Annotated in this window: 46 protein-coding genes and 1 pseudogene; 26 read left to right on the top strand and 21 right to left on the bottom strand. The window is 69.7% G+C overall.

The genetic code is table 11. The annotated features are described in order from the left end of the window. From B9S58_RS15820 to B9S58_RS15800, 5 genes and pseudogenes are all read right to left on the bottom strand, one after another. Positions 1-1,100: pseudogene (locus tag B9S58_RS15820) on the bottom strand (TIGR02680 family protein); the annotation flags it as partial. Continuing rightward, positions 1,097-2,551 carry a TIGR02678 family protein gene (locus tag B9S58_RS15815; protein WP_103532746.1) on the bottom strand — a complete coding sequence of 485 codons (1,455 nt, stop codon included), beginning with the start codon at positions 2,549-2,551 and terminating at the stop codon, positions 1,097-1,099. The gene B9S58_RS15815 and the pseudogene B9S58_RS15820, both read right to left, overlap by 4 nt. Continuing rightward, complete coding sequence (locus tag B9S58_RS15810; RefSeq protein ID WP_258044579.1) at positions 2,548-4,146, bottom strand: TIGR02677 family protein; 1,599 nt, start codon at positions 4,144-4,146, stop codon at positions 2,548-2,550. The genes B9S58_RS15815 and B9S58_RS15810 overlap by 4 nt, the downstream gene beginning before the upstream one ends. 224 nt (positions 4,147-4,370) lie before the next feature. Then, positions 4,371-5,045: an IS3 family transposase gene (locus B9S58_RS15805; RefSeq protein WP_103532745.1), complete on the bottom strand. Its 675-nt coding sequence runs from the start codon at positions 5,043-5,045 to the stop codon at positions 4,371-4,373. Continuing rightward, on the bottom strand, positions 5,046-6,368 hold the full coding sequence (locus B9S58_RS15800; protein ID WP_146063515.1) for a hypothetical protein: 1,323 nt from the start codon (positions 6,366-6,368) through the stop codon (positions 5,046-5,048). A gap of 383 nt (positions 6,369-6,751) precedes the next feature. Between B9S58_RS15800 and B9S58_RS15795 the strand changes: the two genes are divergently transcribed. From B9S58_RS15795 to B9S58_RS15765, 7 genes are all read left to right on the top strand, one after another. Continuing rightward, positions 6,752-7,006, top strand: coding sequence for a phosphopantetheine-binding protein (locus B9S58_RS15795; RefSeq protein WP_219818892.1), 255 nt, complete (start codon positions 6,752-6,754; stop codon positions 7,004-7,006). A gap of 44 nt (positions 7,007-7,050) precedes the next feature. Then, positions 7,051-8,349, top strand: coding sequence for a beta-ketoacyl synthase (locus tag B9S58_RS15790; protein WP_103532743.1), 1,299 nt, complete (start codon positions 7,051-7,053; stop codon positions 8,347-8,349). A gap of 250 nt (positions 8,350-8,599) precedes the next feature. Then, entirely contained in the window at positions 8,600-9,493 is an 894-nt protein-coding gene (locus B9S58_RS15785; protein ID WP_219818891.1) for a 3-oxoacyl-ACP synthase III family protein, read from the top strand. Next, positions 9,493-10,356, top strand: coding sequence for a hypothetical protein (locus B9S58_RS15780; protein WP_103532741.1), 864 nt, complete (start codon positions 9,493-9,495; stop codon positions 10,354-10,356). Before B9S58_RS15785 ends, B9S58_RS15780 begins: the two co-directional genes overlap by 1 nt. A gap of 18 nt (positions 10,357-10,374) precedes the next feature. Beyond that, on the top strand, positions 10,375-11,250 hold the full coding sequence (locus B9S58_RS15775) for an SDR family oxidoreductase (RefSeq protein WP_103532740.1): 876 nt from the start codon (positions 10,375-10,377) through the stop codon (positions 11,248-11,250). A gap of 114 nt (positions 11,251-11,364) precedes the next feature. Further along, the gene (locus B9S58_RS15770; RefSeq protein WP_103532739.1) at positions 11,365-11,703 is read left to right on the top strand and encodes a DUF1330 domain-containing protein; all 339 of its coding nucleotides are present in this window, start codon (positions 11,365-11,367) and stop codon (positions 11,701-11,703) included. Then, positions 11,700-12,731: a beta-ketoacyl-ACP synthase III gene (locus B9S58_RS15765; RefSeq protein ID WP_103532738.1), complete on the top strand. Its 1,032-nt coding sequence runs from the start codon at positions 11,700-11,702 to the stop codon at positions 12,729-12,731. The genes B9S58_RS15770 and B9S58_RS15765 overlap by 4 nt, the downstream gene beginning before the upstream one ends. Before the next feature lie 371 nt (positions 12,732-13,102). On the opposite strand, the gene B9S58_RS15760 is transcribed toward B9S58_RS15765, so the two are convergent. The 6 genes from B9S58_RS15760 to B9S58_RS15735 form a co-directional block, all read right to left on the bottom strand. Then, positions 13,103-13,462 carry a hypothetical protein gene (locus B9S58_RS15760; protein WP_146063514.1) on the bottom strand — a complete coding sequence of 120 codons (360 nt, stop codon included), beginning with the start codon at positions 13,460-13,462 and terminating at the stop codon, positions 13,103-13,105. An 11-nt stretch (positions 13,463-13,473) separates the two neighbouring features. Next, positions 13,474-13,749 carry a hypothetical protein gene (locus tag B9S58_RS37505; RefSeq protein WP_146063513.1) on the bottom strand — a complete coding sequence of 92 codons (276 nt, stop codon included), beginning with the start codon at positions 13,747-13,749 and terminating at the stop codon, positions 13,474-13,476. Between the two features lie 376 nt (positions 13,750-14,125). Then, positions 14,126-16,003, bottom strand: coding sequence for an NAD(P)/FAD-dependent oxidoreductase (locus B9S58_RS15750; RefSeq protein WP_103532735.1), 1,878 nt, complete (start codon positions 16,001-16,003; stop codon positions 14,126-14,128). Positions 16,004-16,447: 444 nt separating this feature from the next. Further along, positions 16,448-18,241 (bottom strand): hypothetical protein, encoded by a 1,794-nt coding sequence (locus B9S58_RS15745; RefSeq protein ID WP_258044571.1) that lies wholly within the window; start codon positions 18,239-18,241, stop codon positions 16,448-16,450. Positions 18,242-18,333: 92 nt separating this feature from the next. Then, a complete protein-coding gene (locus B9S58_RS15740) occupies positions 18,334-20,370 on the bottom strand; it encodes a DUF11 domain-containing protein (protein ID WP_258044569.1) in 2,037 nt (678 codons plus the stop codon). 233 nt (positions 20,371-20,603) lie between these two features. Then, complete coding sequence (locus tag B9S58_RS15735; RefSeq protein WP_103532733.1) at positions 20,604-22,298, bottom strand: DUF11 domain-containing protein; 1,695 nt, start codon at positions 22,296-22,298, stop codon at positions 20,604-20,606. 743 nt (positions 22,299-23,041) lie between these two features. Between B9S58_RS15735 and B9S58_RS38455 the strand changes: the two genes are divergently transcribed. Continuing rightward, positions 23,042-23,395 carry a transposase gene (locus B9S58_RS38455; protein ID WP_219818890.1) on the top strand — a complete coding sequence of 118 codons (354 nt, stop codon included), beginning with the start codon at positions 23,042-23,044 and terminating at the stop codon, positions 23,393-23,395. Here the strand turns inward: B9S58_RS38455 and B9S58_RS15725 are convergent. Further along, positions 23,392-23,670 (bottom strand): anti-sigma factor, encoded by a 279-nt coding sequence (locus B9S58_RS15725; RefSeq protein WP_103532732.1) that lies wholly within the window; start codon positions 23,668-23,670, stop codon positions 23,392-23,394. The genes B9S58_RS38455 and B9S58_RS15725 overlap by 4 nt on opposite strands. A gap of 41 nt (positions 23,671-23,711) precedes the next feature. Beyond that, positions 23,712-24,269, bottom strand: coding sequence for an RNA polymerase sigma factor (locus B9S58_RS15720; protein WP_103532731.1), 558 nt, complete (start codon positions 24,267-24,269; stop codon positions 23,712-23,714). A gap of 167 nt (positions 24,270-24,436) precedes the next feature. Between B9S58_RS15720 and B9S58_RS40220 the strand changes: the two genes are divergently transcribed. After that, positions 24,437-24,748, top strand: a complete 312-nt coding sequence (locus B9S58_RS40220) for a zf-HC2 domain-containing protein (protein ID WP_103532730.1) — start codon at positions 24,437-24,439, stop codon at positions 24,746-24,748. Positions 24,749-24,780: 32 nt separating this feature from the next. Here the strand turns inward: B9S58_RS40220 and B9S58_RS15710 are convergent, their stop codons facing one another. The 4 genes from B9S58_RS15710 to B9S58_RS15695 all read right to left on the bottom strand — a co-directional run bounded on the left by B9S58_RS15710 (position 24,781) and on the right by B9S58_RS15695 (position 27,964). Then, positions 24,781-25,860 carry a methyltransferase domain-containing protein gene (locus B9S58_RS15710; RefSeq protein ID WP_103532729.1) on the bottom strand — a complete coding sequence of 360 codons (1,080 nt, stop codon included), beginning with the start codon at positions 25,858-25,860 and terminating at the stop codon, positions 24,781-24,783. Positions 25,861-25,954: 94 nt separating this feature from the next. Then, a complete protein-coding gene (locus B9S58_RS37985) occupies positions 25,955-26,353 on the bottom strand; it encodes a hypothetical protein (RefSeq protein WP_181009324.1) in 399 nt (132 codons plus the stop codon). A gap of 55 nt (positions 26,354-26,408) precedes the next feature. Continuing rightward, a complete protein-coding gene (locus B9S58_RS15700) occupies positions 26,409-27,161 on the bottom strand; it encodes a TVP38/TMEM64 family protein (RefSeq protein WP_103532728.1) in 753 nt (250 codons plus the stop codon). Next, complete coding sequence (locus B9S58_RS15695; protein WP_219818889.1) at positions 27,158-27,964, bottom strand: class I SAM-dependent methyltransferase; 807 nt, start codon at positions 27,962-27,964, stop codon at positions 27,158-27,160. Before B9S58_RS15695 ends, B9S58_RS15700 begins: the two co-directional genes overlap by 4 nt. Before the next feature lie 225 nt (positions 27,965-28,189). On the opposite strand from B9S58_RS15695, the gene B9S58_RS15690 reads away from it, so the two are divergent. The 10 genes from B9S58_RS15690 to B9S58_RS40210 all read left to right on the top strand — a co-directional run bounded on the left by B9S58_RS15690 (position 28,190) and on the right by B9S58_RS40210 (position 36,431). Next, positions 28,190-29,599 (top strand): NAD(P)/FAD-dependent oxidoreductase, encoded by a 1,410-nt coding sequence (locus B9S58_RS15690; protein WP_181009323.1) that lies wholly within the window; start codon positions 28,190-28,192, stop codon positions 29,597-29,599. After that, entirely contained in the window at positions 29,596-30,045 is a 450-nt protein-coding gene (locus tag B9S58_RS15685; protein WP_103532726.1) for a MauE/DoxX family redox-associated membrane protein, read from the top strand. The genes B9S58_RS15690 and B9S58_RS15685 overlap by 4 nt, the downstream gene beginning before the upstream one ends. Beyond that, on the top strand, positions 30,045-31,508 hold the full coding sequence (locus tag B9S58_RS15680) for a radical SAM domain-containing protein (RefSeq protein WP_103532725.1): 1,464 nt from the start codon (positions 30,045-30,047) through the stop codon (positions 31,506-31,508). The genes B9S58_RS15685 and B9S58_RS15680 overlap by 1 nt, the downstream gene beginning before the upstream one ends. A 26-nt stretch (positions 31,509-31,534) precedes the next feature. Next, positions 31,535-32,323 carry an MTAP family purine nucleoside phosphorylase gene (locus tag B9S58_RS15675; protein WP_103532724.1) on the top strand — a complete coding sequence of 263 codons (789 nt, stop codon included), beginning with the start codon at positions 31,535-31,537 and terminating at the stop codon, positions 32,321-32,323. Next, positions 32,320-32,994 carry a TIGR04282 family arsenosugar biosynthesis glycosyltransferase gene (locus B9S58_RS15670; protein WP_181009322.1) on the top strand — a complete coding sequence of 225 codons (675 nt, stop codon included), beginning with the start codon at positions 32,320-32,322 and terminating at the stop codon, positions 32,992-32,994. The genes B9S58_RS15675 and B9S58_RS15670 overlap by 4 nt, the downstream gene beginning before the upstream one ends. Beyond that, a complete protein-coding gene (locus tag B9S58_RS15665; RefSeq protein WP_103532723.1) occupies positions 32,991-33,719 on the top strand; it encodes a TIGR04283 family arsenosugar biosynthesis glycosyltransferase in 729 nt (242 codons plus the stop codon). Before B9S58_RS15670 ends, B9S58_RS15665 begins: the two co-directional genes overlap by 4 nt. A gap of 45 nt (positions 33,720-33,764) precedes the next feature. Continuing rightward, positions 33,765-35,441, top strand: a complete 1,677-nt coding sequence (locus B9S58_RS15660) for a radical SAM protein (protein WP_103532722.1) — start codon at positions 33,765-33,767, stop codon at positions 35,439-35,441. Between the two features lie 23 nt (positions 35,442-35,464). Then, entirely contained in the window at positions 35,465-35,638 is a 174-nt protein-coding gene (locus tag B9S58_RS37980) for a hypothetical protein (protein ID WP_181009321.1), read from the top strand. Between the two features lie 27 nt (positions 35,639-35,665). After that, positions 35,666-35,914 carry a transposase gene (locus tag B9S58_RS40215; RefSeq protein ID WP_374935683.1) on the top strand — a complete coding sequence of 83 codons (249 nt, stop codon included), beginning with the start codon at positions 35,666-35,668 and terminating at the stop codon, positions 35,912-35,914. A gap of 304 nt (positions 35,915-36,218) precedes the next feature. Next, on the top strand, positions 36,219-36,431 hold the full coding sequence (locus tag B9S58_RS40210) for an integrase core domain-containing protein (RefSeq protein WP_374935682.1): 213 nt from the start codon (positions 36,219-36,221) through the stop codon (positions 36,429-36,431). Positions 36,432-36,502: 71 nt separating this feature from the next. Here the strand turns inward: B9S58_RS40210 and B9S58_RS39095 are convergent, their stop codons facing one another. The 3 genes from B9S58_RS39095 to B9S58_RS15640 form a co-directional block, all read right to left on the bottom strand. Next, on the bottom strand, positions 36,503-36,721 hold the full coding sequence (locus B9S58_RS39095; RefSeq protein WP_258044559.1) for a transposase family protein: 219 nt from the start codon (positions 36,719-36,721) through the stop codon (positions 36,503-36,505). A 198-nt stretch (positions 36,722-36,919) separates the two neighbouring features. Further along, positions 36,920-37,336, bottom strand: a complete 417-nt coding sequence (locus B9S58_RS39090; RefSeq protein WP_258044557.1) for a hypothetical protein — start codon at positions 37,334-37,336, stop codon at positions 36,920-36,922. A gap of 721 nt (positions 37,337-38,057) precedes the next feature. Then, the gene (locus tag B9S58_RS15640; protein ID WP_146063511.1) at positions 38,058-39,410 is read right to left on the bottom strand and encodes a hypothetical protein; all 1,353 of its coding nucleotides are present in this window, start codon (positions 39,408-39,410) and stop codon (positions 38,058-38,060) included. Positions 39,411-39,650: 240 nt separating this feature from the next. Between B9S58_RS15640 and B9S58_RS15635 the strand changes: the two genes are divergently transcribed. From B9S58_RS15635 to B9S58_RS15605, 7 genes are all read left to right on the top strand, one after another. Then, complete coding sequence (locus B9S58_RS15635) at positions 39,651-41,540, top strand: 1-deoxy-D-xylulose-5-phosphate synthase (protein ID WP_258044555.1); 1,890 nt, start codon at positions 39,651-39,653, stop codon at positions 41,538-41,540. Then, positions 41,537-42,676, top strand: coding sequence for a flavodoxin-dependent (E)-4-hydroxy-3-methylbut-2-enyl-diphosphate synthase (gene ispG / locus B9S58_RS15630; protein WP_103532719.1), 1,140 nt, complete (start codon positions 41,537-41,539; stop codon positions 42,674-42,676). The genes B9S58_RS15635 and ispG overlap by 4 nt, the downstream gene beginning before the upstream one ends. Continuing rightward, positions 42,676-43,620, top strand: coding sequence for a 4-hydroxy-3-methylbut-2-enyl diphosphate reductase (locus B9S58_RS15625; RefSeq protein ID WP_103532718.1), 945 nt, complete (start codon positions 42,676-42,678; stop codon positions 43,618-43,620). The genes ispG and B9S58_RS15625 overlap by 1 nt, the downstream gene beginning before the upstream one ends. After that, the gene (gene uppS, locus B9S58_RS15620; protein ID WP_103532717.1) at positions 43,617-44,354 is read left to right on the top strand and encodes a polyprenyl diphosphate synthase; all 738 of its coding nucleotides are present in this window, start codon (positions 43,617-43,619) and stop codon (positions 44,352-44,354) included. The genes B9S58_RS15625 and uppS overlap by 4 nt, the downstream gene beginning before the upstream one ends. A gap of 197 nt (positions 44,355-44,551) precedes the next feature. Beyond that, complete coding sequence (locus B9S58_RS15615; protein ID WP_146063510.1) at positions 44,552-45,523, top strand: hypothetical protein; 972 nt, start codon at positions 44,552-44,554, stop codon at positions 45,521-45,523. A 173-nt stretch (positions 45,524-45,696) separates the two neighbouring features. Then, positions 45,697-46,101 (top strand): transposase, encoded by a 405-nt coding sequence (locus tag B9S58_RS40205; RefSeq protein ID WP_103532715.1) that lies wholly within the window; start codon positions 45,697-45,699, stop codon positions 46,099-46,101. Next, on the top strand, positions 46,044-46,796 hold the full coding sequence (locus B9S58_RS15605) for an IS30 family transposase (RefSeq protein WP_181009320.1): 753 nt from the start codon (positions 46,044-46,046) through the stop codon (positions 46,794-46,796). The genes B9S58_RS40205 and B9S58_RS15605 overlap by 58 nt, the downstream gene beginning before the upstream one ends. A gap of 252 nt (positions 46,797-47,048) precedes the next feature. On the opposite strand, the gene B9S58_RS15600 is transcribed toward B9S58_RS15605, so the two are convergent. Continuing rightward, positions 47,049-47,794, bottom strand: a 746-nt coding sequence (locus tag B9S58_RS15600) for an IS630 family transposase (RefSeq protein WP_107494944.1), incomplete at its 5' end; no start/stop codon positions are given.

The following is a 47,794-nucleotide window of genomic DNA, read 5'->3' as shown; positions in this document are numbered from 1 at the left end:
GTGGCGGCGGTGCGGCGTTCGCGCTCGGCGGCAGCCTGCCGGGCGGTCTGTTCGCAGGTGCGCACCAGGCGTTCCAGATCGGCGAGTTGCTCGACGGCCTGATAGGCGGCCGAGGAGCGCAGCTGCTCCAGGCGGGCGCGCAGCGCGGCGAGCGCGGCGTCGGCCTCGTCGGCCCGCGCTCCGGCCGCCTCGCGCTGCTCTCGGGCCTGGTCGAGATCCGCTTCCGACGTGGCATGGGCGCGTTCACGCTCGCCGCTCTCGGCCCGCCGCGCGCTGAGCCTGTCGGCTGCGACGCGGGCGTTGACCCGCAGGTACGTCGAGTATGCCGCGAGGAAGGACCGGGTGGCCTCGTCGGCGGCGACCAGGCCCTCCAGGGTGCGCTGCACGGACTCCATGTCGTCGAAGGAGCGGGCGGCCTCACCGATCAGGTCCTCGTCCAGCGGGCGCAAGCCCTCGGTGAGCGTGTCGGAAAGCTTGGCCGGGTCGAGGTTCTTGGCGAGCTGGGGTCGGCGCAGCGTGAGGATGAGGGTGAGCAGCTGTTCGTAGCGCTCCCGGCCGAGGCCGAACAGGCGCTGGTCGACGGCGGTGCGGTAGTCCGTGGCCGAGACGATCACCTCGGCGCTCAGCGGGGCGAGTTCGGCTGCCAGCTGCTTCTTCGTCAGCGGCCGGTCGTCGTCGGTGAGCAGGGAGAAGTCCTCGCCGACGCGGCCGTCGGCGACGAAGTGCCAGCGGGCGGGGGTGTCCCGGTGCTTCTGGGCGTGCAGGCCGATGCCGCAGGTGACGGCCTGCCCCGTGGTGCGGTGGGTGAACTCGATCCATACGTAGCCGAGCGCGCCCTCCTGCCCGCGAAAGAGCAGGTTGGACTTCATGGTGCGGTCCTCGGCGGCGAACGGGTTGAGCCGCTTGGGGTCGATCCGCCCGTCGAGGACGAACGGGAAGAGCACTTCGAGGGCCTTGGTCTTGCCGGATCCGTTGGGACCGCGCAGCACCAGCCAGCCGCCGGCGAAGGAGAACTCCTCGTCGCGGTAGTCCCACAGGTTGACGATCCCGGCGCGGGTGGGCACGAACCGGGGCTGGAGGTCGGTGGGAGGGGTGCTCACTGGGCGGGGTCCTTCACGTCGTCTGCGGGGAACAGGGCGTCGGGGGCCGCTGCTTCGGGGCTGCCGGTGCTCGGGGGGCTGGGGGTGGCGCGAACGCGGGGGCGTGCCTTCACCTCAGCCGTCACTCCGCGGTAGCGGGCCAGCAGCGGCAGCGCGAGAACCCCGCCCGCCACCCTCACGACGAGCGACATGGCGGCCAGCAGGTCCACTGCCTGGTCGAGGAGCCGGTCGGGGTCGCCGCGCAGGTCGGCGGCGAACCCGGCACCGTACCGCTCGGTGATCTCCTTGGTCCGTGCGCGCAGCCAGGAGGTGGTGACGAAGGGGTAGCGGAATTCCGGGGCGGCCGGCGCCGCGTTCTCCCCCTCCGCTTCCTCCGTATCCTCCCGGTCCGCCGTGGCCTGTTCGAACACACCCTGCGCGGGGAGAGCGAGGTCGATGCGGCCGGCCCGGTCCGCGAGGCGCTCGGCGGCACTCGGCACGGGCAGCAGCTCGGGCGCGTGCCGCCCGGTGCGCGCCGCGGCCTCGCTGATCCGCGCGCCGAGCAGCAGGGCGGCCTGCGCGACGGTGCCGCCGCCGGGGAACCGTGTATCGGAGAGGCGTCCCGAGGTGTCCACCAGGGCGACACCTTCCGCACGCCGCTCGATGGTGAGGCCGGTGAGGCGGGTGAGGTCCTCGGCCAGTGCGGGGGCACGCAGCTGGCCGGTCAGCTCGGGGTCGGCGTCGGCGTAGTAGGCGACCGGGTGCTCCAGGACCAGGCGCCTCGCCCGCCGGGAAGCGGAGAGCCGCTGGGCCCGTCGCCCCTCGGACAGGCTCCGCGCGCCCGCCGAGTCCAGCAGGGCGGTCACCGACGTGACGTGCTGGAGGACGCGGGTGGGCTGGTGGACGGCGGTGAGCACCTCCCGGTCGATGTCGTACAGCGCCTCGGCCCGCTCCGGATCAGCGGCCCAGGAGGCGGCCGAGCCGTCGGCCAGGCGCAGCGCGCCGCGTTCGGTGAGCCAGCTGACGGCGTCGACGAAGGCGTCCCGGTCGTGCTTGCGGCCGGTGTCCAGGCCGAGCCCGTCGATGCGGGCGGCGTCGGCGGCGACGGCGTCGGCGAGTTCGCCGAGCGCGACCTGCGCGCCGTGGCGGCCCAGCACGGCCAGGCTGAGGGCGAGGTAGGCGTAGCGGCGCCGGTCGAAGGGGCGACCGGACCGGCTGAGCGCGGGCCGGGTGGGGTCCAGTTGGTCCTGGGCACGCTGGAGGCGGGCGGTGTCGGCGGTGGTGATCAGCCGGTAGCCGAGCACCTCCATCAGGTCGGTACGCAACTGCTCGGCCCAGCGCCGCACGGTCGCCAGCGCGGCTCCGTCCGGGTACACGGACGTGATCAGCGGATGCCGCAGTACGAGACGTACGGCCTTCTGGTAATCGGCCAGTTCCAGGGCCGATACGTTCTCGGCGACGCGGGTGCTCATCCGGTGACCTCCAGGCGCAGTCCCTCCAGGTGCAGGTCGCCACGCACGGTGCGCACCGTGGTGAACGCCTCGCCGGGCCCCGCCGGGACGAGGGTGAGCCGCACCCCGTGCGCCGAGCCCGAGGCCGTCGGCCCCGCGACCCCCCGGGTGACCGGCACTCGTGCGGCCAGAGCCACGTCCATGAGGGAGAGCAGGGCGCGGGTCTCGGCCTCGTCCAGGACCCTGCCGTACGCGCCGTCGCGGGCCAGCGCGACAGCCGCCCCCCGGCGCTCGGCCTGCTCCTTGATCTGCGCGGCCCGCAGCCGGGCCCGCTCGGCGTCGTTGCGTTCGATCCGTCCCGGCCCCTTGAGGGCAGGAGTACGGCCGGACTGCACCAGCGTGCGGGCCAGCTCCACCGGCTCGGCCTCCCACCACGAGGTACGCCCGGAAATCAGTTCGGGGTCCGGATAGGGGACGGCGATGTGCCGGGGCGCACCGAGCCCGAACACCGCCTGGAACAGGGCATGCGCGTCGTCGTCGCTGACACATGAGGTGAACCACTGGGCGAGGTGGCGCAGCTGGCTCTCCCGGCTGACTCCGCCCCGCCGTGCTTCGGTGACCCGCCGCAGCAGCGCGAGGACCGAGCGGATCGCCGTGACCGTGGCGTCCTGCAACCGCTCCGCCTCGCTGTGCTCACGCTCCCCGAACCAGTGCACGATGCCGCCCCACCGCTGCCGCCAGTCCTCCAGACGGGCGGCCGGGGTCCGGAAGAGCCGCTCGTCGGCCTCCGCGGCGTACTCGACCATCCGGTCCACGCCGCTGGCCGCGGCCTTCTCCACCGCCTCGGCGAGCAGCGGGGCGTAACGCCCGAGTTCGGCGGTGAACTCCCGCATGTGCGCGAGCAGCGCGTCCTTGTGCGCGAGGAACACCTCGGGCCGGGTGTCGTTGGTCCGCGCCAGGTCGCCGAGCATCAGATAGAAGCGGGCGGCCCGCTGTGCCATCTCGTTCAGCACGGAGTCCAGGCGGCCCAGCTTCCGGTAGACCTCCTCGGCGTCGCCCGCGGCGTTCGCCTCGGCGAGGGCGGCCAGGTCGGCGAGGATGTCGGGGAAGACGAGCCGGGAGAGCTGCGCGTCCTCCAAGGCGGCGCCGAGCACGTCCTCCACCGCCCGGTAGGCCCGGTATCCGGCCTGGGTGAACTGGTACACGTAGTGCCGGTTGCGGTACTCCGCCAGGTTCGCCGCCCGCGTCCCGTCGTAGCTGCGGTCCAGGACCCGCCACTCGGCGAGCGCGTCCAGCAGCGGCTGTACGTCACCCACGGCCGCCCCTGGACGGTCCGCGACGAGCCTGCCCACCAGGGCGGCGGCGTCGGAAGCGTGCAGCAGCACCTGGTAGTTGGCCCGGCCTCTCTCGAAGGCCCGCAGCAGCCACAGGTACTCGTGACGCTTCTCGGCGGCCGCGAAGTGGAAGAGCCGCAGCCGGTCGTCGAGGGTGAAGGCATCGATCCCGAAAGCATCCTCGTCTCCGTCCTCCGGGGGCGTCGGGCCCGGACTGGCGGAGCCAAGGGGCACAGAGGCTGCCGGCACAACCGAGGGCAGGGCCAGGGAATCGTCACTCACGGGCGTCAGCGGCTTCCTCGTACGACGGGACGGAACCGGCGGGACAGAGCCAGACCTGACCCCAGTCTGCCGCCCGGACACCAGGCTAGAAAAACCCGCTCACCGAATCCATCCGCGCTGTGAACCGTCCCGGGTTCGGTAGAGATCTCAGATGTTGGTTGTGACCTGGGCTTTCGTGCTGCTCAGGTAGTGGTTGGCTTCGTACTCGGCGGGCGGAAGGTGCCCTATCTCACCGTGGAGTCGGGTGTGGTTGTACCAGTCGGTCCATTCGGCGGTGGCCAGCTCGACCTGGGCGAGGATCGCCAGGGCTCCTGCGGCTTGATCACCTCGGCTCTGAAGACGCCGATCGTGGACTCCATCAGCGCGTTGTCGTACGCGTCGCCGACCGATCCGATCGAGGCGCCGATGCCGGCCTTCTCCATATGCTCGGCCAGCATGAAGGACGTATATTGCGACCCTGCGTCCGAGTGATGTACCAACTCGCGTAGAAGGGACGGCTGTTGGTCGCGGTCGCGTTGCCACAGTCCCATGTCCAGGGCGTCCAGGACGAGCCGGGGCTGCTTCGTGGTCGAGGCGGACCAGCCGACGATTCGGCGGGAGAAGGTGTCCACGACGAAGGCGACGTAGACCACGCCGGAGAAGGTGGCGACATGGGTGAAGTCGGCGACCCAGCAGCGGTTCGGCGCGCTGGCGACGAAGTCGCGGTCGACCAGGTCCGGCGCCCTTGGCGCGGAGGGGTCCGGGATCGTGGTGATCACTCTCTTGCCGCGGACTGCGCCGGAAATGCCGAGCTCGCGCATGAGACGTTCGACGGTGCAGCGGGCCGCGGTCCGGCCCTGGCGATTCAGGTGTCCACCGGTTGTCCACCGAGACCCTTCAAGATCCCCTGACACAGTCATTCATTGCTCTATGGGCCGTGCGCGTTGACTGAGGACGAGAGCGGCACGGTGGAGGAGTGTCGCAGCGGCGGGGTGACGGTGGAAGGCGCGGGACTGGGCGATGGCCTGGCGCAGCGCGGCGGTGATCCGGGCGCTGTTCACGGGCGGGATCGTATCGAGGAACAGGTGCCAGGTCGCGTAGGCCTGGTCGAACTGCTGACCGTCCAACCGTGTGGAGGCTATTTGCGCCAGGGTCAGGGCCCTGGCCCGCTGTTCGCCCGCCGCGCGCTGGCTCAGAGCATCGTCCAGAGAGGCCAGCGTGTTGGGGTGGTCCTTGGCCGCCCGAAACAACTGGGCTCGCTGGTAAGCGAGTGCCGCAAGGTGGAAGCCACCGACTGCGGGGGACATATCAGTGGCACCGTGCATCAGGTGCTCGGCTCGGGCCAGCGCCGCCCGGCCGCTTCTGTGGTCGCCGCAGGCGCCGTAGGTGACGGCGAGCTGACTGAACAGGGATGCGCCGGTGTGAGGAGGGACGCAACTGCCCGCGATCTCGAGGGCGCTTTGCGCGAGCTCCCTGGACTCGGTCCGGTTTCCCAAGGACAGGGTGAGAATGCTCAGCCCGCGTAATGCCGTGGCGGACATCTCGGGATCGTTCGCCTCGTAGGCCAGGCGCAGAGCAATCAGGTAGTAATGCCGCGCCTGGCCGGGCCGGGCACAGTCCATGTTCATGAAAGCACTGAGATAGCTCAACTGGGCGGCCACGACCAGCAGCTCACGCCGCGCTGTGGGGCCGGCAGGGCTTCGTAACCATGGGGCGACCGTCCAGGCGAGGTAGCTCTGGAGTGCCTGCCGGGCATGGCCACCGCCGAAGGTGAGGTCTCCTTTGGAGAAGAGTACGAGGAGTTGCCGTGCAGAGTCCACCTCCTTCCGGCCGACCCTCCTTGATGCCCTGGAGCCCTGGGACGGAACTGGGGGGCCGGCCGGCTCAAACATGCCCTGGGGGCGGAAGACGAGCGATCCATGCTGTGCGGTCGGGCGTTTACCTGCTTGCGCGAGGAGTGTGAACAGATCCGTCATGTCGCTGTGGGGGGGTGGAGCGGGTGGGTGGAGTCCGGCATCGGCGACCTCCAGGGTTCTGCCAAGGCGTTGGGAGAGCACCGCCGCGATGAGTTCCGGTGCGGGTGTCCGGGGCATGGTCCCGGTCAGCCAGTGGGCAACGGATGTTCGATCGTAGCGCAGAGTGATACCTCTGCGGCCTCCCTCCTCGTTTACCGCGTTCGCCAACTGCTGGCTCGTCCAGTGTGTTTCGTCGAGGAGTGCACGGAGCTTGATGTTGGTGTTCATTCTCTCGGGGTGATTCTCCGCAAGGATCGCACCAGGGCGCCCTGTTCGCCCAGAGATCATCACCCACCCTCCTTCCGGTCCTGCTCGTTCATGCCACCCAGGCTGGTTCCCCATGGCGAGAGGAAGATGCACCGCTTCAACCATTTCCCGTTCGAGTGCCTTTGGTGCACGAAAGACAGCCGAGACTCTGCAGGCTGAGCGACTTCCCCCCTGAACGCACGGTAGTTCGATTTCGGGGTCACCCGTACGGGTTACTTAGAACATTTCAACACCGTCAGGTTTTCAACATCAGCCGGCGTATTCGTCCTGTACAGGATCCAAGGGCCTCTGTTGTCCTGAACTGCGTGCGGTGAAGCACACAAAAGACCCGAGGAGGGAATCTGATGATGGGAAATACGGCAGCTCCCAGCCCTGTGTTCGCTGCCATCGCCGCCGAGGTGGCGAGGCTCGCGGAGATCCCGGTGGGGAGTGTCCTGCCGCACGCGGATCTGCGGGACGACCTGGATCTGGACTCGCTCAGCATGGTCGAGCTTCTGGCCGTCGTGGAGGACCGCTACGGGTGCGTCGTACCTGACGAGGAGGCGGAGCGGATCCGCACAGTCACGGATCTCGTGGCCCTTGTGGAAGTTGTCCGTTGACGGTCGACGGTGGCGGCGGCAGTGAAGGAGAGGTAGGTGAATTGGTGGACTGGCGCGGGGACGCGGTGGTGATCACCGGTGTGGGGATGACGACCCCCCTGGGGGGTGACACGCCCTCGACCTGGAAGGCGGTGGCTGAGGGCTGCTCGGCGGGACGCTGGCTGCCGAATGCCCGGGGCGCGGCGCGGCCTGCGGGCATCGGCGCCCCCGTGGCGGTCGAGCCGCTGTCCGTACTCGACGGGCGCGGTCTGCGGCGGCTCGACCGCTCGGGGCAGTTGGCCCTTGTGGCGGCGCGTGAGGCATGGGCGGACGCCAGGCTGCCACGTCCCGTTCCAGCTTTCGGTGACCGGCTGGACCCGGCCGAGACCGCAGTGGTGGTGGGAACGGCCCTCGGCGCGGTGGAACGCACCCTTGCGATGCACGACGAGCTGCGGGAGAAGACCACGCGGAAGGTGTCCCCGTTCACCATTCCGGCGATGATCGCCGACAGCGCGGCCGTACGGATCGGCCTCGATCTCGGAGTGCGGGGCGGTGTGCACACTCTGGTGAGTGCGTGCGCCGCCGGGGCGGAGGCCGTGGCCGCCGGTGTGGCCTTGCTCCGGTGCGGTCAGGCACGTGCGGTACTGGCCGTCGGAACCGACGCCGCGCTGGTCCCGCTGGTCATAGCCGGCTTTGGTGCGGCCCTCGCCCTGGCACCGGACTCCGACGGGAACCCCTCCGAAGTGTCGCGCCCCTTCGACCGCCGCCGCCGCGGCTTCCTGCTCGCCGAGGGCGCCGCCGCGGTCGTGCTGGAGCGGCGCTCTACCGCATGGGCCCGTGGTGCCGTGCCCTACTGCGAGATCGCCGGGGTGGGCCGTACCTCCGACGCCTACGACCTCGTCCAGCCACCACCGGACGGCCGGGGGATCGCGGCAGCCGTCGGTGCTGCCCTCGACGACGCCGGCACGGTCCCGGAGGCGGTTGCCATGGTCAGCGCCCACGCGACCGGAACCTGGCGCGGTGACGCGGCCGAGGCTGCGGCCCTGCGCCAGGTGTTCGGGCCGTTCGCAGACCGGATTCCGGTCTGCGCCGTCAAGTCCGGACTGGGGCACATGCTGGGTGCGGCGGGGGTGGCCCAGACCGCGCTCGCCGCGCTCTCGCTCAGCCGGCGTCTGGTGCCGCCCATCGTCAACCTGGACGAGCCCGAAGACCTGGGCCTCGACCTGGTACGTGACGCCCCGCGGCCCCTCGACGGTGTGCCGGGCGCGATGGCGCTGAGCAACGCCTCCGGGTTCGGCGGGCACAACGTCGCCCTCGTGTTGCGTGCGGTGGGGCCCGACAGGTCGGGGAGCGGTCATGAATGACCCGCTCCTCCCTGAGAGAGAGCCCGACGACCCCACGATGGTCGGCCGTGTTACGGGACCGAGAGAAACATCAGAGAGTCCTGCCGCTGACACCCCCAAGGGGGCGGTGCTCCACTCCCGCATCGAATCCCTCGGGGTGTACCTGCCTGAGAAGCGGGTGACCAGCGCAGAGCTGGACGCCGAGATGACTCATCGGCTTTCCTTGGGGCTCGGCCGGTTCTCAGGCGTTTCCGAGCGGCGCGTGTGCGGCGTGCACGAGGACAGTGTCACCATGGCGGCCGAGGCCGCCCGCCGATGCCTGGAACGCTCCCGCTACTCCGTCGGCGACCTGGACGCCGTTGTGTGCACGCCGGTCATCCGACTGCGGGAGCCTGGCCGACTCGCATGGGAGCCTTCCCTGGCGGCCGAGACGGCACGTGCGCTCGGCGCCCGTCCGTCCGTCCAGTTCGACCTGATCAACGCCTGCGCCGGCATGCTCACCGGGATCCTGGTCCTGGACCGGATGATCCGGTCGGGGCGGATCCGCAGGGGCATGGTGGTCAGCGGGGAGCCATGCAGCATCCTGGCCCACCGAGCCCTGCACGACGTGGACGGGCCACGCCACCCACAGCTCGCTTCCCTCACAACAGGAGATGCCGCCGCCTGCGTCATCGTGGACGCCGCACAGAACACGTGCCCGGACCGCATTCACGGCATCGAGATGATGACCAGCGCAGAGTTCGCTCACCACTGCAAGGCGATGCCCTCGCCCGTGCGTCCCGGCCTGGTCATGCTCACCGACACCGCCCGGCTCCACGACACCCGAGCCGTCCGACAGTGGACCGCCCTGCACGCCGCGCGTCCGGAGTCGTTCACCGACCCGACACCGAGCCAGTGCGACTACCTGATCCCCCATCAGGTCAGTACCCACTTCGTCCACCGCATCCGGCGCAGCGGGCAGCGAAGCCTCGGGCCCATGCCACCGGCCGTCAGTGTGGTCGGCAGGTACGGCAACACAGCCAGCACCTCGCTGTTCGTGGCCCTGCACGATCACTTCACCACCCGGCGCCCCGAACAGCCCGAGCGCTTCCTGCTCGTCTCCAAGGCATCCGGCGTCGTCAGCGGCATCGCCACCGTGACACTCTCGCCCCGGGCGGTGGTGTGATGACACTGATCACGGCCACCGCCTTCCGCTACGGACTCGGCGACGGAGTCGTCTCCCAGGCCGTCCACGTGGCCCGACAGGTACTGCACCGGCAGCCGGAACCGGGCCGGAACGTGGACCTTCTCGTCTTCGCAGGCATCTACCGCGACGACAACCTGATCGAACCCGCCACCGCCGCACTCGTCCAGCACGGACTCGCGCTCGGCCTGGTGCACGACCCCGACGAGCCCCCCGCCTCCCCTACCCTCTCCTTCGATCTCCTCAGCGGCTCCTGTTCGGTACTGGAAGCCGTGGCGACCGTACGGTCCTTCTTCCTCACGGGCAGCGCGCGAACAGCTCTGATCGTGGCAGCCGACGGCTTCCCGGTCGACGGCCCACCCACCCCGTTCACCTCGGCGGCCGGAGCCTTCCTCCTCACCGCCGCCGACCCAGGCATCGGATTCGGGCCGGTACACACCCGCTACGAACCGAAGCAAGCCTCACCGCTGGAGTCGTACGGCGACATCCACAACTCCACCACCCGTATCCTCCTAGCCCCTGACGCCGCCGACCGTACGGCCGCGCGCTCCTCTGCTCTGGCCCGCGCCGTCACTGAGGAACACCAACTCGACCCGGCCCGGCTCACACTGCTCCTCAACACCCCCGTCCGCGGTGTCGCGCACAAGGTCACCCGCCGTCTTGGTATCTCTCCGCATCAGGTACGCGAGCCCGACCCCATGCGCGGACTCCCGCACACAGCTGCGCCGATGCTCGCCTACAGCCAAGCTCTCGCGGCCGGACGGGTCCATTCGGACAGGCCCCTGCTCTTCCTTTCGGCGGGCTCCGGCCCATCGGAGTCCTGCGTCCTGTACCGACCGGTCTGAACGAGAGGATTACCCGTCATGTCCCGTTTCACCGACGGTCACCCTGCCACCGTTGCCTTGGTCACCGGGGGCGGCTCCGGCATCGGCCTCGCCCTGGCACGTCGGCTCCTGGCCCGCGACGGCGTCACCATAGTGATCGCAGGCCGCAACGAACAGCGTCTGCTCACGGCCGTCAAGGAACTGCGCGGCGTCTCCCCCCGGGCCTCCCACGCCGTCCTGGACGTACGGGACCCAGAAGCGTTCCACGACGTGTGCACCCGCGTCCAGCGCGAATACGGCTCGCTGGACCTCCTGGTGAACAACGCAGGCGTCGCCGTCGCGGGATCGGTCGCCGAACTGGGTCTGGCGCACTGGCAGCGATCGATCGAGACCAACCTGTGCGGCGCGGTCCATGGAGTGCTGGCCGCCTACCCGCTGATGGCGGCCCAGGGCCGAGGCCACATCATCAACATCTCCTCCCTGGCAGGCATCATCCATGCTCCGCTCATGGGGCCCTACACCGTCGCCAAGGCCGGTGTCACCTCCCTGACGATGGTGCTGCGCGCCGAGGGCGCGCGGCACGGCGTGCGAGCCACCGCCGTCTGCCCCAGTCTGGTGGAAACTCCGATGCTGGAGCGGGTGAACGACGCACTGCCGGCCACGTGGATGAATGGCCACGCGAAGGAACAGATCAGCCGTCTCGGTCTGGGAATCGTCACCGCGGACTCCTTGGCCCGCCGAGTGCTGCGGGCCGTCGACCGCGACCGTGCGGTCGTCGTTGCCTCCTTCCGAGACCGGGTGGCCTGGTCCCTGGAACGCCATCTGCCCGCCGTGTCCGCCCGGGTCCGCTCGCGCTACGTCCGCGGCTACTCCGACTCCTCGGCGCCCGGTCCGGACGCCGTGAAGACGCGGTGACCCCAGGGTCGTTCCGCGCATCCCCCCGATGACCGGCCCCGCCCGACGCGGGTCGCCGCGTCCTGTCCCCCTACAACCGTCCCCGGCCGTGACCGGGGCACACGGAGGCAACCAGTGACTGTCTATATCGTCGTCCACGCCCACGAACTGAAGCCCACCGAGGACTGGATGGAGTACTTCACCACCCTGGACACCGTCCTGAAGGCCCACGGTGCCCGCCACCTGGCGGTGGGCCTGCCCGACGCAGTGATCGAGGGGAGCTGGGACGGGGCCGTGGCCATCCTCGAATTCCCCAGCACCGAAGCCTTCCACGCCTGTTATCAGGACCCTGCCTACCAGCGCGTCCTGCCGCTCAGGCAGAACTCCGCACGGCTGGACGCCGTCCTGGTCACACAGGCCGCACCAGGAGGGGCGACCCAGGCCGCCCGCACGATGAGCGGAGGGGCCACGTGACTTCACAGCGGGATGAGCGGGTCGCCGTCATCCGAGGCATCGGCACCTGCCTGCCACCGCGATCTGTCGACAACACCGAACTCTCCCGCACTCTGGACACCGGCGACGCATGGATCCGCTCCCGCACCGGCATCGCGGCGCGGCGCCGAGTGGCCCCCGGCACTTCGACCGGCGACCTGGCCGTCGCCGCAGGTGCGGCCGCCCTGCGTTCGGCCGGCATGGTGCGGCCGGGCACCGTCATCGTCGCCACCTCCACTCCGGACCACCGGCTGCCCTCCACCGCACCCGCCGTGGCGACCCGACTCGGCCTCGACGGCGCGGCCGCCTTCGACCTGAACGCTGTCTGCGCGGGATTCGTCTACGCCGTGTCCTACGCGTCGGCGATGATCCGTGCGGGTGCCGGGGACATCCTGGTCATCGGCGCAGACACCTACTCCACGATCGTGGACCCACTGGACCGGGGCACCGCCGTCATCTTCGGCGATGGCGCCGGCGCCATCCTGCTGACGGCAGGGAGAGCGGACGAGCCGGGCGCCGTCATCGCCACGCATCTGGGCAGCGACGGAGCCGGGCTGCCTCATGTACTCATCGAGGCGGGAGGATCGCGCTGTCCCGTCGCACCCCACGACACACCCCGAGCTGCCCGCCACCTGGCGATGAACGGCCGTCACGTCTACCTCCAGGCCGTACGCCGGATGACAGAGTCCTCGCTCGAGGTGCTACGCCGGGCCCGCTGGAAACCGGAGGAACTACACGCGGTGGTCGCCCACCAGGCCAATGAGCGCATCGTGGACGCCGTGGCGGAACGGCTCGAACTGCCAGCCTCCCTCATGGTCAAGTACATCCGAGACGTGGGGAACACAGCCGTCGCCTCCATCCCCCTGGCCCTCGCGGACGCGACCAAGCGCACCGCAGCACCCCCGTCCTCCCCGGCCCTGGCCACCGCCTTCGGCGGCGGCTTCTCCTGGGGCTCGATCGCGTTCACCTGGCCCGACGTGCACCCGGAAGAAGCTCCCCCCGCCTCCTGAGCGAGATGCCCCCACGCAGGCGGGCAAAGAGGGCGTCCCGGTCCTCCTGGCCCATCCGGGCCGTCGTCAGAGCGAGAAGCGACTGGTCGTCACACATCGCTCCATAGCAGGGCGGCTTCAAGTCTGAGTGATCTTGTAGGTGTGCAGGTCACGGCAGTGTGAGCCATAACGCTGCGGAGCAGGAAGAAGGCCCGGACCGCGTGGAACCAGGCCGTCGTACGACGACCCCGGTTCTTCGCCCACCGGGTCTGGACCACCACGCCCCCGTGTCTGGTGACCGGAACGACAAGAGCCGTATGACGAGAGATCGCCACGTACGGACCTGTGAGGGCCGAGGAGTGAGAGTCCCCTCGACCGCTCGGCGGGGAACTTCAGTGCTGGAGGTGCCAGGCGAGGCTCAGGATCGCGCCGACGGGCAGGGCGAACAGGCCAAGCAGGACCCTGTGCCGGCGAGTGTTGGGGAGCCCGGCCAGCGCGGGGTAGGCAAGCAGCGCCCCGGCCGCGACGACATCCACGACGAACACGATCGGCGGGGGCTTGATGGGGTGTGTCGCGGTGCGGTTCGCCCAGCCGGTGACGACTTCGAAGCTCGACAGCAGAATGAAGACCGCGGACAGGACGTTCGGGATCGCGGTCAGCGCGGCGTGCGGTGTGGAGTCGTCGTCGGGGTGCCGGCCGATCGCGACGAGAAGCCCGATGCTGTAAAGAACCGTCAGGGCGGGGACTGCCATCAGGGCCAGGGTCAACGTTTCTTCCCGCTTCCCGTGGATGATGCCGCCGCAGCGGCGGCGGGAATGATGATCACGATCAGAAGAAGCACGGCCAGGATGGCCAGGAGGTCGGATGTGGGTTCATCCTCGGGTGGGCCGATCCTTGCGATCGGGGTCGCTTCCCCCGATGTCTGTACCTGCGCCAGGGCCACCGTCGTCGGTACGGGCGATGCTGTCGCGTCGCTGCTCTGCGTGGGAAGGGGAGGGTCTTCGCGCAGCACCTCCGTCGTGGAAGGTTCGGTTTCCACGCGCTGGATGGTCGCGGGTTGTGGCAGTGCCACGGCGAGTACAGCGGAAGGTGCTACCGGGTCCTGTGGTGCCTGTGGTGCTGGAAGCGAGGGCTGGACGATCGCGGTCGAGCCTTCGGGATCGGGCAGGGAAGGCGGCGTGCCGGGCGCGGTCGTCGCTGCTGGGGGCGGTGTCGCCGTGGTGGGTGTGGGAAAGGGCTTGGGAGTGGGGGTGGGTGAGAGCGAGGGGGTCGGTGTGGGGGCGATGGTGGGCGACGGTGGTGCCGGGGATGTGGGAAGCGGCGTGGCCGGGGTGGCTGAGGGCGTGGCGGTGGGGCTGTCGGGTGTGCAGTGCGGCTGATGCGGCGGCTGGGGGGTACCGCCCCTCTGGCCGGTGTCATTGAGCATGGGCGACCTGGAGTGCTGCTTCGGTTCCCGAGGCGATGGCTCCCGCGATCCAGGCGTGGTAGCGCGGCTGGCAGTGGTCGCCGGCGAAGTAGAGGGTGCCGCCGACGGGTGTGGACACGTGCGGTCCGAGGCTGAGGAGCTGTCCCGGTGTTTCGATGACAGCCTCGCCCAAGGCCCAGCGGTTCCGCAGCCAGGACTGGGAGACGCAGCGGTCGGTGGCGTATCTGCGGATGCGTTCGCCGTAGAGGGCCGTGAGGTGGTCGAGGGCTTCGGTGTGCCGGTCATGGGGGGTCAGGGCGTCGAAGCGCAGTGCGTCGCCGGCCCAGTTGTACGCGGCTAGGACGACCCCGCCGGGGGAGTCGTGGTCTGAGGGGTGGGAGGGGAAGTAGACGAACCGGCTGGCTTCGTCGGAGACGCAGCCTCCGCCGATGGCCGGGACGGCCGGGCCGTGCGGAGCGGGCCGGTAGGCGCTGCCGAGTTCTGCCTTCCAGGTGTCCTCGTCCCATTCCCACCAGCGGCGGGTGAACTCGATGAGGACCTTGTGGGCCGTGTCATGGTGGAGTTCGATGATGGCGCGTCGTTTGCCGTAGGGCAGGATCGGGTCAAAGGTGACGTGCCGTAGCGCGGCGAAGGGAACGGCCAGGACGACGGCATCGGCATCGTAGGTATATCTCGGTTCGCCAGTGCCGCCGTGGAGGGCTTCGTCCTCCGGGCCGGTCTCGGGCGCCGCGTGGACCGTGACCCCGCGTTCGTGCCAGGCGACACTGGTCAGGACCCGGCCCGTTTCGATACGCAGGCCGCGGGCCAGGGCACGGGGGAGGGTGTCGGTGCCGCCGGTGAACTCGAAGTACGTCACGGCAGGGTTGATGTCCACCGCGTCGAGGGCGGAGTGCAGCAGCCCGTAGGAGAGTCGGCTGGTGAGGTTCTCCAGGGTTCCCACAGCCTGGATCTGGGCGGTGCCCCATCCAGCGATGTCGGTGAGGTACTGGTGCAGCGACATGTCGTCGAGGTCGTCCAGGAGCCGGGCCATGCCTTCGACCCGGTCCACGATGGGCATGTCCGACCACGTTCCGTCCGCGTTCCGCGTCTGGGTGTAGGCGCGGGTCTTCTCCACCGCCTGGGCCCACGCTTGCGACGCCGGTGTCGCACTGTCCCATCCGAAGCTCTTGTTGACCGGCCGTGGATCGCGCAGGTACTCCGCCTTGGTCACGGTCTGGCCGTTGACGTGCAGGAGTCGGCTGCCCAGGCCCGGACCGACCTGATAGGGCTTCTTGTTGCCGGTGCTGAACAGTTCCCCGGTCCAGGAGCGGTAGGAGACACGGCTGGTGCCCGGGCTGATGTCCGGGGAAGGAGGTACGTCCACCTGGTGGAAGGGCCTGCGTGCCACGCCGAGCGAGTCCGCGAGTGCGAGGGTGAGGACGTGAGTGGAGGGGATGCGCATGGCCCCCGCCTCGGCCCGCAACCGCGGATCCTGCCAGACCTTCCCCCGGAAGGTCTTGACCCGTCCGCCGATCCGGTTGCCGTTGGCCTCCAGCACTCGCACATCGTGACCGGCTGCCGTCAGCAGGCGGGCACAGGTCAGTCCGGCGACGCCGGCACCCACGACGATCACCCGCCTCCTGCCCTTACCGGGCAGACGGGCACTTCCGGTCAGGAGTCTCAGGTACTGCAGGGTCAGGTCGGTGTGCTCGTCGTCCGTGAGCAGCACGCGGCGGGCCATGCTGAGGGCAGCCTCGGAGCGGGCGTGGTCAGGTCCGGGCCCTGTCCGTGCGGAACGGTTCACAGCGGCAGCGGGCCGGGCGGTCGCCGCTGCCGTACCGGCCAGTGCCACTCCTGAGACGTTGAAGAACGTACGACGGCTGAACATGGCGGCCAGCCTCGCACCCCCTCGCGCCCGGGCTTCGACGGCGAGGTCCCGAACCCACGAGTTCACCCGAATGCCGCCGCTGGCAGGAGGACGGCACCTGGCCGCAGGTCTTCGCAGATCTCTCCAAGGCTCAAGCCGACGTCGAGGAGCTCATCACCTGGGACCTCAACGTAGACTCCACCGTCAGTCGGACTCATCAGCACGCTGCCGCGGCGCGGAAAGGGATCCTTCAGAAGGAGCCGCCCCGGCGGGATCAGCGTCGAGCCGGACAATCGTGGACTCGGCCGCTCGCGAGGCGGCCTGACCACTACTGGCGCCGGACAGTCGCGGACCGGGCCGCCCGGCGGGCCGCCGACGTGAAGCTGCCCGACCAGGTACGGGCGTTGAACGGTGGCTCCTGGGACAGATCAGCGCGGCTGGATGTTCTTCCCGCCTCTGACGGCCTCAGCTACCGGCCTCGGCTTTCTTAAATAGCGTCAGGTCCGCTTTGGCCCCGGTGACGCCGCCGGGCGGGCCGACGGCGGCGCTGGTGTTGTTGCCGGGCACGGGGTCGCTCTGCCGTGCGGTGGCGGTGACGGTGTTTCGTACGTCGCTGCCGTTGCCCTCGTACCCGGGGTCGAGCCGGACCTCGATGGTCCAGCTCGTGGACCGCCCCACCGCGAGCGCGCTCCTCTTCGGGCAGGTGATGGTCTGCCCGCTGCGGGCAGTGCAGCCGTTGGGCGACGCCAGGAAGATGAGCTTGGCCGGAAGGGTGTCCTCGACGGAGACATCGGTGGCGTCGGCGGGGCCCTTGTTGACGGCCGTGAGGGTGTAGCGGAATGTCTCTCCCGGGGCCACCGGCCCCTCCCCCGCCGCCTGCTTCTCCGCCGCGATGTCGGCGGGTCCCTCCGTAACAGTGGTTGTCGTGGAGGCGGAGTTGTCGGCGGGATCGAGGTCCAACCGGTCGTCCGGGGCGGTGACCGTCGCCGTGTTGGTCAGGGTGGTCGGCGAGGGCGGGGCGGTGCCGGTGACGGTGTAGGTCGCGGACCCACTGCGTGCCAGGTTCACTGTGGTGTCCAGAGGGCCACTGCCGGTGGCGGTGCCGCAGCTGCTGCCGGCGGCAGCCGTGCACGTCCAGGTCACTCCCGTCAGCCCGGGAACAGCGTCACGGACCCGGGCACCGGTGACGCCGTTGGTGGCGTCGTTGCCGACCTTGACCGTGTAGGTGACCTTGCCGGATCCGGCCGGGACCGAGGTCGGCGCACCGGTCTTGCTGATCGACAGGTTGACGGGGGCGTTGACCTTGAGGTCGCCGATGTCGTGGTTGTTGGTGGCCCCGCCGGTGGAGGCCGAGAAGCCGATCCTGAGGGTGGAAGGCAGCGAGGGCTGGTCGGTGATCGCCGTGACGTCGAAGTCCGTGATCAGCTTCTGCGTCGCGGTGCCGGGTCCGGTGTCGGACCAGACGGAGAGCAGCACCTTGTCGCCGGTGGGGAGGAGGAGCACGCGGACGGTGCGGTAGTCGCCCTGGCTCGCGGTCTCGACGGTGCCGCCGGGTCCGGCGGCTGAGGTGGCGTACCGGTAGCCGGTGGTGCCGTTGCCGCCGCCGCGGACCACGACCCGGTTGGGCGCGGTGCCCGGTCCGCCGTTGCCGACCAGCTTGTCGGAGAAGTTGCCGAACTCGTCGAATCCGAGGCCGAGGTAGGCGCCGGGCAGTCCGTTGTCCCGGCAGGCGTTGGTGAGCCAGCTGGAGGTGCTCCGCGAGCAGGAGTAGCCCAGGGCCCCGCCGAACTGACCGACGCCGTTGGCAGCAGTGCCGTTCGCGAGGAAGAAGGCGAGCCCGTCACCGCGCTTGCCGTTGTACGCCCGGCCGCCCCAGGAGGCATAGCTGAACTCGGCCAGGAAGCCGAGTCCGGAAGAGAAGGAGTCGTTCATCCTCCATGAGCCCGCTTGGCTGGTCGAAGTGCTGGTCAGCCGGAGCCAGCCGTCCTTGACGTAGGTGGCGTTGCCGGAGGTGGTGCCGATGCCGCTGGAGCTGTCGAACGGCTCGTGCACGGGAAAGGTGGCGTCCGCCATCCGGAGCTCGGCCTGTGCGCTGTCGGCGAAGACGGGTGGGCCCGGAGGTCCTGGGGCGAGGGACTGACCGGGGGCGGCGGCGCCCAGGGTGATGGCCGTGAGTGCCACCGTGCACAGCGCCGCCAGGATGCGGGGGAACCGCGCGGTGCGTCCGTGCCGTCGTGTTCCTGATGAGGTGTTCTCCACGTTGAAGCCGTCTCCTCGCCGGGAGCCCCGGCCGGTTTCCCGGCCGGGGCTGTCGCATGAGCGGTCGATGTTCCGCCGTTGTCCGTCAGTTCCTACCGGACTGTGCGGGACGTGCCGGACACTGCTGTTCCTTCCTTGTTCTCGGCGGCCTCCTTGTCCACTTCGAGGTCGGCCTTGGCCTCGTCGACCTTGCTTCCTGGTACGCCGGTGACCGTGCTGGAGTCGTTGCCGCTGTCGGGGTCGGCCGTATCGGAGGAGACGGTGGCGGTGTTGACGATGTCGTCACCGTTTCCGGTGTAGTCGGGTGCGAGTTTCACCCAGACGATCCACGTCTTGGACTCGTCCGGTCCGAGTGTGGTCTCGGGTCCGCAGGTAACGGTCCTCCCTGCGGCAGTGCAGCCGCTCGGCGAGTGGTCGAAGGAGAGGTTCTCCGTCAGGGTGTCGGTCGCCTTGACCTGCTTGGCCTCCGACGGGCCCTGGTTGGTGACCGTGATTTCGTAGGGGAAGGTCTCGCCGGGCGAGACCGGCGAGTCGCTGCCGAGCTTCTTGCCGGCCTTCAGATCAGCGCTGGGGTCGCCGGACTTGCCGCTGGGCAGCGGTGCGGTGCTGGAGTCGTTGTCGCCGTTGGGGTCGATGTTCGCGGCGGTGACCGTGGCGCTGTTGACGATCTCCGTGCCGTCGCCGGTGTAGGAGGGGTCCAGCTTGACCGTCAGCAGGTACTCGGCCTTCTCGCCCACCTTCAGCGGTGTGCTCCTGGCACAGCGGACGATGTCGCCGTCGTAGGTACAGCCGGACGGGGTGGAGGAGACGTAGGTCAGTTCCTTGGGCAGTCTGTCGGTGAGGGTCACGCTGTGCGCGTCCGCGGACGGGCCGTCGTTGGACACGGTGATGTGGTACTGGAACTCCTTGCCGGGTACGGGCGGGGTGTCGCCCACCGGCTCCTTGGTGACGCTGAGGTCCGCCGTGGGAGGGTTGACCCTGTCGCCGGGCGGCCCGGCGGGCTTACTGGTGTTGTTGGTCTCGTCGGGATCGTCCGTCTCGGAGGTGACGGTCGCGATGTTCTGGATGTCCGAGCCGTCGCCCGTGTAACCGGAGTCCAGCTTGACGGTGAAGATCCAGGTCTTGGACGCACCTGAGTCGAGGGTGGGAAGGGTGCCGCAGCTGACCCGCTGGCCGAGGGCCGTGCAGCCGTCGGCGGGGGAGACGAAGGACAGCGGCGTCGGCAGGGTGTCGCTGACGCTGACGCTCTCGGCGCGGGAGGGGCCGTCGTTGGTGACCCGCACCGCGTACTGGAAGGTCTCGCCAGGGGACACCGGAGTGTCGGTGACGGTGGTCTTGTCGATCCTCAGATCCGCCTCGGGGGTGTCGACCCGGGGGTAGACCTGGTCCGAGGTGTTGTTCCGGGTGTCCGGGTCAGGAGTGTCGGAGCCCGCCGTGGCCGTGTTGGGCAGGTCCTTGCCGTCCCCGGTGTACGACGGGTCGAGCTGAACTCTGAACGTCCAGCTCACCGATGCGCCGGGGGCCAGCACCGGGTCCGGGCCACAGGTCACCTTCTGCTGCGACTCGGTGCACTCGTCCGCGGAAGACACGTAGTTCAGGAGCCTCGGGAGCGTGTCGGTGGCCTTGACGTTCCGGGCATCGGAGGGTCCCTTGTTGGTGACCGTGACCGTGTAAGCGAACTCCTCGCCCGGTACCGCGGGCTCAGTCTGCGCCACCGATTTGGTGGCGACCAGGTCGGCCTTGGGATCGAAGGGGCCGGGCGGGATGACGGGGTCGTTGGTGTTGTTCTCCTTGTCGGGGTCGGTGGCGTCCGAGTCGGTCGTGGCCGCGTTCCCGAGATCGTCGCCGGTGCCGTCGTAGGAGGGGCTGAGCCGGGCGACGAAGGTCCAGGTCTTCGTCTTGCCGACCGCGAGCTCCGGCTCCGGGCCGCAGCTGACCTTCTGGCCCACGGCCGTGCAGCCGTCCTTCGAGGAATCGAAGGTGATGTTCGCGGGGAGCGTGTCGGTCGCGGTGACGTTCCTCGCCACCGACGGGCCCTTGTTCGTCACCGTGAGCGTGTACGTGACCAGGCCGCCCGGCGGGACCATACGCCCCTCGGCCGTCGGCCCGGCCGCACGCGTCGAGGTCACCTCAAGCTGCGGCGCCGCAGCAGCAACAGCAGCAGCCGGAGTGGCACCCCACAACGGCAGCGCGCACGCGATCACACCCGCCAGCCAGCGCAGTGGCCTACAGGATCTCCTTGTTGCCATCGGGATCGCTTCCTGTTCTCTCCGCCCTGGCCGGCCGGCCAGGGCATGCGTGGGAAGGGGGTGTGGAGCAGCCGCACCGGTCGTGCGACGGTCTGTCCGGGCTGTCCGGGTGCTCAGGCCCGACGCCGCCGACGGACGTGAAGCACCAGTCCGGTGCCTGCGGCGAGCGCCAGCCCTGACGTCCACGGCAGCCACCCGGGGACCCCGCCCCCGGTGTCCGGGAGCATGTGGTCGTGGTCGGGCGTGGGTGACGGCGACGGAGTGGGCAGCGGACGGATGGGCACACCACAGCCACCGACGGCGCTGGGCGTCGCCTTCCCCACGGTCGCGACGTCGTTCCCCGGATCGGGGTCGTGCACCGCGGAGGTCACCCGGGCGGTGTTGTCGACCGCGGCACAGTCGCCGTCGAAGTCCCGGGCCAGCCCCACCGTGAAGCGGTACTCGGCTGTCTCGCCCGGGGCGAGACGGTCCGAGCCACCGCAGGTGACCGTGCCCCCCTCCGCCGTACAGCCGTCCGGCGAACCGACGAACGACAGGGCCCGGGGCAGCGGATCCGTGACGGCGACGTCCCGGGCGGTGGACGGGCCCTCGTTCCGGATCGTCATCACGTAGGCGTAGGTCTCGCCCGGCGTAACCGCATCGGCGCCGTCCGCGAGTTCGTACCGCTTCCCGAGCACGAGGTCCGCCGACGCCCGGGCGGGACCTCCGCCCTCGCCCGGAAGCCCGGCAAGCTCGACGGTGTTGTTGGACGGGTTCGGGTCATCGGTCCCGGCACCGGTTCGGGCCCGGTTGACCAGGTCGGATCCGTCACCGACGTAGTCCGGGTGCAGCTTGACGCGGACCGTGAACGCCACGCGCCGGTCCGGGGCGAGGGTCGCGCTCTCGGGACAGACGACGGTCCCGCCGTACGCACCGGACTCGCCCGTGCAGCCGTCCGGGGAGTCCACGAAGGACAGCGCGTCGGGAAGGTCGTCGGTCACCGAAATGCCGGCAGCCTGCGACGGCCCGTGGTTCCGCGCGGTGAGGGTGTAGGCGAAGACCGTCCCCGGAACCACCGGATCCGCACCCACGAACTCCTTGGTCACTGCGAGATCGGCCCGCGGGCGCTCCACCGTCCCGCCGGGCGGACCGGCACCCGGGTGCGGGCCGGTGTTGTTGGTCATGTCCGGATCGTAGGTCTCCGACAGGGCCGTGGCCTGGTTGAGGATGTCCGAACCGTCGCCGGTATACGCAGGGTCCAGCCGGACGGTGATGACCCACGAGGTCGTCTCTCCTGGGCCGAGTCTCGCCACCGGACCACAGGTCACCCGCTGTCCTACAGCGGTACAGCCGTCCTTCGAGCCGACGAAGGACAACGCCGGTGGCAGTTCGTCGGTAGCGGTGGCGTTCCTGGCCGGCGCGGGTCCGTGGTTGACCACCTTGATCCGGTAGTCGAAGGATTCCCCGGGCGCAACGGCGCTGGCCCGGGCGGGGCCAGCCGCCCGGCGTCCCGCTGACGACAGGACCTTCAGGTCAGCCGCATCAGGAATCCGAACCGGCCGGGTCGCGTCCGTCGTCGGGTTCTCTTCCCAGCCCGGGTTGCCATCCCGGCCATCGCCCGCCTCCTCCTGCGTGTTCCCGCCTCCTCTGCCACGCCCCTCCCCCGATGTCCCAGGCCGCCCCTCCCTCCGCTCACCGCGCCCGATCGCTCCCGCCGGGGAGCCAGAGGGCGCTACCACGTCGCCCCCGGCCCTCGCGCTCCCGACCTCGCCCTCGACCTCGCCCGGGCACTCCAGGTCCAGCGAAGAGCGGATCTCAGTCCCCAGCATGTCTTCCCCCGCGGGTGTCCCTCGCCCGTCGACCGATGCCGTCTGACGGGCCGTCGGCGCCGACGCCGGACGGCCACAACTGCTCCCCTGTCCTTCTAGTGGTGGGAGGAGAGAGGCTGACGCGGGAAGAGCGGACGCCCCGGAGAGAACCGCCCCCACCAGAACACCGGGAATCACGTACACCACCTTGCGCCGCAACCCCGCTGCCACCGCCCCGGTCCGTTCCGCCTTGCGACCGCTCGCCATGAAGAACCCTCACCTTCCCGCGCGGGTGCACCTCGGCCCACGTTCGCTGACAGTGCGTTGCGAGCATTCTGCATACAATGGATCAAATAGTGATACATCGTCATACGCCAATCGGCCCAACACCACCGTCAGGGGCGGCTAACGCATGGAGCCCCGGATCCGACTGACTTCCTGAACGTGCAGGTCACGGGGGTAGCGTGGGAGGTGATGCCGTGCCCGTACGGTCGGTGGTGGTTAGCTGGCACGAAGATCGTCGGTCAGCGGGAGACTTTCCTGCTGAGCGAGAATCAGCACGGCGCTGACGAGCAGGGTGGCCCACCTCACGGCGAGGCGGAGCCCGGTCAGCACATGCCAGTTCTGCAAGTGCGCGAACGCGTGCTCACGCACGACCCCGTTCCGCCGCAATCAGCTGGTAGACCAGCTCCTTCGTCGCCGGGACCTTGGGACTGCTGCATGGATAGGTGACACCTGACCTGGCTTGCTGAGAGGTGGCCTGGATGGATGTTGCAGCGCCCAAGCCGTATCCGAAGGAGTTCCGGGAGGACGTCGTGCGGGTCGCGCGCAACCGGGAGCCCGGCGTCACGCTGGAACAGATCGCCGCCGACTTCGGCGTCCACCCGATCACGCTGTCGAAGTGGCTGCGCCGAGCCGACACCGACGAGGGCGGCGCCAAGCCCGCGCAGGTGTCGAGTGAGTCGGCCGAACTGCGCGAGGCCCGCAAGCGCATCCGGCTCCTGGAGCAGGAGAACGAGGTCCTGCGCAGGGCCCCGGCGTGGGCCTTGTCCCTGCTGACCGATGCCCGTGCCAATGCGGCCGAGGTCGAGCGGGGCTGTCCAGCGTCATCGCGCTAGGCGCCTGCCGGGGGCGTGGTGCCGTGTTGGGCGTCGTCGTCCCCGGTCTGCGGATCGCTCAGGAGCGAAGCGCCGAAGGCGTGCAAGCGCTCCACCACCCGGCTGTCGGGCTCTGCCCGGCGCGCGAGAGCGTCGTGGATCTCTTGGTAGACGGACGCTTCGAGGCCGCAGCGGCGGCAGTCCTCCAGGTGCGCGGCGACCCGGCGCGCGGTGACCTCGTTCGTTTCGCCGTCGAGGTAGGACTGCAGCACTCGCGCGACCTGCAGGCAGTTCATTCGGCGCTCTGCCGCTGGACGCCGCCACCATGGACGCTTGTTCACATCACACCTCGCTTCGGTGCCAGTCCTGCTGTGGCCAGCCGCGCCCGTATCCGTTTGCGCGCCCGGTGCAGCCGGCTCATCACGGTGCCCTCGGGCACGTCCAGCAGGTGGGCGGCCTCTGCATAGGTGAGGCCGTCGATGTCCACCAACTGCACCACCTGGCGGTGTTTGTCCGGCAGCGCGCCCAGGGCCTCGGCCACCACCTCGTCGAACGCCTCACCCACCACGATCTCTTCCGCCGATCCGCTCGGGCCCGTGGAGCTGAGCCGGTCCAGATCGGCGTCCGGATCGTCCAGGAGGTGCGGACGCCGACGGCGGTGCCGGTTGATCTCCGCCCGCCGCATGATGGTCAGCAGCCACGCGCGCGGATGTTTCCCGTCGAAGCCGTCGATGGCCCGGTAGGCGCGCAGCAAGGTGTCCTGCACGAGGTCCTCGGCGTCCGCCGGCTGCGCGGTCAGCGTCATCGCCACCCGCAGCAGCACCTCCACCTCCGGCAGCACATAGGCGGCGAACGCCTGGCCCTGCGGGTCCGCAGGATCCGGTGGCGCTGTCACTTGGTCTTCCACACGGCGGAAACCCCTTCTACCTGGACCCGCATTCCATCTTCTTCCTTCTTCTTGTGTCCTTCGGTCCACTCCGATGCCGTTGTGGACCGAAGGGGCCGGGCGAGGAGCCCAGCGCAAGCTGGAATGCCGCGTACGCCTGGAGGGGTTTCCGCTGCATGACAAGGCAGCGTGTTCCTGGGCCAGGGCGAGTGTGGGCCGAGTGCCGGGAGAGGATCCGGCATGTGCGGCTGCGCGGCGAGGTGGAGGCGTACGCCGACGGGGAGCTCACCGGTGCGCACCGTATGCAGGTGGCCGCCCACGTCGCCTGCTGCTGGGCCTGCAGTGGGAGTCTGCAGCTTCTGCGACTGATCAGGGCGTCGCTCCGGCACAGTCCCCAGCGGACGCCCCCTTCCCTCGCGTCGGCCCGTGTGAGGCGCTTCGCGCAGGACCTCAGCGCGCCGACGGGCCGGAACCGGCCCAGCGGTTGACGGCCGCCGGTCCCGGCCCGCGGGCAGGCTGATCAGCAACATCCGGGCGCGGCGCCCGGGCCCGGCGCGGCTGCTCCCTCCGCGGGGGCGCAGGGGAACAGGCCGAAGTGCCGGCTCTTGTCACCGGTGACGGTGAAGTGAGCGGCGTAGCGGGTGGCGGCAAGCATGTCAGCGGTGTTGCCGCAGACGAGCGCCGGTTTGCCGGTCTGGAAGCGGTGATGGTCGTCGAGATCGAAGGCGTGCGGGTACTCGGCGATGGTGCCGTGGTAAACGGCGACCTGGCCGTAGTCCTCGCAGCGGTCCTCCAGGGGAAGTTTGAAAGCACGGACGGTACGGGAGGTGAAGGCGGCGAAGCCGATCTTCCGCTCGATGTCCGGGTCACTGATCGTCACCGGGGAGGCAGCCAAGGTACGGGCGTCCGGGCAGCCGGTGCTTTCCAGAGCACGGCGGAAGTCCTCCGTGTACAGGGCGCCGGCGAGGCATTCGCCGACCAGGACCGGGTCGTCGAGCAGTGAGGCGGGCAGGCGCCGGTCGGAGAAGATGTCGGAGAAGTACAGCTCACCGCCGGGTTTGAGGACGCGGAAGATCTCGGACAGGACGCGCGGCTTGTCCGGGGAGAGGTTCACCACGCAGTTGGAGACCACGACGTCCACGGAGGCGTCCGGGATTCCTGCCCCGGCCAGGTCCTCGATGCAGCCGTGCCGGAAGTCGGTGTTGGCGTGGCCGAACCGTTCGGCGTGCCAGTCCTGGTGGCGGCGGGCCACGGCGAGCTGCTCCTCGGTCATGTCGACGCCGATCACACGGCCTGTCGGGCCGACCAGTTGGGAGAGCACGTAGATGTCCCGGCCGCTGCCACAGCCCAGGTCGAGCACGGTGGCTCCTTCCAGGGCGGGCGGGATGGGCGAGCCGCAGCCGTAGAAGCGCTCCATGACCTCGTCGTGGACCTCGGCGAGCGCCGCGGCGACATGGGGTGGTGGTGCCACGTCCGTGCAGCAGGCCGTTGTCTTCAGGTCCGCGGAGGAGGCGAGGACCCTGCCGTAGTAGTCCCTGACCGATTGCGCGACGGACGCCTCGGCTGCCTGCTGGTCTGTGGATACGTCGGTCGTCGCCATGTCTCTCCCTGATGAGTGAGCTGCCGTGCGCCAGCCGGCTCTTCGCCGGGCCGCGACGGAAACCCGCTGCGCGGCCGTCGCCATTCCCTCTTTGTCAGAGCACGACGGAAAGCTCGGCCGGTTCCGCTGACCGGAGTCCCGGATCGCCGACGGTCCGGGCGGTCCGCCGGCCCGCCGCCGCGGCACAGCGGACCGCAGTGGAGCGGGTGGCTTCCTCGACATCAGTGCCGACTTCCTCGTCTACGGAGCGTTCGTCGTCGGCGTCGCCGTCGGCGGGGGCGGCCGACCACCCCCGTTCCTGCTCGTCCTGCTCGCCTACTACGTCAACGGCACGGTCTTCCTGGCCTTCTGCTCCATCGCCGAGCGCATCGGGCGCCGCGGTGTCGATCGCCGGTCGGGAGGCCGGTCGCTGAACCTCCTGGGCGGCCTGGCCGAGGGCGCCGAGACCATCGCCGTGCACACGCTGTGGTGCCTGCTGCCCGGCTTCGCCCACACCATCGCCTGGGTCCGGGCCGCGGTGGTCGCTGTCACCGCGGCCCACCGTGTCGTCACCGGCTATCGGCAGCTGCGCGCTGACCCCCTGCGCCGCGGGAGCGGAGCACCCGTCCCGCCCACCAGCCGCCCGCGCTCAGCACCAGCAGAGCGCCCAGCGCGATCCACAGCCCGGGAGAGCCGGGGTCGCCCAGAGATCCGCCGAGCCCGGTGTAGACGAGGGTGCCCGGGATGATGCCCAGGGCGGTGGCTGTGACGTAGGAGGAGAAACGGACACCGGCCACCCCGGCCCCGTAGTTGATCACCGAGAAGGGAAACAGCGGCACCAGCCGCACGAGCAGGACTGCCACGAAGCCCTGGCGCGTCAGAAAGGCGTCCAGCCGCGCCAGCCGCCCCGAGCCCGCGTACCGGGCGACCACCGGACGCCCCAGCCAGCGTGCCAGTCCGAAGGAGAGGGCCGCCCCCGCCGTCGCGCCCACGAGCACCGCGCCGGCCCCCACCGCAAGTCCGAACAGCGCACCGGCGGAGGCGGTGAGCACAGAGCCGGGCAGGAGAGCCGTCACAGCCAGGGCGTAGACGACCGCGAAGACGACCGGCCCCCATATCCCGAGCGAGTCAACCCACTGGCGCACCTCCCGCAACAGGTCTCCGCCCCCCAGCGCCACCCAGGAGCCGAGCGTCAGGAGCAGAGCCACGAGGAAGGCCAGCCGTATCCACGCCGCACGTCCCGGCCGCCGCCCCTCCTCGTCCGCGTCCGTGACGGGCGGTGGGAGCTCGGTTGCGGAGGAGCGGGCTGCCGGGCGGTTCATGTCGTCTCCTGTGACTGCTGTTCGATCGGAAGTTCGGCCACGACGCGACGCAGTGGCAGTTCCAGACGCCGCCCCGGGGTCGCCCATCTCGCGAGGGAGCGCTTGGCGGCCTGAGCCCGGTGGGTGGTGAGGCCGGGCAGGTAGAGGGCATCTGCCAGCAGGGCCGCCGCGTCGGCCGAGTCGATGGCGAGGGTGAAGACGTGTCGCTCGTCGCGGCGGACGCGGAACCCCGCTGTGCGCAGCAGTGCGGGAAGTCCGTCGCGGGCCTGCGGGTTGGGCCACGGCTGGCGTACGGCGCGCAGGGCCGCCATCACCCGGACCCAGCCGAGCATGCCGGATGGGGAGAGCCCGGACTGGGAGGGCACCAGCGCCACGAGCGTCCCGCCAGGCCGCAACACACGCCGGGTCTCTCCCAACGACTGCGGCAGGGGTGTGACCACCGGCAGGCACATGGCCGCGCAGACCGCCCCGACGCTCGCCGAGGCAGCGGGGAGCGCGTCCGCTGCGGCCCGCACCAGCGGCCCGCGCCCCCGTCGGGCCGCCTCGGCGAGTTCCTCTGCCGAAAGGTCGACCCCGACCCAGTCGGCGTCCGGGAGTTCCTGACGGGTGGGTGCCGAACCGCAGGCCAGGTCGAGGACCGTGCCCTCGATGCCTCGCAGCGGTTCGGCCAGCCAGGCGTAGGGGGAGATGTCGGCCAGGGAGAACAGTTGCTCGGTGATGCCGGCGTGCTCCTGGTGGTATGCGGTGATGAAGCGCCGCCAGTCCGGTTCGTCCATCCAGCCCTCGCCCCTCCTGTGACTCATGGAGGCGGCTCGCGCCCCTGTGCTTCCCTCGGGAACCCTGCCGGGCTGGTCACGCATTCCGTTTCGGACACGCCGCAGGCGCGCGGATGAAGCGGGAGGCCCATCGCGACCGTGATCGTGGGGGCGGGGAAGGGAAGGCCACAACGGTGTCACCGGGTTCCCTTCACGTCCCACGCCCGCGCGCCGGCCGTCCCACGACGGCGCACCGACAGAGAGTTCCGCGCCATGAAGAGGTACGACCTGGTGGTCATCGGCGGCGGCAGCGCCGGTCTGACCGCGGCCCGCACCGCCGGACGCCTCGGCGCCCGTACGCTGCTTGTCGAACGCGACCGCCTGGGCGGGGACTGCCTATGGACAGGATGTGTGCCGAGCAAGGCACTGCTGCGTGTCGCCGCCGACGTCCAGGCCGTCCGCCGTACCGCTGCCTACGGGCTCCCGCCGGTGTCCGGCCCGGCCGACCTCGCCGCGGCGCTGGCGGAGGTGAAACAGGCGATCGGCGCGATCGAACCCCACGACTCGGCCGAGGCACTCGCCCCGTACGGAGTCGACGTCACCCACGGCGCGGCGTCCTTCACCGGCCCGGGCACCCTGACCGCGGGCGAGCGAGAGGTCTCCTTCCGGTACGCCCTGATCGCCACGGGCTCCTCTCCGGCCCTGGGGCCGATCCCCGGCCTGGTCGATAGCAGGCCGTTGACCAGCGACACGGTCTGGGAGCTGTCCGAACTCCCGCACCGCCTGGTGGTGCTCGGTGGCGGGCCGATCGGCTGCGAGCTGGGCCAGGCGTTCGCCAGGCTCGGCTCGCAGGTCACTCTCGTGGAGGCGATGGACCGCCTGGTACCGCGCGAGGAGCCCCGGGCCTCGCAGGTGCTGCGGGAGCGGCTGGAGGCCGAGGGCGTCACCGTACTGACCGACTACCGCGCCGAGAGAGTCGATGCCGACGCCGTTCACGGGCCCGGTGGTCCTCTGCCCTACGACGCCCTGCTGGCCGTCACGGGGCGCCATTCCCACACGCACGGGCTCGGCCTGGAGGCGGCCGCCGTGGAACTCACCGATGCCGGTCATATCCGCACCGACGGTCGGCTGCGCACCACCAACCACCGGATCTACGCCGCCGGAGATGTCACCGGCCGCTCGGCCTTCACCCACCTGGGCGGCACACAGGGCGGAGCAGCCGCCGTCGACGCTCTGCTGGGAGTGCGCCGCCCCATCGACTACCGGGCAGTGCCCCGGGTGACGTACACCGATCCCGAGATCGCCCGCGTCGGCCTCACCTCCGACGAGGCAAACGCGAAGTACGGCGACCGCGCACGCGTCCACACCTTGGCCAACGACCGGGTCGACCGGGCGGTCGCCGACGGCCGCACCGAGGGCTTCACCACCCTGGTGCTGGGCCCGCGCGGCAAGATCGTCGGAGCCACAGTCGTGTCACCGAGGGCCGGCGAGACCATCGCCCATCTCGCGGCGGCGGTACGCCTGGGCTGGACGCCCTCCGACTACGCCCGCACCGTGCACCCCTACCCCACCTACGCCGACGGACCCTGGCACACCGCGCTCACCGACGTCTACGCCCGTCTCGCCCGGGGCAGCGGCCCCATCGGCGCCCTGCTGAAACTCCGCAGAGGAGTGATCCGGTGACCCTTCGTCTCGTCCTGGGCCTACTCCTCGCGGCGATGGCGCTCGGCCAGGCCGCTTCGTTCGACGCGATGCCCGCCATCCTGACTGCGTACGGTCTGACGTCCGGGGCGTCCTCAACCGTCCTGGCCGTGGCGTTGATCAGTGCCGAAGCCATAGGGGCCGTATGGTTCCTCGCCCGGCCGCGCTCCCGCGCCACCACGCCCGTATGGCTGTACACCGGCGTGGCGGTGGTGTGGGCGGTCCTTGCCTCTCAGGCGTTCGCCCGGGGACTCGTGCTCGACAACTGCGGCTGCTTCGGCACCTACCTCCCCCAGCCGCTGCGCTGGTACGTCCTCGTTGAGGACGCCCTGATGCTGCTGTACGCCGGGCTGCTGTGGCGCGGCCTGCGCCGGGCCCGGCCCACCTCGTCGCCCGCCACAGCTCGAACCCCGCAGGAGAACCACTGATGCGGATCACCGCGACACTGCGCGCCCTCGAACGCGCCACCCGCCCCTACGACACCGAGTTCGCCGCGGCGATGGAGCGCCGCTGGGCGGAACTGCCCGACGCGGCCCGGACCCCCGGCCAGATCCTCGGCCGGCACGGCGTCGGCTGCGAGGGCACCCACGGCGTCTTCCCCAAGTGCAACCTCAAATGCACCCCCTGCTACCACTCCAGAGACGCCAACCAGGTCCGCGTCGACGGCCCCCACACCCACGAACAGATCGCCGCGCAGATGCGCCTGCTGCGCAAGCTGCGAGGCCCACGCGCCCACACCCAGCTCATCGGCGGCGAGGTCAGCCTGCTCACCCCCGACGACCACGCCGCCGCCCTCACGATCATGCGGGAGCACGGCCGGGAACCGATGAGCTTCACCCACGGCGACTTCGACTACGACTACCTCACCCGCCTCGCACTCGGACCGGACGGCACACAGCGCCTCGGGCGGCTGTCCTTCGCCGCGCACTTCGACAAGTTCATGTACGGCCGGCGCGGCATCGAACGCCCGCCCAACGAGCAGTCGCTCAACCCCTACCGCGCCCGATTCGCCGCCATGTTCCGCCGCCTTCGGCGCGAGCACGGGGTGCGGTTCTTCCTCGCCCACAACATGACCGTCACCCCGGGCAACCTCGACGAGGTCGCGAGCATGATCCGCGACTGCCACGCCATGGGCTACGGCATGTTCTCCTTCCAGCCCGCCGCCTTCCTCGGCGACGAGCGCCGCTGGAAGGAGAAGTTCCGCGAGGCGACCCCGGACGCGGTGTGGGCGGAGATCGAGCGCGGCGCCGGAACCCGGCTGGACTACCGCGTCCTCGAGAACGGCGACGTGCGCTGCAACCGCACCGCCTACGGCTTCTACGTCGGCGCCCGCTGGTATCCGTTCCTCGACGGCGACGACCCACGCGACCTCGCCGTCCGCGACGCGTTCTTCCGCTACTTCGGGAAGATGACCTTCACCGGCACCGCACCCGCCCTTCTCGCGGCAAGGATCGTGCGGGTGGTGGCCCGCCATCCGTCCACCGTGGTGACGGGGCTTCGCTGGCTGGGCCGTACCGCCCGCCGCGTCGGACTGCTGAGGCTGGTCCGCCACCGGATGCGGGTACGTCCGGTCACCTTCGTCATGCACCAGTTCATGGACGCCGACGTCGTCGCCCCGGCCTGGAAGATGATGCAGCGCGGCGAGCAGGCCGAAAACCCCGCGCTGCGCGAAACCCAGGAGCGACTGGCCGCCTGCCACTACGCCATGGCCCACCCCGAAACCAGCAGCCTGGTCCCCGCCTGCGTACAGCACGCCGTGCTCGACCCGGCCGAGAACGCCGCGCTGCGCACCCTGCTGCCGATCGTCGAGGTCCGCACCCCAGCACGCCGCTCGCCCGGCACGTCCGGCACGTCCGGCACGTCCGGCACGTCCGGCACGTCCGGCATGTAACCGAAGAACCGAAGGAGAAGCAGTCCATGCGCATAGGCGTGATCACCGGCTCCGGCAGCTACGACTGGCCCCACATGGAGGGTGCGGCGGAGCGGACCGTCGTCACGGACCACGGCGAGGTCACGGTCACCGAGGGCCGCCTCGGGGGCGCGGAGATCGTGCAGCTGTCCCGGCACGGCGCCGGTCACCACCGGCTCTCCAGCCAGGTCGACCACAAGGCGAACCTCGCCGCTCTGCTGGCCGTCGAAGCGGAGGCCGTGGTGTCCTTCACCGTCTGCGGCTCTCTCGACCCGGACATGCGGCCGGGCTCCCTGGTGGTCTTCGACGACCTGTACTTCCCCGCCAACCGGCTCCCCGACGGCACCCCCTGCACCTGGTACGACACCCCCGGCGAGGCCGGACGCGGCCACTGGATCTTCGACCGGCCCTTCAGCGAACCACTGCGCCAAGCGCTGATCACCGCCGCCGAGCAGACCGGGGCACCGGTCGCGACGCGGGGCGTGTACGGACACGTCGACGGCCCCCGGTTCAACTCACGGTCGGAGGTGGCCGCGCTGGCCGCCGCCGGGGTGAGTGCCATCAGCCAGACCGCGGGCCCGGAGGCCGTCCTGGCCGGTGAGGCCGAACTGCCCATGGCACTGGTCGGTTTCGTCACCGACTACGCCAACGGCGTCGCCGCGAAACCGGAACCGGTGCAGGCGTTGCTGGACCGCATGGCGGCGAGCAAGGAGGTCTTCGCCACGCTGGCCGGGCACGCACTGCCATCCCTGGACAGCGTGAGCGCGGCAGGTTTCGTCTACCGGTTCGACACGTGAACGCCACCGCCCACCGGGGCACACCCGCGATCCTGATCATGGCCAAGGCGCCGCGGCCCGGCACGGTCAAGACCCGGCTGCATCCCCTGCTCGGCCCGCTTCGCTGCGCGGAACTCCAGGCCGGACTCATCCGCCACACCATGGAACTGACCACCGTCCATACTCCGCGGACCTACCTCGCCTATGCCCCGGCCGACGGCGGCGACGCGATCGGCACGACGACGCCGGCAGGCGTCCGGTTGCGCCTCCAGCGCGGCGAAGACCTCGGACAGCGCCTGGCCGCAGCCGTCGCCGACGCCTTCGCCGACGGCGCGGGCCCGCTCCTGGTCATCGGCACCGACGCGCCGACCCTCACCGGCGACCACCTGACCGCCGCGTTCACCGCCCTGGAGAGCCACGACGTGGTGCTGGGCCCCGCGCTCGACGGCGGCTACTACCTGATCGGCCTGCGCGCCCCCCACACCTCGCTCTTCGCCCTCGACGCGGATGTCTGGAGCACGGACCGGGTGCTGACGGCGACCCGCTGCGTCGCCCGGCGCGAAGGGCTGAGCGTGGAGCTGCTGTGCCCACTGCGGGACCTGGACACCCCCGAAGACGCAACCGCCCTCCTCGCCGATCCGGCGCTGCCCGCGCCGATCGCCGCTTTGATCCAGCCCGTGGAGGCGCCATGACACACGTGTCGATCATCGTCCCGGTACTGAACGAGGAGGCCGCGATCCAGCGCGCGGCGAGCCGCCTGTGCCGCGACTTCCCCGACTGCGAGCTGATCATCGTGGACGGCGGCTCCACCGACGCCACCGCCGAACTCGCCGCGCTCCACGCCACCGTGATCACCAGTGAGCGAGGACGGGCCAAGCAGATGAACGAGGGCGCCCGGCACGCCTCCGGCGACATCCTCTGGTTCGTCCACGCCGACACCGACATCGATCCAGACGCCCTGGACCAGATCCGGGCCGCACTCGCCGACCCGGCCGTGGTCGGAGGCGGCCTCACCCTCCGCTTCGACCGCCGCACCCCCGCCCTGAACTACCTCGCGTGGACGTCCAACGCCCGCGCCCGCCGCCTCCACCACATCTTCGGCGACCAGGCCATGTTCATCCGCCGCACCGTCTTCGACGAACTCGGAGGCTTCCCCGACCTGGCCATCATGGAGGACCTGGAGATGTCACGGCGCCTGCACCGCCACGGCCCGCTGCGCCTGCTGCCCGCCACGTCGACGGCCTCCTCACGCCGCCTGGCCGCCCACGGCACCTGGCGCATGATCGCCTTCATGCAGTACCTGAAGCTGCTGTACTTCGCCGGCGTCGACAACGAAGCCATCCGCACCCGCTACACCGCCGGCCCCCGCCTCTTCCCGCACAGATCCCGGGCAGCGGAACGAACCAGCCCCACCTGAGCGACACCCTCCCCCTCTCTCTTCGACACATTGGAGACCGATTTCATGCGCATCGCAGTCTGCGGAGGGCCCTACGGAAACCCGTACGCTCTCCAGGCATTCGTCGACGACGCCCGCACCCGGGGCGCCGAGCGGCTGTTCTGCCTGGGAGACCTCGGCGGCTTCGGCGCCGACATCGATGCCCTGTGGCCGATCCTCACCGACAACGCAGTCGAGTGCGTCGCCGGAAACTACGACGTGGCCATCGCCCGCGGCGACACCGACTGCGGCTGCGGCTACCGCGACCCGAAGGACAACGAGTACGCCCAACTGATCTACGACCACACCCTCGCCACCACCCACCGCGACTTCGCCGCCTGGATGGGCACCCTGCCCACCGAACGCCGGGAGACGATCGACGGCGTCGACATCCACATGGTCCACGGCTCGACCCTGGCGCTGAACGACTTCTGGTGGGAATCGCTCCCCGAGGAGCAGCACCGCCTGCGCGCCGAGGCGTCCGGCGCCGATGTCGTCCTGTGCACCCACAGCGGCCTGCCCTGGCAGCGGCGCATCGGCGACACCCTCGCCGTCAACGTCGGCGTGCTCGGCAAACCGGCCAACGACGGCCGCCGCGAGGTCTGGTACGCCATCCTCGACCTCTCCGACGGGCGCGTCACCGCCGAGCTGATCCCGCTCGCGTACGACTGGCAGGCGCAAGCCGCCTCGATGCACGCCGCCGGGCTGCCCGAGATCTTCGCCGAGACCATCGAAACCGGCTGGTGGACCACCTGCCTGGAAATCCTGCCGCCACGCGAGCGCTCCGGGGGCCGCTACCACCTCTACCGCTCCACCCTGCCCTCCGGCTTCCGCCCCGCGAACGACGGCTGGGGCGAGACGACCACCGATGCCCTGGCGGGCGAGCGTCCGGTCGTGCCCCTCTTCGGCACGGCGTACTTCCCGTCCCGACTGTGGATCTACACCAACTTCCACTGCAACCTGGCCTGCGACTACTGCGCCGTCGCCTCCTCTCCGAAGGCCGCGCCCCGCACCCTGCCCACCGACACCTTCCACGCCCTCGTCGACGAGGCCGTACAGGCGGGGTTTACCGAGCTGTACCTCACCGGCGGCGAGCCCTTCCTGCACCCTGACATCGTCGCCCTCCTCGATCACGCCTCCGCCCAGCTGCCCACCGTCGTGATGACCAACGCGATGCTGCTGCGGGGCCGCCGCGCCGCCGACCTCGCGGACCTGGCCGACCGCAAACTCACCGTCCAGACCTCCCTGGACGGCGCCACCGCCACCACCCACGACCTCCACCGCGGCCCCGGCTCCTGGCAGCGCACCCTCGACGGCATCCGCCACCTGATCGACCTCGGCCTGCCCCCGCGCGTCGCCCTCACCGAGACCCCGGAAAACACGCACGAGGTCCCCGCGGTCGCCGAGCTGCTGGCCGGACTCGGCCTGCCCGCCGCCCACTTCGCGGTACGCCCGCTACTGCGGCGCGGCTTCTCCGACACCGGCGTGGAGATCGGCGAGGACTCCAGCATCCCCGAACTGACCGTCACCGCCGACGGACTGCACTGGCACCCCGCCGGAGCCGACCTCACCACCAGCCCCGACATGCACCTCGCACCGGCCAGCACCCCGCTCGCCAGGGGCCAGCAGCTGGTCACCGAGCGGTTCTTCACCGCCCGCCTCACCGACGGCACCCTGCCCCGCCCCGTCCACTGCGCCATCTGACCCGTACGGAAAGGGAGTTCACCATGCAGCGACATGTCGCGATCCTCGGCGCCGGGCCCGTCGGCCTCGACGCCGCGCTCGCCTGCGCCGACGCCGGATGGCCGTTCACCGTCTACGAGGCCGCGGAGACCGTCGCCGCCCATGTACGCGCCTGGGGCCACGTTCGACTCTTCACTGAACCGTTCCGGGTTCGGTAGAGACTCGATTCCGTGAAGGATTGAGTCATGGCACGTCCTTCCCGTTACCCGCTTGAGCTGCGCCGTCGTGCGGTGCACATGTTCGCCGAGGTCCGCGGCGACTACCCGACCGAGACGGCAGCACTGCAGTCCGTCGCCGAAAAGTTGGACATCGGTTCCCGAGAGACGCTGCGCAACTGGGTGAAGCAGCACGAGATCGACGCCGGACAGCGGCCGGGAACGACGACGGAGGAGTCCGCCCAGCTCAAGCACTGCAGAAGGAGAACGCCGAGCTGAAGCGGGCGAACGACACCCTGAAGGCGGCGGCGTCTTTCTTCGCGGCCGAGCTCGACCGGCCACACACACGCTCGTAACGTTCATCAACGAGCACCGGGACCGCTTCGGCGGCGTCGAGCCGATCTGCAGAACACTCACCGAGATGACTGCAGGATCGCCCCCTCCACCTACTACGCCCACAAGAAACGCCTGGAGAAGCCCGCCGCCCGCACGGTGCGTGATGCCGGAACCAAGGCACGGATCCAGGAGGTCCACGCCACCAACTACCGTGTTTACGGCGCCCGCAGGATCTGGCGCGAGCTGCATGGAATCGACGATCGGCCTGTACAGAACCGAGTTGATCGAACCACAGCGGCCCTGGAAGAACCTCTCCCAGGTCGAACTCGCCACCGCCGAGTGGACCGACTGGTACGTACACCGCCGCCTGCACGGTGAGACAGGGCACATCCCACCCGCAGAGTGCGAGGCCAACCACTACAAGGAACCCACGAAACCCCAGGTCACCAACACAATCTGAGATCTCTACCGAACCCGGGGCGGTTCAGCTCGTGCTGGTCGCGGGCGGCAGTCTGGGGTCGGGCTCGCGTGTCAGCGGTTCGCTTCGAGGTTGGTGAGGACGAGCAGGGCGCGCAGGAGGTCGGTGGCGTGGGTGGGGTCGGTGCGGAGCTTGGTGAGGGTCCGCCAGTTCTTCAAGTGCCCGAAACCGTGCTCGACGGGGGCGCGTGCGGCGGCCAGGACTCGGTTGGCTTGCTTCTCGCCGGGGGTGAGCTTGCGAGCGCGGGTGGCCTTGTAGCCCGTGATGACCATCGGGTGATCCGGATCGTCATCCAGGCCGCGGAAGCCGAGGTCGGCCAGGGCGCCGAGGCCGACGGCGCACAGGTGGGTGAGGATGCGGTCGGCGGGCGGCGGTGATGTCGTGGGTGCGTCCGGGGCGGGCCGCGGAGATCCAGAGCAGGCGGCCGTCTTTTCGTCGGTGAGGGCGAGGAAGTGCAGTCCGTGACGGCGTTACTTGCCCGAGTAGTTGGGTCGGTTCGCTCGGCCGGTGCGGCGGACAGTGGGGATCAGAGTGCCGTCGATCAAGACGACCTCACCGCCCCGTTTCGCGACCTTCTTAAGGGCGCGGTCCAGGCGGGGTGCGCGGGCGGCCAGCAGGGATATCAGCTCGTCGCGCCAGCGGCGTACGGTGGTGTCGCCGACGGCGTTGCCGCCAACCATGTCGGCGATGCGCTGGTCGTGGCGGAGCAGGGCAAGCACGATGACGACGATCCGTCCAGGCGGCAGGACCCGCCAGCGGGAGCCGATCGTCTTCAGGTGACGGCTCAGCAGATCGGTGCAGTATTCGTTGGTTCTTCGCGACACCGGCAGGCGGCACTGGTGGACAGGGAAGCCGGTGTCCCCGGCGGGCTCGTTGACCCTCTTCATGCACACATCAAACCAACAGCCGCCGGGGGCACGTCAGTTACGGGTGTACTTCCGAGTTTACGGTGTGATCTGGAAGCGCCCGTCGGGCAGTTTTTCAACCATGCAGATGTCCAACGTGACGAGCTCGTGGACGGTGTCATCCCAGCGAATCCACCAGCTTGTCTCCTTCGTGGAAGGAATCGACCTCGCTGTGGTGTGGAACGCTCGTGTGCCCGTTCGGCAGCTCGCACCACTGCAAGGCCGTGAACGCATCGGCCAGGGGGTGTCCTCGATCAGGTGACCGCTCTTGGTGTCCATCAGGGTCCCTTCTGAGCAGGTGCCCACCTGATTCATGACACTCCCGACTCATCGGACCAGTATGCGAGCCGAGCGGCGACGGCCACTACGGGTTGAATGCCGAGAGCGAGGGCGTTGGCGCTGATCAGAAAGTCGATGTTTGGGAGGGTAGGCCGCAGCAGCCGGGCCGCTTGCGGACCGGATGGTCGGCGGCCGGGCAGTTGGCGTAGGCAGAAACGTTGGTGCGAGTACACCGGACGCGGATGCGGGGAGCCTGTCGCTGCGGGAGTGCACGGGCGTATAGGCAGGGAGCATGGATGATCCTTTGATGGTGGGTTTGCTCGGCTCCGTTCCCCTCTGTTCCTGTCCTGTCCACCGTGCTGCGGCCGGACTTCCGGGTGGGGGCGTTGCTTCCGTGGCCGCCGGTCAAGCAGCGGAGGAGGAGTCACCTGGGTGTGGGCAGGTCGGTGAGAGTGTGGGCGCGTTCCCGTACGGCGGCGGCGTGCCGTTGGCGCCGGTGCGGGGTCAGTCCTGCGTGGAGCCGGGTGAGCGCCCGGTCGATCTGGGCGGAGCGTAGGTGAGGGTAGTGGTCGAGGAAGTGGTGCCAGTGGGTGCAGGCCTCTTCCAGGTGGCCGGTACGCAGGAGGGCGTCGGCAAGGGTGGCGTGGGTGAGGGCGAAGGTTCTGCGCTGGCCGACGGGCCGGTGTCGCGCGGAGGCGTGCAGCGCGGCGAGCGCGTCGGTGTCGTATCCGAGGGAGAAGAGGGTTTGGGCGCGCTGGTAGTCCAGGCCGGCGCGGGGGTAGGCGGTGAACGGGCCGGGCGGACTTGAGGCCCGTTCGTGGTGCATTTCGGCTGCAGTGAGGTCAGCGAGGGCCGCGTGGCGCTGCTGGTCGTGGGCGCGGGCCAGCGCCCGCTGGATGAGCAGGAAGGCCAGGGTGGCCGGGGTGGCGGTGGAGCCGGCGGTGTCCACGGCGGCGTTGGCGAGGTGGAGGGCGTACCGGGGGTGGCCCAGGCGGCTGGCCTGGGTGCTCATCGCGCGCAGGGTGACGGCGTAGGCGGAGCGGTTGCCGGCGTCCCGGGCGAGGCTCAGCGCGGTGTGGTAGTAACGCTGGGCCAGGCCGGGGTGGCCGGCTTCGTCGGTCATGGCGGCGAGGAGGTGGGCGAGCTGGGCGCTAACGGTGAGCAGTTCCCGGTGTAGGGGGCCGGGGGCGGTGAGGAGGCGGCTGACGTCGTCGGCGAGATACATGGCCAGGGCGGATCTGGCGTGAGCGCCCCCGTGGCGTTCGGACAGATCTGCGAAGACCTGCGGCATGTCGCGCAGCATCTGTACGTCCGCTGTCGAGGCCCGTGAGCCGTCCGTCACCGGCAGCATCCTGTGGTCGTACGGCCAGGTGGGGACGGTGACGGCGGCCAGGGTGTACACGGACTGGGCCAGCAGGGTCCGGTGTGTGGGGTCGGTGTCCCCGCGGGTGAGGACGACCAGGTGTTTCACAGGATCCGCCTCTCCGGGCCAGGTGTGGAGGGATGGGATGTACGCCTGCGGGGTCTGAGCGAGGCCGGTGTCGTGCGCGGTGATCAGGCGGCCGGTGTGACGGCTGAGGGCTGCCGCGGCAAGTGCGGGAACGGGGGCGCGCGGTCGGGAGCCGGCGAGCCAGTGGGCCACGGCCGTACGGTCGTACCGTAACGCCACACCGTGGGCCATACCCTGGGCGTTGACCGCCCGCGCCAGTTCCCCGGCACTCCAGCCAGCCTCGGCCAAGAGGGCGGCCAGGCGCGCATTGGGGGCATGTCGGGCCATATCTGCCTCTCTTCACTCCCGTGAAGGATTCACGCATTCACAAGCGTTCAGCGCGTGCACGCATCGATCACGGCGCAGGGGTTCCCCCGGGCCGCGAATGGGCGCGTCATAGACGTATGCCCGGTTTTCCCGGTGGCCATCGCGTACCCGGCGGGTTCAAGACACCTGACTGAGGGTCACGCCGTCCCGGACCCTTCGTGCACCACGTCCTGCGGAAGCTGGAGGAAGGATTCGTCTCCCATGAGTACCGTGGAACTGCGCCCTGCCGTGCACAGAGCCACCGCCGGCATGGCAGGGCTACTCGCTCGCGCCGGAACTCCTCAGGAGGTCCGCGCCCTGGACCCCGGACAGCTCCCGCAGCTGGCGGCCGAGATCCGTGCGCTGTTGGTGGATACCGTGTGCGCCAGTGGCGGTCACCTCGGGGCGGGGCTGGGAGTAGTGGAGCTGACGATTGCCCTGCACCGGGTCTTCGACTCACCCCGTGATGCGATCGTGTTCGACACCGGGCATCAGGCGTACCCGCACAAGGTCCTCACCGGCCGGGCCGCCGGCTTCGGCACCTTGCGTCAGGCGGCCGGGCTGTCGGGGTATCCGTCGCGGGCCGAGTCCGTGCACGACTGGATCGAGAACTCCCATGCCTCCACCGCGCTGGCCTTCGCCGACGGCCTGGTCAAAGCCTTCCACCACACGGGCACCACCGACCGGCGGGTGGTCGCGGTCGTCGGGGACGGCGCGCTGACCGGCGGCCTATCCTTCGAAGCCCTCAATAACCTCGGCACCGCCGCGCACCCCGTCATCGTGGTCCTCAACGACAACACCCGCTCCTACGACCCCACCGTCGGGGCGCTCGCCGCCCACCTGGCGGTGCTCCGCAGGGGCGACAAGGGCGCCCGGTGCCGGAACGTGTTCACCGATCTGGGCTTCGCCTACTTCGGCCCGACGGACGGCCACGACACCACGGCGGTGGAATCCGTCCTGCGCCGGGCGGCGGCTATGCACCGTCCCGTGGTGGTGCACGTGGTGACGCGCAAGGGCCACGGGTATGGTCCCGCCGAGGCCGACGTCGCTGACCGTATGCATGCGGTCGGCGTCATCGACCCCGCCACAGGCTTCCCTCTGGCTGCCGCGACGCCGTCGTGGACCAAAGTCTTCGGCACCGAGATCACTGCTATCGGCACGGAACGCGACGATGTCGTCGCGGTCACCGCCGCGATGCGCCTGCCGGTCGGCCTGGGCGACTTCTCGGCGAGGTTCCCCGGCCGGGTCTTCGACTCCGGCATCGCCGAACAACACGCCGTCACCTCGGCCGCCGGGCTGGCCATGGGCGGCCTCCATCCCGTGGTCTGCCTCTACGCCACCTTTCTCAACCGGGCCTACGACCAGGTCCTGATGGACGTCGCCCTGCACCACCTGCCGGTCACCTTCGTCCTGGACCGCGCCGGCATCACCGGCCCCGACGGAGCCTCCCACCACGGCCTGTGGGACCTGGCGATGCTCGCCCACATCCCCGGGATGCGGCTGGCCGCCCCCCGCGACCCCGCCCGGCTGCGGGCCCTGCTCCGCGAAGCCGTGAATATCTCCGACGGCCCTACCGCCGTGCGCTTCCCCAAAGCCGCGGCCGGAGACGACAGCGACGCCCTGGCCACCCTCGACGGCATCGACATCCTCCACCGCACCCCCCACGCCGCCCTCGACGTCCTGCTCATCGCGATCGGCACCACCGCCACCGCCTGTCTTCACGCCGCCGGCATCCTGGACGGCCTCGGCGTCAGCGTCACCGTCGCCGACCCCCGCTGGGCCGCCCCCGTCAACCCCGCGCTGGGTCATCTCGCCGCCCGCCACCGCCTCGCCCTGGTCGTCGAGGACGGTATCGCCGACGGCGGGATCGGCGCTCTCATCGCCCGCCACGCCGCCAACGCGGGCATCACCACTCGCTTCCACACGATCGGCCTGCCCAGCGCCTTCCTGCACCACGGTGAACGCGGCGCCCTCCTGGAAGCCGCCGGCATCAGTGGTCCTGCCCTCGCCGACACCGCCCGCGCCCTGCTGGCCGCCCGCCCGGCCTGCGCCGGACCGGATCTGCCGCCCCATCACCCGCTCGTACACCCCGCAGCCGGGAGCACGCGATGACCCTCGCCGACCTGCCAGTCCCCGTCCTCCCCAGCCGCACCACCGCCGCTCTCACCGCCCCGGTGCGCCGCCACACCCGGCAAATCCACGTCGGCGCCGTCCCGGTCGGCGGCGGCGCACCCATCCCCGTCCAGACCATGACCACGACCCTCACTGCCGACATCGACGCCACCTTGCAGCAGATCGCCGAAGTCACCGCCGCCGGCTGCGACATCATCCGCGTCGCCGTCCCTTCCCGGGACGACGCCGACGCCCTGCCCGCCCTCGTGGCGAAGTCCAGGATCCCGGTCATCGCCGACATCCACTTCCAACCTCGCTACGTCTTCCAAGCGATCGACGCCGGCTGCGCGGCGGTCCGCGTCAATCCCGGCAACATCCGCAAGTTCGACGACAAGGTCAAGGAGATCGCCGCCGCCGCCTCGGCCGCCCGCATCCCCATCCGCATCGGCGTCAACGCCGGCTCCCTGGACCCGCGCCTGCTCGCCAAGTACGGCAGGGCGACCCCCGAGGCGCTCGCGGAGTCCGCGCTGTGGGAGTGCTCGCTGTTCGAGGAGCACGGCTTCACCGACCTCAAGATCGCGGTGAAGCACCACGACCCGCTCACCATGATCGCCGCCTGCCGGCTGCTGGCCGACGCGTGCCACTACCCGCTGCACCTCGGGGTCACCGAGGCCGGACCCATGCTGCAGGGGTCCATCAAGTCGGCGGTCGCCTTCGGCGTGCTGCTGGCCGACGGCATCGGGGACACCATCCGCGTCTCGCTGTCCGCGCCACCAGTCGAGCAGGTCAAGGCCGGGTGCCACATTCTGTCCTCGCTTGGCTTGCGCCCCCGGAAGCTGGAGATCGTCTCCTGCCCCGGCTGCGGTCGGCTCCAGGTCGACATCCACAAGCTGGCCGCCCAGGTCGAGGCCGCCTTCAACGGCTTCCCCCACCCCTTGCGCGTTGCGGTGATGGGCTGCGTCGTCAATGGCCCCGGCGAAGCCCGTGAAGCAGACCTCGGCGTGTCCTGCGGCAACGGCAAAGGGCAAATCTTCGTGAAGGGCGAAGTGGTCCGCACCGTCCCTGAATCGAGAATCGTCGAGACGCTGCTCGACGAGGCCGTGCGCCTGGTCGACAACGAGAGGGCCGGCGACTGATGGGCACCGTCCTGCTGGCCGCCCCACGCGGGTTCTGCGCAGGTGTGGACCGGGCCGTGGAAATCGTCGAACGGGCACTCGACCAGTACGGCACCCCGGTCTACGTGCGAAAACAGATCGTGCACAACACCCATGTGGTGCGAGACCTCACCGAGCAGGGCGCGGTCTTCGTCGACGAGCTGGACGAGGTGCCCGACGGCTCGGTCGTGGTCTTCTCCGCCCACGGCGTCGCCCCCACCGTCCGCGCCCAAGCCACCGAGCGCGGCCTCACCGTGATCGACGCCACCTGCCCGCTGGTCTCCAAAGTGCACCACGAGGCACTGCGCTACGCCCGCCGCGGCTACGAGATCGTCCTGATTGGCCACACCGGACACGAGGAGATCGAAGGCACCGCCGGTCAGGCCCCGGACCACATCACCGTCGTCGGTTCGCCCGAGGAAGCCGCACGCCTGCAGGTAGCGAACCCCGCAAGGGTGGTCTGGCTCTCCCAGACCACTTTGGCCGTCGACGAAGTCGCCGCCACCGCCACCGCCCTTCGCACCCGGCTGCCTCTGCTGGAAGACCCCCCGGGCGACGACATCTGCTACGCCAGTCAGAACCGTCAGGACGCCGTCCGCGCCATCGCCCCCCGCTGCGACCTGCTCCTGGTCATCGGCTCCGCGAACTCCTCCAATTCCGTACGGCTCGCCGAGGTCGCACTGCGCGCCGGGGCCCGAGCCGCGTACCTCATCGACGACGCCTCCCAGGCCCAAGAGTCCTGGTTCACCGGCGTGGAGACCATCGGTGTCACCGCTGGCGCCTCCGCCCCGGAATCCCGGGTCACCGAACTGCTCGCCGCACTGACCGAGCGCGGCCACACGCAGGTCGAACAGGTCACGGTCACCACGGAGACCCAGCACTTCGCCCTGCCCCCACCATTGCAGGACAAGGAGCCCCCGCCATGACGGAAACCCATGCCATCAAGACGACCCTGATCTCCGCCGACGCCCCGACAGTGGTCCCCCGTCACCTGGGGATCGTCCTCGACGGCAACCGCCGCTGGGCCCGCAAACAAGGTCTACCAACCGCCGGGCACGGGCACCGCGTCGGCTTCCGAAAGATCCCGGACGTACTGGCCTGGTGCGATGAACTCAGCATCGGCATCGTTACCTTGTGGATGCTCTCCGACGACAACATCGCTCGGCGCTCATCTGCCGAACTCGACGACCTGTACCGCATCGACCGAGACGTGATCACCGAACTAGCCGCCGTCGGCCACTGGCGACTGCATCACATCGGCCGCGCCGAACTACTGCCCATATCCCTCACCACGACTCTGCGACAAGCAGAGAACGACACCCGCAACAAGACCGGCATGCTCGTCAACCTGGCCCTGGGCTACGGCGGGCGCGCCGACCTGCTCGCAGCCATTCGAGCGCTGGTCAGAGAAACCCAGCAGAGCGGCGATCCCACTGTGAGCGCCGAACGGCTGGCCGCCCACCTATCCACCGCAGGACAACCCGACCCAGACCTGATCATCCGGCCCTCCGGCGAAATCCGCACCTCCGGGTTCCTCCTCTGGCAGGCCGCCCTGGCCGAACTTTACTTCTGCGACCACCTTTGGCCCGACTTCACCCGCACCGACCTCCTCCACGCCCTGCGTACCTACAGCAACCGCCAGCGAAGGATGGGAGCCTGACCCCTGACCACACCCCCTCCATCCACCCAGGCGCTGATGTTAGGACAGGCAGCGGAAGGCTCGTCCTGTGAGCTGCATAGCTGTCTAAACAGTTGCTCTGCCGCACCCGGCCGCCGCAAGGATGGCTGCTCTGTCCGTGAAGCCAGACGACGTGACCGCCCACGCTCCAGCCATCACCCACCGCAGGAGACATTGCCATGACCATCCTCCCCAAGGTTCTCTCTGACATCTCCACTCCCATGCACCCACTGACCCGATCTGACGATGCGCGTTCACGTGCGTGGGCCCGAGCCATGGGACTTGAACCCGACACACCAGCAGCCGTGCGACTCGACCGAGCGCAGGCGGCCCGATACTCGGGCTGGTTTTGGCCCGGAGCCCTCCCGGAGCGATACGACGCCTGCGCGGATCTGAAAACGTGGTTCTTCGTCGAGGACGACCACAACGATGAAGGCGAGCACTGCGCCGACCCTGCTCGGCTAGAAGCCGCGCTCGGCGCCGTGCACCGGCACGTGTTCAGCACCCCGGTAGCCCACCCCTCACCTCTGGCTGCTGGGCTGGCGGACATCCACGAGCGGGCTCGGGCTGGTATGTCAGCCGAGTGGATCAGGCGCAACGCACGGCACTTCGCCGACCACTGGGACGCAATGACCCAAGCCGCCGCACTGCGCCGGTACGGAGCCGGTCTGTTCGGTAGCGACACGGACAGTTTCATGTCCCTCTGGCGTGACTCGCACGCCTTCTGGTGCGAGCTGGACTTCATCGAGGTGGGGCTGGGCCGCTCGCTCCCGTCCGCCCTCTACCACCACCCGGTGTTCCGCGACATGGGCCGACTGTCCATGAACCTGATCTGCAGCGTCAACGATATCGTGAGCAGGGTCAAAGACACAGCGGAGTCGGACCCCTTCAGCATGCTGACTCACCTCCAGCGGCGCCACGGGTGTCAACCTGACGAGGCAGTCCATATGACACTCTCACTCATCGAAGAGTGGACAGAGCAGTTCCTCACCCTAGAAGAGCAATGGCCCAACGCCCTCGACCTCATCGACGTATCCGGCCAAGACCGGGAACTGGCCCTTGCCTGCGCAGCCGGCCTGCGGCACGCTTTCCGTGGCAGCGCCGAATGGACGGTCACCACTTCCCGCTACCGGCAAGTGGATGACCAGTGAGCCTCCGCCAACTTGAAGTCGCAGGTCAAAGGGCTGGTGTGACCGGTCGGGCCTTGTCCCTGCGGAGTGGACACCCGTTCGTATTGTTGTGCGGCGAGTGTCAGTGAGGTGCCTCGAAGTTCCCGGACAGGGACCCAATAGGGTTGCCCTGAACAGGAAACGAGGAAGTAGGAGTGGCACCACCCAGTAAGTATTCACCGGAGTTCCGCGAGGAAGCTGTACAGATCGCTCTCCGGTCCAGCAAGACCATCTCCGAGACAGCTCGTGAGCTCGAAATCAATCCGGAGACCCTCCGAGGCTGGGTGAAGAAGCACCAGAAACAGCATGAGCCGGCTGCCGATGCGGAACTGTCGTTGAGCGAACGGGCTCGCCTTGAGGAACTCGAACGACGCATTCGCAAAGTCGAGATGGAGAACGTCTTCCTGAAGAAATGCGCGGTGAGGTCAATGGGTCGGTGCAGCATCCCAGGTAGAACGGTTGCTGGAGGTGTTGCTGGGTGGCGAGGATCGGGCGTCCGGGGTTGTCGGACGAGCAGAAGCGTGAAGTGTGGCGGCGATGGCGGGACGGGCAGTCGCTGAGCGAGATCGGGCGTGCGCTGGGTAAGGTGCCCGGGTCGATCCACGGGGTGGTCGCGGCGAACGGCGGTTTCGTCCCAGCGGCCCGGACCCGATCGGCCGGGGTGTTGTCGCTGGCGGAGCGGGAGGAGATCTCCCGGGGGCCGGCCGCCGCTGACTCCTTCCGGGCGATCGCGGACCGGCTGGGGCGAGCACCGTCCACGGTCAGCCGTGAGGTGGGGCGTCACGGCGGGCGTGAGAAGTACCGGGCCGCTCGCGCGGACGAGGGCGCCTGGGATAATGCCCGGCGCCCGAAGTCCTGTCTGCTGCAACAGAGTCCGGCCTTGCGGGACACGGTCGCTGGCAAGTTGAAGGAGGACTGGTCGCCGCGCCAGATCGCCGGCCGGCTCGCCCGCACCTTCGTACCCGGGGACGGTATGTACGTGTCTCACGAGACGATCTACAAGAGCCTGTTCATCCAGGCCCGAGGGGTGCTGAAGAAGGAGCTTGTCTCCCATCTGCGCCGCCGACGCACGATGCGCCGCTCGAAGAATGCCTCCGCCGCAGGTCAGCAGCGCGGCTGCATCCGCGACGCGGTCTCCATCCGCGAGCGCCCGGCCGAGGCCGGGGACCGGGCTGTTCCCGGCCACTGGGAAGGCGACCGTGCGACACGAAGTTGCACGAATTTGAGTGGACTGACCGATTGGAGAGGCAGTTGATGAAGCTGTAGGTGCAGTCACGGGTCCGTGTCCGTATGACCCGTCCCCGCCCTTGACGTGCGATGCCGGCAACGGCGTGGTGCGAAGCTCAGAGGAAAGCCCAAGGACTCCCGTTCCATCCGGGAGATACCGGCAAGGGGAAGACCGGACGGGTGAAGTACATGAACTCCCGATGATGCCTCGTGATCCCAAGCCCCGCCGATGGAATGCGTAAGTGGGGTGCGTGGCTAGTGTCTCGTGATCCTGTTCATGTCAGTTCGAGTTGTTATTGACGAGTTTCTTCACGTTGGTCGCGACGAGTCGGACCTTCGCGAGGACCTCGCCGGCGGTCGCGGTCCAGGTGAACGGTTTGGCCGTTGTGTTCCAGGAGTTGATGTAGTCGCGGATCTGTTTGACCAGGACGTTGACGCTGGAGAAGGTGCCGCGGCGTATGGACTGCCGGGTCAGGATTCCGAACCAGATCTCGATCTGGTTCAGCCACGAGGAGCCGACGGGAGTGAAATGGAAGTGGACGTGTGGGTTCTTCGACAGCCATTCCTTGACCTCCGGGGTGGTGTGCGTCGAGAGGTTGTCCAGGACGACATGGATGTCCTTCCCGGCGTGCGGTTTCACCGCCTTCTTCAGGAAGGCCAGGAAGTCTTTGCCGTTCCGGGTCGGCTTGCACTCGCCGAGCACCTCGCCGGTGCTCACGTTCAGGGCGGCGAACAGGTTCGTGGTGCCGTGCCGGACGTAGCCGGCGGTGCGCTTCTCGCTCGCCGCGAAGGCGACCGGCAGTACCGGCTGGGTCCGGTCCAGCGCCTGGATCTGCGTCTTCTCGTCGATCGAGAGGACCACCGCGCCGCCCGGCGGGGCCAGATACAGGCCGATCACATCGGCCACCTTCTCCGCGAACGCGGGGTCTTTGGAAACCTTGAAAGTGCCGGACCGGTGCGGCTTCAGGCTCTCCTCCCGCCAGATGCGCGCGATGTAGTGCCAGGACACGGTGATGTTCTCGGTCC

The sequence above is a fragment of the Streptomyces sp. SM11 genome (assembly GCF_002910905.1).
GTDB lineage: Bacteria > Actinomycetota > Actinomycetes > Streptomycetales > Streptomycetaceae > Streptomyces.
The sequence above is the reverse complement of the archived record's forward strand: the minus strand, read 5'-3'. Positions and strand labels throughout refer to the sequence as shown.

Coding starts and splice junctions, on each gene's coding strand:
- B9S58_RS39095 (WP_258044559.1), bottom strand. CDS start 36,721: ATGGTCATCACGGGCTACAAGGCCACCCGCGCTCGCAAGCTCACCCCC.
- B9S58_RS15690 (WP_181009323.1), top strand. CDS start 28,190: ATGAAGAGGTACGACCTGGTGGTCATCGGCGGCGGCAGCGCCGGTCTG.
- B9S58_RS40215 (WP_374935683.1), top strand. CDS start 35,666: ATGGCACGTCCTTCCCGTTACCCGCTTGAGCTGCGCCGTCGTGCGGTG.
- B9S58_RS15625 (WP_103532718.1), top strand. CDS start 42,676: ATGGGCACCGTCCTGCTGGCCGCCCCACGCGGGTTCTGCGCAGGTGTG.
- B9S58_RS38455 (WP_219818890.1), top strand. CDS start 23,042: ATGGATGTTGCAGCGCCCAAGCCGTATCCGAAGGAGTTCCGGGAGGAC.
- B9S58_RS15805 (WP_103532745.1), bottom strand. CDS start 5,045: ATGACTGTGTCAGGGGATCTTGAAGGGTCTCGGTGGACAACCGGTGGA.
- B9S58_RS15680 (WP_103532725.1), top strand. CDS start 30,045: ATGCGGATCACCGCGACACTGCGCGCCCTCGAACGCGCCACCCGCCCC.
- B9S58_RS39090 (WP_258044557.1), bottom strand. CDS start 37,336: ATGAAGAGGGTCAACGAGCCCGCCGGGGACACCGGCTTCCCTGTCCAC.
- B9S58_RS15660 (WP_103532722.1), top strand. CDS start 33,765: ATGCGCATCGCAGTCTGCGGAGGGCCCTACGGAAACCCGTACGCTCTC.
- B9S58_RS15615 (WP_146063510.1), top strand. CDS start 44,552: ATGACCATCCTCCCCAAGGTTCTCTCTGACATCTCCACTCCCATGCAC.
- B9S58_RS15800 (WP_146063515.1), bottom strand. CDS start 6,368: ATGAACACCAACATCAAGCTCCGTGCACTCCTCGACGAAACACACTGG.
- B9S58_RS40210 (WP_374935682.1), top strand. CDS start 36,219: ATGGAATCGACGATCGGCCTGTACAGAACCGAGTTGATCGAACCACAG.
- B9S58_RS37980 (WP_181009321.1), top strand. CDS start 35,465: ATGCAGCGACATGTCGCGATCCTCGGCGCCGGGCCCGTCGGCCTCGAC.
- B9S58_RS15750 (WP_103532735.1), bottom strand. CDS start 16,003: ATGTTCAGCCGTCGTACGTTCTTCAACGTCTCAGGAGTGGCACTGGCC.
- B9S58_RS15775 (WP_103532740.1), top strand. CDS start 10,375: ATGTCCCGTTTCACCGACGGTCACCCTGCCACCGTTGCCTTGGTCACC.
- uppS (WP_103532717.1), top strand. CDS start 43,617: ATGACGGAAACCCATGCCATCAAGACGACCCTGATCTCCGCCGACGCC.
- B9S58_RS15635 (WP_258044555.1), top strand. CDS start 39,651: ATGAGTACCGTGGAACTGCGCCCTGCCGTGCACAGAGCCACCGCCGGC.
- B9S58_RS15700 (WP_103532728.1), bottom strand. CDS start 27,161: ATGAACCGCCCGGCAGCCCGCTCCTCCGCAACCGAGCTCCCACCGCCC.
- B9S58_RS15675 (WP_103532724.1), top strand. CDS start 31,535: ATGCGCATAGGCGTGATCACCGGCTCCGGCAGCTACGACTGGCCCCAC.
- B9S58_RS15795 (WP_219818892.1), top strand. CDS start 6,752: ATGATGGGAAATACGGCAGCTCCCAGCCCTGTGTTCGCTGCCATCGCC.
- B9S58_RS15710 (WP_103532729.1), bottom strand. CDS start 25,860: ATGGCGACGACCGACGTATCCACAGACCAGCAGGCAGCCGAGGCGTCC.
- B9S58_RS15665 (WP_103532723.1), top strand. CDS start 32,991: ATGACACACGTGTCGATCATCGTCCCGGTACTGAACGAGGAGGCCGCG.
- B9S58_RS15815 (WP_103532746.1), bottom strand. CDS start 2,551: ATGAGCACCCGCGTCGCCGAGAACGTATCGGCCCTGGAACTGGCCGAT.
- B9S58_RS40220 (WP_103532730.1), top strand. CDS start 24,437: ATGACAAGGCAGCGTGTTCCTGGGCCAGGGCGAGTGTGGGCCGAGTGC.
- B9S58_RS15725 (WP_103532732.1), bottom strand. CDS start 23,670: ATGAACTGCCTGCAGGTCGCGCGAGTGCTGCAGTCCTACCTCGACGGC.
- B9S58_RS15735 (WP_103532733.1), bottom strand. CDS start 22,298: ATGCTGGGGACTGAGATCCGCTCTTCGCTGGACCTGGAGTGCCCGGGC.
- B9S58_RS15695 (WP_219818889.1), bottom strand. CDS start 27,964: ATGAGTCACAGGAGGGGCGAGGGCTGGATGGACGAACCGGACTGGCGG.
- B9S58_RS15640 (WP_146063511.1), bottom strand. CDS start 39,410: ATGGCCCGACATGCCCCCAATGCGCGCCTGGCCGCCCTCTTGGCCGAG.
- B9S58_RS15760 (WP_146063514.1), bottom strand. CDS start 13,462: ATGGCAGTCCCCGCCCTGACGGTTCTTTACAGCATCGGGCTTCTCGTC.
- ispG (WP_103532719.1), top strand. CDS start 41,537: ATGACCCTCGCCGACCTGCCAGTCCCCGTCCTCCCCAGCCGCACCACC.
- B9S58_RS15780 (WP_103532741.1), top strand. CDS start 9,493: ATGACACTGATCACGGCCACCGCCTTCCGCTACGGACTCGGCGACGGA.